We start from the raw sequence: 52,068 nt of genomic DNA on the forward strand, positions 1-52,068 counted from the left end.
CCGAAGACTGGAAACGTCCGCCGCGCGAATGGTTCGAGGCCAAAACCCAATTCGCCGTCGTCTTCGGCGAACGGTTCTTCAACCAATGACGAACCGGCCTCACGCACAGAATTCCTGACAGTCCCGGGCGAAGCGGATGCGCGCCCGATGGGCAAGGGCAAGGGGCCAAAGCCGCCCGCCTACAATGTCCAGAGCGTCGTCGATGCCGATAGCGGCCTGATCGTCCACCACGACGTCACCGATGAGACAAGCGACAACCGCATGCTTCACCCGATGGCCAGGGCGACGAAGGACGTGCTTTCCCTCGACAGCCTGACGGTGGTCGCCGATGCCGGCTATTCCAACGGCGCACAGGCAAGCGCCTGCGAGGACGATGGCATCACGCCCTGCGCCCCAGCCAACCGCACCGTCAACAACACGGGTGACGGCACGCTGTTCGACCGCACCGCCTTTGCCTACGACGTCATGGCAGACCGGTTCGTCTGCCCTCAGGGCCGGATGCTCGAACGCAAGCAGGTCATGAACAAGGACCGCCTGGTGTTCTATGCCGCAAAGCCGGACGACTGTGGCGCTTGCATTCTCAAATCGCGCTGCACCACCGGCTCAAGACGCCATGTCAGCCGGCACTTCGATGAGGATGCGCTCAACAGGATGAAGGAACGGGCTACCCCGGAGATGATGCGCATCCGCCGTTCTGCCGTCGAACACCCGTTCGGCACCATCAAGCCAATGATGGCGGGCGGCCGTTTCCTGACAAGGAACCTCAAGGGCACCAGAACCGAAATGGCCCTCTCAATCCTCGCCTACAACATCATGCGCACCATCAACACCAAGCCGACACCCGCGTAGACGAAACACCCAATGCAAATAAGGCCCCGGTCAAAACCGAGGCCCCAAGAGGTTTTCACACAGCCTGTTCGATCGCCCTTTTGTTTTGCTTCTGCCGTCAGGCGAGGGGGCCGCCGGGGCGGCGGATCACGCCGTTCTCGGTGACGACGGCATCCATCGGGATATCGTGCGGCTGAGGCTTGATCGTGCGGATCTGCTGCTGCGCAAATCCGATGCCGATTGCGAGCGGCCTGGGGGAGAGGGCTGCCAGCGTGCGGTCGAAATAACCGCCGCCGACGCCGAGGCGGTAGCAGCCGCGGTCGTAGCCGATGACGGGGGCGATGACGATATCGGGCTGCCGCTGCTGCCCGCCGGCGGGGATGAGAATGCCGAGCACGCCGCGCGTCAGCGCAGCCCCCGGCGTCCAGGTCCGGAATTCGAGCGGGCCTGCCTTTTGCGCCACGACCGGCAGCAGGCAGGTGGCGCCCTCGGCGGCAATCTCCGCCAGCCAGCCGCGCAGGTCCGGCTCGCCCTGAAAGGGCCAATAGGCGCTGATGCATTTTCCCGCGATTAGAGGACCAAGAAGCAGGCGCAGATGCGACGCGATCAGCGCCGTCCTGCGCTCGCGCTCGGCCGCGCCGATCGCCTTGCGCGCCTCGACCAGCCGTTTGCGCTCGCGCCCGCGCCATTCCCGCACGGCCTCCCACGGCTCGTCCAGCCCCATATAGGCGGGATCGACCTCGTGCATCAGGCATGCCGGCGAGGCATAGTCGTCTGGTTCGTCTTTCTGCATGGGGCGGTCCGATCGGAAGAAGTTTCTTGTTCAGGCGACGATTTTGGCAGCCGGGGCGATTGCGATCATTCTCCGAATTGGAATAATAGACAAGTTCGTTCATCAAGCGAGATCGATGTGGATCTGTCTTCCCTGGAAATTTTCCTTGCCGTTGCCGAAGAGGGCAGCGTCACGCGCGCGGCCAGGCGGCTCTTGCGGGCGCCCTCCAACGTGACCACCCGCGTCCAGGCGCTGGAAGCGCAGATGGATGCCGCGCTCTTCAGCCGCGACGGCAAACGCATGACGCTGACGGCGGAGGGGCAGGTCTTTCTCTCCTATGCCCGGCGGCTGACGGCGCTTGCCGACGAGGCGCAGCTGGCGCTGAAGAGCGCCCGCCCGCAGCCGAGCTTGCGCCTCGGCACGATGGAAAGCACGGCCGCCAGCCGCCTTCCGCCGGTGCTTGCCCGTTTCAACGACCAGAACCCGGATATTGCGCTGAAGCTGACGCTCGGCGCCACGCGGGAGCTGGCGAGGGCGGTTCTCTCCGGCGAGCTCGATTGCGCGCTGATCGCCACGCCGCAGGGCGAGCCCGGCTGGCTGTCGGCCGCCGGGGTCGATGCCGGCGATCTGCGCCAGGCCCGCGTCTATGAGGAAGACCTGCTGCTGGTGCTGCCGCCGCACCATGCCTCGGTCGCCGCCCCGCAGGATATCCGCCTTCCGGCCCTTGCCGCGCTGGAACCCGGCTGCACCTACCGGCAGCTTGCCGAGCGGTGGATGCGCGGCCGCACCGACCTGCCGACGGTGGAGATGAGTTCCTATCACGCGATCCTGGCGCAGGTCGTGGCCGGCAATGCCGTCGGCGTCATGCCGCGCTCGGTGCTCGACATGCTGCCCTGGAAGGGCGAGGTCACGGTGCACCGGCTCGGCCCCGTCGACACGCTGCTGATTTCACGGCGCGAGCGGCGGTCCGATCCGCTGCAGGCCTTCGAGCGCATCATGCTGCCGCCGGATGCGCCGCCCGCCATGCTGCAATAGCATCCCCTTCCAGCTCGCCCCCAAGCCCCAGCCTTCGCCAAAGAGTTTTTCATGCGCATATCAGATCCCGACGAGACGCCCCGCCGGTCTTCCCTCTCGCGGCTGTTCCATCCCATTCTCGCCGGTGCGACGCTGCGCGACCGGCTGCTGGCCTGTCTCGGCGCGCTCGTGTCCATCGCGCTGACGGGCCTGCTCTGCGGCGCGCTGTTCGGCGAGGGCTCGCACCTGCCGCTGATCGTGGCGCCGATGGGGGCCTCTGCCGTGCTGCTCTTTGCGGTGCCGGCAAGCCCGCTCGCGCAGCCCTGGTCGATCATCGGCGGCAATACGATCTCGGCGATCATGGGCGTGGCGGCGGCCAGCGTGATCCGCGATCCGATCGTGGCGACCGGGGTCGGCGTGTCGCTGGCGATCGCCGCCATGTCCTTTACCCGCTGCCTGCACCCGCCGGGCGGGGCGGCGGCGCTGACGGCGGTGCTCGGCGGCCCCGTCGTCGCCAGCTGGGGCATGCTCTTTCCCTTCGTGCCGGTGGCGCTGAATTCCTGCCTGCTGGTGGCGCTCGGCCTCGTCTTTCACAAGCTGTCGCGGCACAATTACCCGCATGTGGCGGCGGCACCCGTCAACACGCACCTGACGGCCGACCGGCCGCCGGTCGAACGCGCCGGTTTCCAGGAAGAGGATATCGACGCGGCGCTCGCCCGGTTCAACGAGACCTTCGATATCGACCGCGCCGATCTGGCGCGGCTGCTGCGGCAGGTGGAATTCGAGGCGGTGGCGCGCGCCAATGCGGAAATCCGCTGCGCCGATATCATGTCGCGCGACGTGATCGCCATCGATGCCGACGCGACGGTGGAGCAGGCGCGCTGGCTGCTGCTCAACCACAATATCCGCACCCTGCCGGTGCGCGACGAGGCGGGAAGGCTGATCGGCACGGTCGGCCTGCGCGAGCTTGCGCTGGCCTCGGGCTCGCTGGAGCGGCTGGTTTCGCCGGCCACGGTGGCGCGCGCCGGCGATGTGGCGATGGGCCTGCTGCCGGAGCTGACCGACGGGCGCACCCATGCCGTCATCATCGTCGACGAGGAGGGCCGCATCGTCGGGCTGATCTCGCAGACGGACCTCCTGAGCGCGGTCGCGCGGGCTTTGCCGAGGGGCGAAAGGCGGGCCGAGGTCGCGGCCAACAGCAATCAGCGCATGCCGAGATAGGCAAGCAGGCAGGCAACGGCGGCCGCAACGGCGAGCCTCGGCCACCTGTCGTCGACGAGAAAGGCCATGAGCGCGCCGCCGGTCAGCGTGAGCGTCGCGCTCCAGAACGTCTTGTCCGAGCAGGTCAGCGCCAGCGCGCCCAGAAACACCGCGCTTGCCACCATCGTCACCGGCGCGGACGCCCGCATGACGTCATCCTGCGCCAGATAGGGCAGGATGAAGCGCCGCAGGCTGAGGGCGAGTGTCGCGGCAAGCAGAAGGTCGGTCAGGACTGGCAGCATGGTTCACCTGATGGTCTGTGGTGAAACGGCTGCAAGCGGCGTGCCAGTCGCCGCATTCCGGCCGGGCCCTGGCCTTCCGGGCGATCGAGGGCGATCAAGGGCGGGCAGGGGGCGGGCCGAAGCGCTTGCCTGCCCATTTATTGAATTCCCGATGATGAAAAAAAGATCAGCAGGTTGTTCTGCGCAAAAAATCACCGCCGCAGCCGTGTGGCCGCCGGACGAAGGAAGGCCGGCGCGCGGCGCGCCGGCATCAAGGCGCTAATCCCGTCGCCGGGTGGGCATGACCAGTTCGGCAATGGTGCCGAGCATGCCTTTCGATCTGCGCGCCTCGTTCTGCCCCTCATCCGAATAGGTCAGCGGATGCAGCCCCTCGATCGGCGGCAGCGGCTCGCATTCGATGCAGAGGCAACGGTAGGGTCTGATCGCGGTCGCCTTCATGCCGCCCGCCGGTTCCAGCTGACGAACGGATCGGGCAGGTTGCGCCAGCGTTCCGGCGTGAAGGCCGCGCTTTCCACAAGGCAGGCGTCGAGTTCGGCGCGGATCCAGGCTTCGTCCATCGGGTCGGCGCCGATGAAGACGATTTCCTGGCGGCGGTCGCCCCAGACGGGGTCGAGATAGGGGCCGATGGCGCTGAGGAAGGCGGGCTCGTCCGGCCATTGCTCGCGCGGGACGGCCGCCCACCAGAGGCCCATCCTGCCGGTGCGCACGATGGCGCCGGCCTGGCTGATCTCGCCGACATGATGCGGGCGGGTGGCGAGCCAAAAGAAGCCCTTGGCGCGCACCACGCCGGGCCAGCTCCTGTCGAGGAAGGCCTGCAGCTTTGCGGGATGGAAAGGGCGCCTTTCGCGGTAGACGAAGGAGCGGATGCCGTATTCCTCGGTTTCCGGCACATGGTTCCTGAAGCCGTGCAGTTCCTTGTACCAGAGCGGGTGGGTCTCGGCCTTGTCGATATCGAAGCGGTCGGTGCCGAGCACGTCTTTCAGCGCCACCTTGCCGAAATCGGTCTCGATGATGCGCGCATCCGGGTTGAGGCCGGCGATGATCTTTCTCGCCGCGTCGCGCTCGTCTTGGCTCGCCGTGCCGATCTTGTTCAGCACGACGATATCGGCAAATTCGATCTGCTCGACGAGCAGGTCGACGATCGTCCTGCCGTCGCCGTCGCCGGCCGTTTCGCCGCGGTCGGCAAGGAAATCGGAAGAGGCGTAATCGGCGAGCAGGTTGGCGGCATCGACGACCGTCACCATCGTATCGAGGCGGGCGACATCGGACAGGCTGGCGCCGTTCTCGTCGCGGAATTCGAAGGTGGTGGCGACGGGCAGGGGCTCGGCAATGCCGGTCGATTCGATCAGGAGGTAATCGAAGCGGCCCTGTTCGGCGAGCTGGCGCACTTCTTTCAGAAGGTCGTCGCGCAGCGTGCAGCAGATGCAGCCGTTGGTCATTTCCACCAGCTGCTCTTCCGTGCGCGAGAGATTGGCGCCGCCATCGCGCACCAGGGCGGCATCGATATTCACCTCGCTCATATCGTTGACGATGACGGCGACGCGCATGCCCTCGCGATTGGAAAGGACATGGTTGAGCAATGTCGTCTTGCCGGCGCCGAGGAAGCCGGAGAGCACGGTGACGGGAAGCCTGTTATCCATGATATCATCCTATTATGTTATAACGTAACATTCGTATCGGCAAAAAAAGGCGGAACGGGGGTGTCGCCGCCTTCTTTCGCCGCAGCGCGCGCGGGCGGGCTGCAAGTCCGGGGGAGCGCAAGGGGGCGCTCCCTCTGGCGATCGCGTGGCGCCCGTCGCCGGGCGAGGACCGCTCGGGCTCACGCGCTGGCGAGGCAATTGCGCATGCTGCCTGCGATGCCGCGCATGAGGGTGAAATAGAGATCGGGGCCGGCGGGCAGGGTGGCGGCTTCCGGGTCGAGCACGCCCGACTTCGCCTTCGTGCCCTCGATGACGACATCGACGAGGCGCGGTTCGAACTGCGGCTCGGCAAAGACGCAGGTGGCGCCGAGATCGCCGACCTTGCGGTGGATCTCGGAGACGCGCTCGGCACCCGGAATGGTTTCCGGGCTGACGGTGATCGAGCCGGCGACGCGGATATGGTAGCGGTGCTCGAAATATTGATAGGCATCGTGGAAGACGATGAAGGGCTTGTCCTTGACCGGTGACACGGTCGCGGCAATTTCCTCGTCGAGCGCATCCAGCTTTTCGTCCAGCGCCTTGGCATTGGCCTCGTAGGTCAGCGCGTTGGCGGGATCGGCGGCGACCAGCGTGGTGGTAATCTCGGCGGCCATGGCCTTGGCATTCATCGGGTCCAGCCAGAGATGGGTGTCGAAACCGTGATGGTCGTCATGGTCGTGGTCATGGTCGTCATGGCCGTGGTCGTCGGCGGCGTGGGCGTGGTCGTGCTCGTCGCCGTCGTCATGGGCCTCGAAGGCGCCGCCTTCGCGGAAGGGCAGTTTCACCAGGCCTGGCGCATTGTCGAGCCTTGCGACGATGGCGTCGGAGCCGAGCGATTCCAGCGGTTTTTCGAGAAAGGCTTCGAGGCCGGGGCCGACCCAGAAGACGACCTTGGCCTCCTGGAGCGCGCGGGCGTTGGACGGTTTCAGGTTATAGGTATGCGGCGAGGCGGCGCCGTCGACGATCAGTTCCGGCTTGCCGACGCCCTGCATGATGGCCGAAACCAGCGAATGGACCGGCTTGATGGAGGTGACGACGACAGGCGCATCGGCGGCCTGGAGGGACCCGGCGAAAAGAAAAGCCGGGATTGCGAGGGTAAGGCCCATCGCCAGTTTCATCAGCATGCTCCGCTTGAATTGCAGTTGTTATGTTATTACATCAATTGCGTTATGCTATAACGTGTGCAATAGCAGGACGCAACAGCAGTTTCGGAAAATTTGATGCTCTCTCCCGCAAACGACCCCGCCGGTATCAGGGCAGAACCGCTGGTTTCGCTCGAGAATGTCGGCATTCGCCGCGGCGGCCGCTGGCTGGTGCGCGGTGTGGATTTTTCCGTGTCGCGCGGCGAGATCGTCACCCTGATCGGCCCGAACGGCTCGGGCAAATCGACGAGCGCCAAGGCCGCGATCGGCGTCTTGAAGCCCGACGAGGGCAGGGTAAGCCGCATTGCCGGCCTCAAGGTCGGCTATGTGCCGCAGAAGCTTGCGGTGGACTGGACGCTGCCGCTTTCCGTGCGCCGGCTGATGACGCTGACCGGGCCGCTGCCCGAGGCCGAAATCATGGCCGCCCTTGAGGCCGCCGGCATGGCGCATATGCTGGATGCGCAGGTGCAGCACCTTTCTGGCGGCGAATTCCAGCGGGCGCTGATGGCGCGCGCCATTGCCCGCAAGCCCGATCTTCTCGTGCTCGACGAGCCGGTGCAGGGGGTGGATTTCGCCGGCGAGATCGCGCTTTACGACCTTATCAAATCGATCCGCAACACGACCGGCTGCGGCATCCTGCTGATTTCGCACGACCTGCATGTCGTCATGGCGGAAACGGATACGGTGATCTGCCTCAACGGCCATGTCTGCTGCCGCGGCACGCCGCAGGCGGTAAGCCGCAGCCCGGAATATGTGCGCCTCTTCGGCAGCCGGGCGGCGCAGACGCTGGCCGTCTACAGCCACCATCACGACCACACCCATCTGCCGGACGGGCGCGTGCTGCACGAAGACGGATCGGTGACGGATCATTGCTACCCGCAAGACGGGCACCACCATCACCACGATCACGGCCATGCCCATCTGCACGGCCATGCCGAGGCCCATGCCCATGCCGAGGCGGACCGTCACCCCGGCCACGCACATGCGGAGGCCCAGGCGCATACGCATTCCCGGAGCGGGGCCGAGAACGGGGAGAACCGTCATGCTTGACGATTTCTTCGTGCGCGCGATCCTTGCCGGCGTCGGGCTGGCGCTGACGACGGGGCCGCTCGGCTGCTTCATCATCTGGCGGCGCATGGCCTATTTCGGCGATACGATCGCCCATTCGGCGCTGCTCGGCGTGGCGCTGTCGCTGCTCTTCGAATTCAACCTGACGCTGGCCGTCTTCGCCGTCGCCGCCGTCGTCTCGATCCTGCTTCTCCTGCTGCAGAAGCGCCAGGCGCTGTCGGCCGATGCGCTGCTCGGCATTCTCTCGCATGCCACGCTGGCGATCGGCCTCGTCATGGTCGCCTTCATGACCTGGGTGCGCATCGATCTCATCGCATTCCTGTTCGGCGATATCCTGGCGGTTTCGACCACCGATATCGCGCTGATCTGGGGCGGCGGCATCCTCGTTCTGGCGGCGATCGCCTGGCTGTGGCGGCCGCTTCTGGCGGCCACCGTCAATCCGGAACTGGCCGAGGCCGAGGGGCTGCGGCCGGAGCGGGCGCGGCTGTTCTTCATGCTGCTGATGGCCGTCGTCATCGCCATTGCCATGAAGATCGTCGGCATCATGCTGATCACCTCGCTGCTCATCATTCCGGCGGCCACCGCCCGGCGCTTTTCCTCTACGCCGGAGCTGATGGCCGTGCTTGCCTCGCTGATCGGCGCGGTTGCCGTCGTCGGCGGGCTGTTCGGCTCGCTGACCTACGATACGCCCTCCGGCCCGTCGATCGTGGTGGCCGCCCTCATTCTCTTCATTCTGAGCCTGCTTCCCGCCTGGCGCGGGCGCAGGGACCTGCAAGGACAAGGCTCATGAACGCACCGCAAATGACCCGCAACCAGGCGCTCGTCTTCGACGTGCTCGAAAAGGCCGAGGGGCCGCTCAGCGCCTATACGATCCTCGACAAGCTGCGCGACCAGGGTTTTCGCGCGCCGCTGCAGGTCTACCGGGCGCTGGAAAAGCTGCTCGAATATGGCGTCGTGCATCGGCTGGAAAGCATCAATTCCTTCGTCGCCTGCGCCCATCCCGGCGAAAATTGCCACAGCCACGGCATCGTCGCCTTCGCGATCTGCGAAAGCTGCGGGCAGGTGATCGAGTTCCACGACCATGAGGTGGATCACCGGCTGATGGGCTGGGTGCGCAGCCAGAAATTCAAGCCGGCGAAGACGACGATCGAAATCCGCGGCACCTGCGAGGCTTGCGCCGCCTGACGGCGCCCGCCACAGCCGCCTTCCGCCGTGAACGCCAGCCTGCCTATCCGCCGGTCGGCGCCAGCGCAGCAAGGTGCAGCAGATCCTCGTTTTCCTCCGGCACGTTCTCGGCCAGACGGGCGGCGGCGATGACCGGCAGCCAGGTGAAGATCTCGTCCGCGGCCAGCTCGGCCGCCTTCGCATAGGTGACGACATAGGCCTCGGCGATGGCCGGCAGCGCCCGGCGCATCAGGAGATAGGTGCGGCAGACATCGGCGGCGGGATTGCCGCTGGCGGCGTCCAGCCAGTCGACGATCATGGCGTCGCCGCCGGCGCCCAGAATATTCCAGGGATGAAAATCGCCGTGGCAGACATTGTCGCCATCGGGCAGGGCGGCGAGCGCCAGAAGCAGCCGGTCGCGCAGGTCGGGTGCGAGCGGTTCGGCGCGCTCGATATTGGCGGCCAGCCGCGGTTTCAGCGCGGGAAGGCCGGTGCCGGCCTCGCGGTGCAGGCGCAGGTGGAGGGCCGCCATCTCCCTGATGGCCGAGAGCGGCGGCTCCGGCAGCATCTCGTCGGCAAGGCTGGTGCCGGTGACGCGATCCATCAGCAGGCCCCAGCGGCCGTGATAATCGCCGACGACATGAACCCGCGGGGCGGGCAGGGACAGCTGCTCGACGATTGCCAGATTGGCGGCCTCGCGGAAGGCCGGGGCTTTCGGGCGTCCGGGCCTGTAGAGCTTCAGCGCCAGCGTGCCGTGCTCAAAGACTTCCGCTTCCTTGCCCGAGCCGAGCAGACGGCCGATTTCGATCATGTCGGGTTCCCCGCCTCATGGTTGTATTCAGAGCGATGTGGTGCTGCTTTCGGGAAGGGAAAGGGGGCGGCTTGATGCAGGGCGCGGCAGGGCCGCCGCCGGCCGATTGTTGCGGCATCAGAGACAGTGTGTCCGCGACAACCGGCTTTATCCGCCGCGCGCGGCATGGATTATGCGGCGGGATAGGCCATTGCTGATGTCTGTGGCCGGGAATTGGGCCGGGAATTGGAGTGTCATGACCGTCAACAAGAAAAGCTCGGATATGATCGCCTGCTGCGGCGAGGAAATCCTGTCGCGCGAACTGCTGCTGAGCGGCAGTTTTGCAGACCTGCTGGCCGGGGAGGCGCCGACGCTGCGGCTGTTGAGCGACGAGGAGCGGCAGGCTTCGCTCGCGTCGATCCTTGCCGAGCGGCCGCAGGGCGATGTCTGGATCTTCGCCTATGGCTCGCTGATCTGGAACCCGATCATTCTCAGCGTCGAAAGCCGCAAGGCCCGTATCGAGGGCTGGCGGCGGTCCTTCTGTCTTGCCACCGTCTCCGGGCGCGGCTCGCCCGACAATCCGGGCCTCGTGCTCGGGCTCGATGCCGGCGGCAGCTGCGACGGCGTGGCGCTGCGACTGGAGGAAGACGATCTCCTGCACGAACTGGAACTGCTGTGGCGGCGGGAGATGGCGGCCGAGGCCTATATTCCGCGCTGGGTCGACCTGCTCGACGAAGACGGCGCGCGTTTCGGAAGCGGCATTGCCTTTACCATGAACCCGCAGGCCGCGACCTATGCCGGCGGGCTTTCCAGGGAGGCGACCGTCCACCGGCTTGCCACGGCGGCCGGCAGCATCGGCACTTCCGCCGATTACCTGTTTCGCACGCGCGAAGGCTTGAGGGCGCTCGACATGTGGGACGAGCTTCTGGAGGGGCTGGCGATCGAGGTGGAAGAGGCGCAGCGCAGGCTGCAGCAACCGCCCGCCGCGGCACTCTGATCCCTGCAGGCCGTCCGTTTGGCGACGGCCTCCTATTCGACCCTGTTGCCGATGTGCCGAAGGCCCCGTTGAAATAGCGGGGCCTTCGGCGTGTCTGCCGGTCAGCCGGCGGCGCGTTCGGCGGGCGGGCGGCGGCGCAGGCTTGCGGTCTCTATCGCCGGGGTCTTGTAATCGGCCTCCAGCGGGCCGGTTTCGGTGCCGGGAGGCACGATGGCGTCGATGGCGTCGAGCAGTTCGTCGCTGAGGCGCACCTGCGCGCCGGCCAGGAGATCGTCGAGCTGTTCCATGGTGCGCGGGCCGAGGATGGCCGAGGTGACGCCCGGATGGGCGATGACGAAGGCAAGCGCCATATGGGTGAGCGAGATGCCGGCGCCTTCGGCGAGCGGGATGAGCCGCTCGACGGCATCGAGGCTGTTTTCGTTCGACATCTGCTTCGGGAAATAGGCAACGCGGGCGCTGTCCGGCTGGGCGGCACCCCGGCGGTAGCGGCCGGTGAGCATGCCCATGGCGAGCGGGCTCCAGACGAGGGCGCCCATGCCGTAGCGTTCGAGCGCCGGCAGGACTTCGCGCTCGATGCCGCGATGCAGGATGGAATAGGGCGGCTGCTCGGTGCGGAAGCGGGCGAGCCCCCGCTTTTCGGAAACCCATTGCGCCTCGACGATCCCGGAGACCGGGAAGGTGGAGGAGCCGATGGCGCGGATCTTGCCTGCGCGCATCAGGTCGGTCAGGGCCGAAAGCGTTTCCTCGATATCGGTGTCGGGGGCGGGGCGGTGCATCTGGAAGAGGTCGATATGATCGGTCTGCAGGCGGCGCAGCGAGTCTTCCACGGCGCGGTAGATCCAGCGGCGCGAGCTGCCCTGCTGGTTCGGATCCTGGCCCATCGGGATGAAGCATTTGGTGGCGAGCACGACATTGTCGCGCCGGCCCTTCAGCGCCTTGCCGACGATCTCCTCGGATTCGCCGTGGCTGTACATGTCGGCGGTGTCGATGAAGTTGATGCCGGCATCGAGCGCCTTGTGGATGATGCGGACGGAATCGTCGTGATCGGCATTGCCGATGGCGCCGAACATCATGGCGCCGAGGCAATAGGGGCTGACCTTGATGCCGGTGCGGCCAAGGGGACGGTATTGCATCTTCTTTTCCTTCTGAAACTGCGCTGCCTCGCGGGCAGGCCTTGAATCTGGTAGAAGCCCTGTCATCACGGCTTTGCTGCTGGCAAAGTCCCTGGCGAGAGGGTATAAGGGCGCATCCGGAACGCGGTTCCGTTTATACGGAACGTTGTTCCGTTTTGCAAGGGGTGTTGATGTGACTGAGGGGTTTGGCAGCCCGGACGAGGCGCGTGCGGCCGAAAGCGGCCATGAAAAGCCGGTGCGCGCCGATGCGCGGCGCAACCTGGATTTGCTGCTGAAAGCCGCGCTGGACGTGTTTGCGACGTCGGGCGTCGATGCGCCGGTGCGCGAGATCGCGGAAAAGGCGGGCGTCGGCGTCGGCACGGTCTATCGCCACTTTCCGCAGCGCTCCGATCTCATCAAGGCGGTGATGCGCAACGAGGTGGATGCCTGCGCCGATGCGGCGGCCGCATTGACTGCCGAGCATGAGCCGGGCGAGGCGCTGGCGCGCTGGATGCAGCGCTTTGCCGATTTCATCATGGCCAAACGCGGCCTTGCCGCAGCCCTCCATTCCGGCGATCCGGCCTATCAGGCCCTGCCTGCCTATTTCGACCAGCGCATGATCCCCGCATTGCAGGGCCTGCTGGACAGGGCCGTTGCGGCAGGCGCGGCACGCGGCGATGTGCAGGCGGGCGAGCTCCTGCGCGCCGGCGCGCAGCTTTCAAACCTCGGGCAGGGGGACGATCCGGCCGCGACGCGGCGGATGATTGCGCTCTTGGTAGACGGGCTGCGCTATGGGGCGGGCGGGAAGGCGTGAGCCTGTGGTTCCGGCCGTTCAGGCTCCGGCCGCCTTTTCCTTCGGCTTCAGCAGGATGATGAGCAGCAGGCCGGCGATGATGAGGGCCGCGCCTTCGAGGTGGTAGGTCTGCAGCTTCTCGCCGAGGATGAAATAGGCGAGAACGGCGATGAAGATCGTCTGGATGTAGAGGAGCACGCCGGCGCGGGCAGCGCCCAGCGCCTCGATGCTGCGGTTGAAGAGGTAATACATGAACGCGCCGCCGGGGATTGCGACATAGGCAAGCGCCACGAGGCCGCTCGCATTCAGCGTCGAGCGTTCGTCGGCGGCGAGTTCGTAGAGGTAGAAGGGCAGGGCCGTCAGCGTTGCGGTGGCAAGCAGCAGCACGAGCAGGGCCAGCCGGTTCAGGTCGAATTTCGCGCGGCGCAGCAGCACGGTATAGAGGCTGAAGCAGACGGCGCCGGCGACGATCCACAGTTCGCCGGCATTGAAATCGAGGTGCAGCAGAGCTGCCGGGCTGCCCTTGACGATGATGGCGAGGATGCCGAGGAAGGCGAGGATGGAGCCGGCCACCTGCCAGCGTCCCATCGGCTCGGCCAGCATCAGGCGGGCGAGGATCATGGTGATGATCGGGATCAGCGCGATGATGATGCCGGCGGTGGTGGCATCGGCATGCTCGAGGCCGACGAAGATCAGGCCCTGGCAGACGGCAAGGCCGATGCCGCCGATGAACAGCAGCTCCGGGCCGCGCGCCCGCGCCAGCGCGACCATGTCGGAAAAATGGGGGCGCACGATCGGCAGCAGGATCGCGAACGCGATGAGCACGCGCCAGAAGCAGAGCGCCCAGGGCGGCATTTCGGCGGAAACCCATTTGGCGGCGATATAGACGCCGGCCGACAGCAGCCAGCAGAGGACGCCGACGGAATAGGCTCCCGCAAGCGAACCGCCTGCCGCCTGTTCCGTCCCGACACTCTCGCGATGGACTGCCAGGACATGTATGGCCATCGGCCAGTTATGCCACAGTTTGCCGTCGCCGCACAGGTGAAGGCGGCGTCGGCAATAAGCGGTAGGCGGCGGGTGGCCGGGCCTAGGACTGCGCGCGGCTTGCGGTCGTCGCCGAGATCGCCGTCAGGGTCTGTGCGTCGCGGCCGTAAATGTCGTCGAAATAGTGGATGACGCCGTCATCCGTCGGCCAGGCGGTGAAATAGGCGACATAGACCGGCACCTGTTCGGGAACCGGCATGTCCTTCTTCTGGCCGTCGGCAATCTGCTGGTCGACGAATTCGACCGAGGTCTTGAGCACGGCGGCAGCCATCGCCTTCGGGTCTTCCAGGCGCACGCAGCCATGGCTGAACATGCGGTCCTGCGAGGCGAACTTGCCGCGCGCGGGCGTGTCGTGCATGTAGATATCGTGCGAATTCGGGAAGAGGATCTTCAGCTGGCCGAGCGCATTGTCGGGACCCGGCGGCTGGACGACGCCGATATTTTCGAGCGGCTGCGACCAGTCCACCTTGGCCGAAGGCATGGTCTTGCCCTTGACCGAGACGATGTAACCTTCCTTGTCGAGATAGGCCGGGTCGCGCTTCAGGTGCGGCAGCATCTCGTTGCGGATGATCGATTGCGGCACGCCCCAGTCGGGGTTGAACTGGACCGTCTTGATCGACGCGTCGAAGAAATTGGTCTGGTGGTCCTGCTGGCCGATCACGGCCTTCATCGACAGCGTCAGCGTGCTGTTCTCGTAATAATAGGCCATGTAGGCCGGCTGGTTGATGAAGACGTAGCGGTCGGGGAATTCCTGCGGCAGCCAGCGCATCTCCTCCATCGCCACGATCACCTTGTTGATGTTGGCGGCGTTGTCGCCGCCCTGGCCCGACGTGCGCAGGTAATGCAGCTCGGCGGCGAGCTGGGCGAATTTCGGGTTGCTCGGCAGCAGGCGGTCGAAGACCACCATCAGGTCCGGCGTGGCGGAAAGCTGGGCGATCGTGGCCTTCAGGTCGACCGGCTTGCGCTTGAAATCATAATAGTTGGACAGCTTGTTGGGATCGATGCGGCCGCGGAAATTATCCTGCAGGAACATCAGCATCCTGGCCGAGAGCGAGACTTCGAATTCGGCGAGGGCGCTGGCGCGGTCGCCCGATCCCCGCGGCGGGGCGACGGCATAGTCGCCGGCGTTCAGGCCCCAGTCGTCCGCCTGTTTGAGAAGGCTCAGCGCCTGCGCGGCCTTGGGCGTCGGCCCCTTGCCGTCCACCCAGATGAGCTTTGCCTTGGGCTGGGCGTAATAGGCCTCCACCGCATCGGCGATATCGTTGTTCATGACGATCTGCAGGCCGCCCATTGCGCGCAGCACTTTCGCCTGGTTGCCGCCTGCCGTTTCAAACAGCGCCGAGAGCGTCGAATCCGCATCCTGCCTGACGATATGGGCCGGCCGGCGCGCAGGCACGGCGTAGCCGGGTTTCGGCGCGGCCTGCGTGACCGGCGGCGCCGGCTGCGGCTCGGCGCGGGCGGCAAGCGCACTTCCCGAGAGCACCAGCAGGCCGGCAAGCGGTGCGATCCAGCGGGAAGATGTTTTCAGCGGCATTCTGATGTCCTCGAAACCTGATAGATATTGTGGCGGCGCGCGCATTCAGCCTGTGGGGTGAAGGCCGACTAGAACGCCAACATTCGGGCAGAAGATGGGCATTCCCTGTTTCAGGCAAGCCCATCAATGGCAGAAGCTGTTGGAACCAAATCACTTTTTCGACATCCTCGGCCCCGATTTTCGTGACGGCCGGACCCGCCGGGCAGGCCGCGGATATGTTCACCGGCGGCCGGCCGCTATTTCCAGGTGCGGCGGCGTTCAAGCTCGGCCTCGGAGGGTTGGCCGGAGACGAACGAGCCCGGCCGGATCTGCCCGCCCCGCTCATAGGTCGCGACGACGACGCCGGTGCCGGATACGGCCGAGCGGGCAAGCTTGAGGGCGCGCGGTGCCGCGCCGCCTTCGAACAGCCGCTTGCCGGCGCCGAGCAGCAGCGGGAAGGTCAGCACGGTCATTTCGTCGATCAGGTCGTTGGCAAGCAGGGTCTGGATGAGATTGCCCGAGCCCTGGATGAGCAGGTCCGGCCCGTCTTCCTGCCTGATCCTGCGCAGGGCCGCGACGACATCGGGGCCGAGGGCCCGCGAATTCTGCCAGGAGAGGCTTTCGGGCCGGTGTGTGGCGACATATTTCGTGGCGGGGTTGAAGGCCCTGGCGATCGCATCGTCCTGATAGGGCCAGTAGGCGGCGAAGATGTCGTAGGTCCTGCGGCCGAGCAGCAGCGCGAAGGGCCTGGCGAAAAGTTCGCCGATCACCTTGCCCGCTTGCTCGTCCCAGTAGTTGAAGACCCAGCCGCCGAACCGGAAGCCGCCGACGGGGTCCTCCTCGGGGCCGCCGGGTGCCTGCATGACGCCATCGAGGCTGACGAATGTGGAGGCGGTGATTTTTCTCATGGTGCTTCTCCTCTCGTGATCGGCCCCAGGACGAAGCCGGCAGCGGCATGCCGACATTCCGGAGGAATTTATGCGCATGGCGTGTCGGAAATCTGTTTGTCATGCTTGACTTGTACATGCTGCCGGCCCTGCGTGAGCGGGCGACGGGGGTTCCGGCCGATGCCGGGACATGCGCGGCTGGTCGAACGGGGGCGGGATGGGTGTCAGGAACTATCTGATCGAAGGCGTTTCCGGGGCCGGCAAGACCTCGGTCGCCACCGAGTTGCAGCGGCGCGGCTATCATGTCGTCCACGGCGATCGCGAACTGGCCTATCAAGGCGATCCGCAGACCGGCGAGCCGCTCTGCGAGGCCGTGCTGCGGGCGAACGGCCGGGACGTGGATTTCCGGCACCGGCACCATGTCTGGAACGTCGACAGGGTCAGGTCGATCGTGGCCGACAAGAGCTGCCCGGTCTCCTTCTTCTGCGGCGGATCGAGGAATTCCGGCCAGTTCATCGGCCTGTTCGACGCGGTTTTCGTTCTCGACGTCGATCTCGACACGTTGGAGCGGCGGCTTGCCGGAAGAGGGGAAGACGAGTTCGGCGGCAATACGGCCGAACGCGCGGTGGTTTTTCGCGTGCACGCGACCAAGGAGGGCATTCCCGCAAACGCGACGACCATCGACGCCACGGCACCGCTTGTGCTTGTCGTCGACGATATCCTGTCGAGATGCGGGGAGGGTGTCTAGGCTGCGCGCCCGCCGGCCGCTGCTGCGCACCCCGGAAATCAAGGGGAGACTCGACGGCCCGCCTGTGCGAGTTTCGCCGGGCACGGCAGCCGGCGACCTTGGCGGCAAGGTCCGCCTCGCTCCGGTTCGGGACGCAAAGCCGGAGGTGAAAATGCCTGATGTGACGCGACATCTGATCGACAGGGGTGACGGGGCAGGTGTGGAGCTCTTTCAGGTCCAGCCCGAGAGCAGGACGCCGGAGGGAGCGATCCTCTTCGTTCACGGCAATCAGGGCGGCCGTCTGACCGGCGCGAAGGAAGCCGTCGATACCGGCACGCTGCTGCGTTTCTGTTCCCGCCTGAACGTCACCGCGGCGGCGGTCTCGCAACCCGGCTTCGGCGCTTCGGACGGACCGGCGGATTTCTGCGGCCCGTACACGCAGCGGGCGATCATCGCCGCGCTATCCTTCCTGCGGGCGCAGCCTTGCGTCGATCCCGGCCGCATCGTTCTCTACGGCAACAGCCGGGGAGCGGTGGCATCGGCCATGGTCGCAGCCCAGGTCCCCGATCTGCGAGCCGTCATCCTGCGCAGCGGCGTCTACGACCTCGAGGCCGTCTACAAGGGCAGTTCGAAAGGTTTGCGGTTCGCGATCGAGCAGGAAGCCGGCCGGTCCCGCGAAGCCTTCCGTGCACGCTCGGCCCTGCATCACGCGCCGAAAATCCGGGCTGAGACCCTGTTGCTGCACGGAAGGCTCGACGAGCGGGCTCCCGTTGCCCAGGCCGAACAGTTCTCGGATGCGCTGTCGGACGCCGGAGCGTCCGTCATGCTGCACGTCTTCGAATGTGGGCACGAGATTCCGAGGGAATACGCGCAGATGGCGCTGCACTCCTTCCTGCAAAGGGTGTTCGATCCGGCCGTGACATATCATTAGGCCGCGGCATGGCCGGGCCTGTTGGCGATGGTATCAGGCGCCGAAGACGGCCACCGCGCCTGACATCGCCTGACCGTCTGCCCCAAGCTTGCCCAGGCTGCGCAGATAGGCGCAGAACATGTCGGCCATTGCGTCTGCGAAGGCGGAGATTTCGCTTTCGCCATGCGCCTCCTCGGAAAATTCCTTTCCGACCGTGCTCATCGTCGTCATGACCAGGTCTCCGGCCATGGCCCGGATCGTGTCGGACGCGTTTGGCAGCGTCTCGCGCATGAAACGCTCGATGACGGGGTCGTCGGCGCTCCGGGCTTCCTGCGCCTCCGGGGCGTCGCGATAGAGGGGCGCCGCATCGTTCAGCGCCACCCGCACGGCGGCCTCCTCGCATTCGGAGCGAATGAAGGCGTGGACCAGCGAGCGTAGCCGGTCCAGCGGCGGCCGGGTTTCGTCGCTGAGGACCTCGCCCAGAAGATGTGAGGTCTGGCGCCATTCGTCGCTCTGCAGCCGAAACAGGATGGCGGCCTTGTTGGGGAAATATTGATAGAGCGAGCCGACGCTGACGCCGGCTCTTTCGGCCACGCGGGCGGTGGTGAAACGCTGTGCGCCCTCCTGCGCCAAAACCTGAACAGCGGCTTGCAGAATAGCGTTTACGAGCTCGTTCGAGCGCGTCTGCTTTGGCGATTTTCTTGAAGAAATTCCGTTGCTTGGACGATCGGCCATAGCGGCGCTCCGCAAATGCGATTAGCGAATGCGACGGATTATTCGTATTTTCATTTCGAAAGCAAGCCATCCGAAATGAAGGATTTTTCCGATGAACACCATCGCAAGCGCACCGCTCGCGCCGCTGCTCGACCGGCTCTTTGCCGAGGCCGACAGGGCCACCAGCCCGGCCATGGCCGGGCTCTCCCGCGAGGAGCGGGAACGGCTCATGCACAGCAAGACCGAATATCTCGACTTCTACGGACGCCTGAAAGACCTGTGGCTGCCCGTTTCGCGCCGGACCGGAGAGCTGCTCTACATGCTGGCGCGCAGCACCAATGCAAAGACGATCGTGGAATTCGGCACGTCCTTCGGCATTTCGACGCTCTATCTTGCCGCTGCCCTGCGCGACAATGGCGGCGGGCGGCTGATCAGCAGCGAATTCGAGGTTTCGAAAGTCGCGCGGGCTCGCCAGAACCTTGCTGCCGGCGGCCTTGCCGATCTCGTCGAAATCCGCGAAGGCGACGCACTCCAGACGTTGAGCGCCGATCTGCCCGACAGGATCGACCTGCTTCTGCTCGACGGGGCGAAGTCGCTCTATCCGGAAGTGCTGGCGCTGGCCGAAGGCCGGCTTCGGCCCGGTGCGCTCGTCATTGCCGACGATGCCGGTTACTGCCCCGAATATCTCGACCATGTCCGTTCGCCGGCGGGCGGCTACCTGTCCACGCCTTTTGGCGACGACATCGAGCTGTCGATGCGCCTGGCCTGACGTCGACCGGTTCCCGCACGAACCCGACATCAACACGGGCTGCCTGACGGCCGTCCGACAATGGAGATCGCAGCAATGCACATATTCGTAACGGGTGCGACCGGCTGGGTCGGCACCGCCATCGTCGAGGAACTGGTGCGCGCCGGCCACAAGGTCAGCGGACTTGTCCGCTCGATCGAGAGAGCAAAGGCCATAGCGGTCATCGGCGCAAAACTCGTTCCGGGATCGCTCGATGACCTCGACCTTCTGGCCGAAACCGCCGCCAAGGCCGACGCGGTGATCCATACCGCCTTCAACCACGACTTCTCGAAATTTCTCGACAATGCGGCGCAGGACGAGCGCGCCATCCACGCGCTTGGAGAGGCGCTTGCCGGAACCGACCGCCCGCTCATCGTCACATCGGGCCTGTCGGGCTTTCGGCCGGGGGCAACGGAAGCGGACCTTCCGAACCCGGCAGCGCCCCGCAGATCGGAAGCCGCCGCCCGCGCCCTTGCCGGGCAGGGCATCCGCGCGGCCACGATGCGCCTTGCCCCGAGCGTGCACGGCATCGGCGACTACGGCTTCATCCCGATCCTGGCGCGCATCGCCCGCGAGACCGGCGTATCGGCCTATGCGGATGACGGCATGAACTGCTGGTCGGGCGTGCACCGGCTGGATGCGGCTCGCCTCTACCGGCTGGCGCTCGAAAGCGGCGTGACCGAGGCCGCCTACCATGCCGTGGCCGACGAGGCGGTGCCGTTCCGGCAGATCGCCGAGGTGATCGGGCGCCAGCTCGGTCTGCCGGTGGAACCCCGCCCGCGCGAGCATTTCGGCTGGTTTGCCACTATGGCGGCGGCCAACATGGCGGCTTCCAGCGCCCATACGCGCTGGCTGCTCGGCTGGCAGCCCGCCTGCCGAAGCCTGCTCGACGATCTCGACCAGCCCGGCTACTACGCCCGATAATTTCGCCGCAAGGCGTTCAATGCCCGCCCATCGGCCGGCCCTCGGGCCGGGCGGGCGGGCGCCTGACGTAGAGGGATGCCGCGACGGCGGCCAGCGAGATCAGCGCGCCGACGAGGAAGGCGGAGTGCATGCCGCCGACGGTTGCGGTCGCGGCATCTGCCTGCCCTTGAGTCAGCAGGCCGGCGCGCCAGGTCATGATGGCGACGTAGAGCGTGGTGCCGGCCGCGCCTGCGACCTGCTGGGTGGTGCCGATGATGGCGCTGCCGTGGGAATAGAGTTTCGGCGGCAGCGAGCCGAGGCTGACGGTGAAGAGCGGCGTGAACATCAGGGCAAGGCCGATGCTCATGGCGATATGCAGCGCAAGCACGACCCAGATGGGCGTGGCGACGCCGAGGAAGGTCATGCCCCACATGACGGCGCTGAAGATAAGCGCGCCGGGGATGACGAGGCGGGCGGGGCCGTAGCGGTCGAACAGGCGGCCGACAAAGGGGGCACAGAGGCCCATGATGAGGCCGCCCGGCAGGAGCAGCAGGCCGGTCGTCAGCGTCGTCTGGCCGAGTACCGAGAGCATGTAGATCGGGATCAGGATGAAGACGCCGAACATCGACATCATCAGGATCGCCATCATGCCGGCGGCGATGGTGAAGGTCCTGGTCTGCAGGGTGCGCAGGTCGAGCAGCGCCTTCTCGTGTTTCTGGAGACGGATCTGGCGCCAGAGGAAGACGGCGATGACGGCGGCACCGGCCGCGAGCATGACGCGGGGATCGAGCGGCGCGGCACTCGCCTGCGCGGCGCCGAGCTCGCTGATGCCGTAGACGAAACTGCCGAAGCCGATGGCCGACAGGATGACGGAGAGCACATCGAGCGGCGCCTTTGACGGCACGGTGACGTTTTCGATTTTCGCGGCACCCAGCGCAAGGGCGGCAAGCGCGATCGGCAGCACCAGCAGGAAGAGCCAGCGCCAGTCGAGCGAGGAAAGGATGAGGCCCGAAATCGTCGGGCCGATGGCCGGCGCCACCGATATGACGATCGAGATATTGCCCATCGTCCGGCCGCGCGAATGCGGCGGCACGAGATGCATGATCGTCGTCATCAGCAGCGGCATCATGATCGCCGTGCCGGACGCCTGGACGATGCGGCCGACGACCAGCATAGGGAAGCCGGGGGAAAGCGCCGAAATCAGCGTGCCGGCGGAAAAGAACGACATGGCGAGCATGAAGACCGGCCGCGTGTTCAGCCGCTGCAGGAGATAGCCCGTCACCGGGATGACGACGGCCATGGTCAGCATGAAGGCGGAGGTCAGCCATTGGGCCGAGCTTGCCGGAATCCTGAGATCCGCCATCAGGTGGGGGATCGCCACGCCCATGATGGTCTCGTTGAGGATGACCACGAAGGCGGAAACGAGCAGCAGGCCGATTACCAGCCTGTTGCGGGCGCTATGATCTTCGACCGGCAGTTCGGCCTGTTCTTCGATCTCGGAAGTCAAGGGTTCACTGGTCATGGTGTTCCTGTATCCATGTCTGAGAGAAGGAGTTCTGCCTTAGGACGAACGTGCCGCGGCTTTTGCGACACGGGGCATGCCTGTTTCTATGTCTTTATGCGGGCGGGCGGATGCAAGGCGGTTTTTCGCGGGATGCCTGTGCGCGGTCCCAGGGTACAGCAAGCCTATGCGGTCCCCGTCACGGCAGCCCCCATGCGGCCGGTGAAAAGGCTTCCGGCGGCAGGCGCATTTCCTGGGGATCGACGGGGCGGCGGCGCAGCGCGGTTGCCGTGTAGGACCGATCGCCGGTGCGCCCCGCGGCATCCTCCTTGAGCGGAAGCCCGTCCTTCGTCAGGCACTGGCGGCTTGCGCCGTCATGCCCGGCCGGCGCCGGATCGAACCATTCGCATGTTTCTCCGAGCACGGTATCGCCTTTGCCGAGCGGGACCCTTCCGGTCGTCGCGTCGAGATCGGAAGAGGATGGAGGGCGCCGGCTGGCCCGCAGATGGCGATCCTCACGGCCCTGCCGATAGAGGATGCCCCGATCCTCCCGCTCGTTCCAGATCCTGACCGTGACGGCGCCATCCGTGTCCCGCTGCTCGCGGTAGGACCAGGGATAGTGGCGCAGCAGGCGAAGGCTCGATTGTCCGGCGCCTTCGAGCGTGATCTCGTAATCGGGCCGGGCCGGGTCGGCAGCATGGATGCTTGCCGGCCGCAGCCAGAAGTCCGCCGTCAGGATTTCCGGCGGCGGGCGCATGTCTTCCAGCCTGACGGCGCGGCGCTCGAGGCTCGCCAGCCGGCTGTGGTAGAGCACCACGTCCTTGTCGCTGAGCAGCTTGGTTTCGGCGACGATGCCGTCGCCGGTCACGCATGACTGTTCGCGCGGCCGCAATGCGTCCGCCGTCTCGCGCCACCGGCACGTCTGCCCGGCAACGATCGAGGAGGCATCGAGCGGCCGGGTCTTTTCTGCGGCATCCGGTTTGCGTGCCGGCATGAGAAGCTCCATGAGCGTGACCTCGCCATCCGGCTGCCTGCTCCAGCGCAGAACGGGGGCGTTCCTGTCCGGCCCGAAGCCGATGCTGGCCTGGCCGTCCCGCAGCCGCGTCTCGGTCAGAAACATGCCGTCGTGATGGACGACGGTGACGGCCGGATCGGCCGGCCTGCCGTCCCTGTCGAGCGCCTGCATGGTGGCGACGTAATCCGGCGCGGCATCGCGGCCGGCCTGCGCGGCGGCCGATCCCGCAAGGGCCAGGCAGGCAATCGCGCCTGATATTGCCGCTGTCTTCATTGCTTCCCGGCTCCTGCCTGCGCGCAGGATCGCGCCGCCGCAAGCAGATGACGGTTTTGCCGGGAAAATCAACAGGGTCTATGCCACCAGCTCAAGCGGGGCCGTCAGTGGACGATGGTCAGCGCGGCGATGCCCGCCTCGTCGGCGGCGCGCAGGAATGCCTCGCGGAACTGTTCCGGAGCCACTTCTCCACAGATGGCATCGATGCAGGCTTTGACGGCGATCATATATTCCTCGCCGTCATCGAAAGGCCAGTCCCGGATGAGCAGATATGCAGCGTCGCCGAGCGTGCGCACGACTGTGTGCGTTTCCCGACCGCGCAAAACCAGCCCGACCGGCGCGAATGCCGACGACGTGTTCCAGTTCATTATCCTCGACCCCTCAAGGCACGGAGATTGAAACCCTCAAACACACTATACGCGCGAATTATGAAATTCGGAATTGCGGATTGTGTGAATGTTAAGCGAGTGACTTATTTGCCGCGGGCAAAAGAAGGGCGCTCCACGACTTCATGTCGGAGCGCCCCTGGCTGCAGCGGCGTCAGTTGCGGCGGAGGCCGACAGCAGGCACGATCAGAAGACCGCATCGGGAACGAAATGGCAACGCCCGACGCCGAAGCCTGCCCGCAAGCGGCCCGCTCTCCACAGGCTATCCACAGCTTATCCACAGGGGAGGCGAAATCTCCGCCAACGCTTTCAACGACATATGACCGAATGCGATCCGCCTGCTCCAGACGGGTGATGTGACCGCGGCACGACACAGGCACTATCTTCAGGGCAAACTGCCCTAAAGGCCACAATGCCGCTCTATGGTGGCCGTCCCTCCTTGAGCGCTGGGCGGCGGACGCTCGGAGGTGGAAGGCGGCAGGCGTGCATGAGGGCCTGCCGCCTTCACGGCCGGGAAGGCAGGGAGCGGCCGGGCGGCCTGCGGCTGCGCGCATAAAAAAGGACCCGCTCACCAGGGAGCGGGCCTCAGGGGTGCCCGGAGTCGGACGGGCATCGGTAAAAGGCGGGCGATCAGATATAGGCCGCGACATCGATGCTCCAGCTGTCGGGCATCTTCGACGCGGCAAAGCTGCTGACGCTGGCGGGACGGGCGTTCCGGCGGGCGGCTGCCTCGAGCAGGGCCGCAAAGGATGCCAGGCTGATCTTGTCGGCGCGAAGCATCTGGCGGATCAGCGGATCTTTGAGCATTTCCGATGGAGTCATCTCGTGCATGACTATCCTCCGTGACTGTTTTCCGACGCTTGCGGCATTCTAGGTTCGCATTGCTATGAATGCATGTCGCGGCGATGGCGAAAAGACGGCAATCGAAGTTCATTCGGGCTAGCTCCAATGTGGCATTGGCCTGCCAATTTATCGGATGCTAACGTAGCGGCCGGGAATGGACCGCAGCGGAGGACGGGCACATGGAGCCAAGAATGTTCGACGAGATCATGGTGGGCCTGGCCGCGCTCGAGGCCGAGATCGCCGCGATCAACGCCAGGCCCCTGCCTGCCACAGACCTGAAATATGCCAAGGCCCAGCTGAAGGCCAAGCCCGTCAGGGTCCGCAAGCGTCTCGGCAAGGCCAAGACGCCGAAACCGCATGCCTGAGCCTGATCCGGCAAGACGCTTTTTAACCATGAACGCGCTTTCTGACGTTCGCTCACTTTTTGCCGATTGCATATGACCGGGAAAGACGGTTTTCTTGCTTTTGGCATTCCTAATCCAGAGATATCCCCGACACCATGAACCGCTACGAGATCGAACGTCGCAACGACGACGAATGGACTGTCATCGACCGGCTGACGGGCGCGCCCGTGCCGCATCTGCCGGAAAAGCTCGGCAGCAGGCTTGAAGCGCAGGCGCTTGCCGATTTCCGCAACCAGCTGGCCATTCCGCAGCGGGAAAAGATCCGCTCGCGCCTCGATACGCTGCGGATCGCCTGGGCGGCGCTGACGGGAAAGCGGGTGCGCTAGGGGCCTTTCCCGGCTGCTACCAGCGCAGGATCCTGCGGCCGAGCAGGAAGCCGGCCGCGGTGGCGACGGATATGCCGATCGAATACCATGTCGCCAGGAATAGCGGGCTGTCGTCGGGGCAGTGCCAGGCATAGATGGCGGCGGCGATACCGCCGGCGGCAAGGCCTGCCACCGCACCCGCCGTGCCGGGATTTTCCGGGGCGCCGCGGCGCACCGAATAGAGGATGGCGGCAAGCGGGGCGATCGACAGCGTCGGCACGAAGAGCAGGCAGAAGGCGGAGAAATGGCCTTCCATGCTGCTTGCCCAATTGGCCTGCGGCACGACGATGAGCTCGGCGGCGATGCCGGCAACCAGGACCGCGAGCGGCAGGACAAGCAGCAGCGCCGCAGGGCGCAGCGGCACGCCGGGCCTGCCGATGCGGAAGGCGAGGCGGGTGGCGGTGACGGCGAGCAGCAGGGTGATGCCGATCTTGAAAAGCACGCGCGGCGTCCCGATCATCTCGGCCATGTCGCCGCGGATGCCGATGGTGGAGACGAGCAGGGCGGCCGAAATCACGACGCCGATCACCAGCGCCGCCATGAAGACGCGGCCGAAGCGCAGCCGCACGCGCGCATCCTTTGCCATGAGGTTGATCAGGTCATCCGTTCTCACGTCTGTCGCTCCGATAGAGGGCCGCCAATCCTTTGAGCGCCCTGTGCAGCGCCACTCGCACGGCGCCTTCCGTCATCTGCAGCCGCTCGGCCGTTTCGCGGATGCCGGCGCCGTCGAGCGAGATCGATCTGACGATTTCGCGCTGCGGACCGCGCAGGCCGTCCAGCATGCGATCGACATCGATGCGGTCGGCGCCATCCTCTTGGTGGTCGGCCTCCAGGGTCTCCATCACGTCCTCGATCGGCACCGCGACATGGCGGCCGCGCCGGCGCAGGCTGTCGATCAGCTTGTTGCGCACGATGGTGGACAGCCACGGGCCGATCGGCCGGGATACATCCCAGGTCCCGCGCTTCAGGTGTACTGCCAGCAGAACTTCCTGCACCACGTCTTCCACCTCGCTCGGCGGGGCACCGAACTGGTCGCAGCGCCGGCGCGCTATCGAACGCAGGTAGGGTGTCACGGCCTTCAGGAACCGGTCATAGGCCGGTGCGTCGCCGGCGATTGCCGCGCGCATCCAGGCCGCCCATTCCTCTTCACGGGCCGAATGTTTCATCCGCCACTTACCTCTACGCACGGGTCTACGTGTTTGTTACCGTCATCTCGAAAATTTTGATGACGCGGCACGAGAGGGAATGCCGGCGTCGGCGCCTATTGAGCGCATCGGCGGGCAAACGGCAAGAGGATTGCGGCCACAAAGCGCAAAAGGCCGCCCGGCTGAATGACGAGCCGGGCGGGCATCGGTGCCGATGGCTGCGGTACGGTCTAGCTCCGGGCAGTGCCCGACATCCGCGCAAGCATATGGTCGAGCGACAGGCGGCCGGCGCCGTAGCGCATGATGGCGAGCGCCATGGCCGCCCAGGTGATGTGGATCGGCCAGCCGTCGGGCACGGTCAGTTCCACGATGCAGGTCATGAACAGCAGGCCGAGGCCGGCGAAGCGGGTGGCGAGGCCGAGCACGAGCAGGGTCGGAAAGATGATTTCGCCGCAGCCCGACAGGAAGGCCATGACGGCCGGCATCGGGAAGGGGTAGGGGCCGCCCGGCAGGTGCAGCATGAATTCCTGGGTGAAGAGATCGACCGCGGTATCGTTCAATTGCAGGAAGCCATCCCATTTCAGGATGCCGGAGCGCCAGAAGGGGACGGCCAGCGCCACGCGCAGCGCCGCCTGGACGATATCGGGCTGGGCGACGGCGCGGACAAGCCCGTCGGCCGTCGCCACAAGCCTCGTCAGCGGGGAGAGAGCGCCGTTGCGAGGCTCGTCGTGAGGGAGTGAATCAAGCATATCAGACATGGGAATTCTCCAGTTCGATATCTGAGAAGGTGCCGAGATCGGAAAAGGCATGGGCCGCAAGCATCTCGCCGATGGCGGCGGAGAGATCGAAGCCCGGTTCGGCCTCAAGGGCGGCGGCAACGCCCGCCGCAAGGCATTGTCCCGCCAGCAGCGCGCCGAGGAAGGCGGCGCCGCCGGGGGGCAGGAGGCGCACGGTCACGTCGTCGTCGATGCGGGTAATCAGCCCGTCTTCTGCCCGGTTCTCGACGCGGGAGACGGGGCCGGTGGCGCGGTTCATGGCGAAGATGGTGACGGCCGGGTGGGCCGAGCAGACCAGCCGCGTCGCCGGATGCGGCCGGAAGGTCAGGGCACCCAGCTCTTCGGGCGGCACGACGGCCAGCGCTTCGGCCTTGAGCGAAGGCGCATCGGCGGCGTGATAGGCATCCAGCCAGGCGCGCTCGATCCTCGCCACGTCCGAAAGCCAGGGCATGTCGCGGGCATATTCGTAGCGGTCGATGAAATCGGGGAAGTCGCGCCCGTATTCGAAGAGCAGCGGCGAGACGGGCGGCGTTTCGCGCACATGGAAACGGGCCATGGCGCGGAAGAAATCCGCCCCCGTAATGCGCTCGACAGCCGGGAAGACCGACGACAGCGCGGCGATCAGGCTGACGGTGACATTGTTGCGGTAGACGTCGTAGCGCTTTTGTGCCCGCTTGCCGCGCGGACCCGTCACCAGGCCGGGGGCCGGAGCGTCGGGATCGAGAAGTGCGGCCGAGAAGCGGCCGGCAAAGTCGGCCGCCGCCGGCCGGAGCGGCAGGATATCAGCCGAGCGCATGGGAGCGCTCCTGCCGGAAGGCCTGTCCCTGGCCCGCGTGCCTGTCGAGGATCGCCTGGGCGGCAAGCGCTTCGGCGCGCAGGACCGGCCAGTCGGGTATCCTGCTGTCCCATTCGATCAGGGTCGGGATCGGCCCGCAGCGGGCGATGACGATCTCGTAGAGCTGCCAGACGGCATCGGCGACCGGCCCGTCATGGCTGTCGATGAGCAGCAGTTCGCCCTCGTCGTCCTCCTGCTCGGCATGGCCGGCGAGATGGATTTCGCCAACCTGCGACAGCGGGAAATCGCGCAGGTATTCCAGCGCCGAAAAGCCGTGATTGGTGGCCGAGACGAAGACGTTGTTGATATCGAGCAGCAGGCCGCAGCCGGTGCGCCGCGATATCTCGCGGATGAAATCCGTCTCGCTCATGGCGGATTCGGCAAAGAGCACGTAGGTGGAGGGGTTTTCGAGCAGGATCGGCCGGCCGATCGCGGCCTGCATCTCGTCGATATGATCGCAGACATGGGCAAGCGTACCGGCCGTATAGGGCAGCGGCAGCAGGTCGTTCAGGTAGGTGTCCATATGGGTGGACCAGGCAAGATGTTCGGAGACCAGCGCCGGCTCGTAGCGGTCGACGAGGCTCCTGAAGCGGGCGAGGTGGTCCTTGTCGAGCGGCTGCGGGCCGCCGAGCGACATGCACACGCCATGCAGGGAAATCGGGTGGTCGCGGCGCACCCTTTCCAGCGCGCGATGCGGCGGGCCGCCGGCGCCCATATAGTTTTCGGCGTGGATTTCGAAGAAGCCTTGCGGGCCTGGGATGGCCGATATGGCCGCAAGGTGCTCCGGCTTGAAGCTGGTGCCGGCCTGGCCGGCCAGCGAATAGGTCGGAAAGCGGAGGGTGCTTTCCGTCTCCATGAGAGGGTTGGACGTCATGTCGACTCTGGCCATGTTCGCCTCCGCTTTCCTTGTTGCCTGCCGCTTAGATGTCGCGCGTCAGCGGCTTCAGCGAACCGTGACGGCCGCCCGGCAGTTCAAGCGAGGCGCAGGTGCCGCCCTGGACGAATTTCCAGGAATTGCCCTGGAAGTCCTTGACCGAGGTGCCCTGGCAGGTGGTGCCCGGACCGGCGGCGCAATCGTTCTGGCCCTTCAGGGCAACGCCGTAGCACTTCTCCTTGTGGGCAGCGACGGCAGCATCGGCCTCGGCCTTGGTCAGCGGGCCGGCGCTTGCCATCGTGGCAAGGGCGGAGGTGATCGCGCCGGCAAGAAGGGCGGTGCTGATGGAAGTCTTCAACATGGGTAATCTCCGTTGCGTGAAACGCCCCTCTTTTCGGCGGGGCACGTCGGGGTATTCGCAACGGGCGCGCGGGTTGTTACAGGCGGGGCGGTAACGAACGCGTGATGGGCCTGGCGCTCCTTCCGGCCGGAAGGCAGCCGGAAGGCCGACATCCCAGCCTCGATGATCCGGTTGGACATCCGGCAGCGCGACCACGCCCTATCGATCGCAGACGATATCGAACACCAGCTGACCGCGGCGGACGTGGACCCATCTATCGGCCGGAGTTTCGAAGGTTTAAGATTTTCCGCGGGAAGGCGGGATGAAGGCGGCGGGGATGGACCGGCTGGATGCGATGCGCGTGCTGCTTGCCGTTGTCGATGCCGGCAGTCTGTCGGCGGGCAGCAGGCGGCTGAATGCGCCGCTGCCGAGCGTCAGCCGCAAGGTGGCGGAGCTGGAGCGGTCGCTTGGCGCCAGTCTCGTCATCCGCACCAGCCGGAAGCTGCAGCTTACCGATGCCGGGCGCGACTATGTGGAGGCGGCGCGCCGGATCATTGCGGAACTGGAAGAGGCGGAGCGCCGCGCCTCCGGCGAATACCGGCAGCCGCGGGGCGTGCTGACGATCACCATGCCGGTGGAATTCGGCAACCGTTATGTGCTGCCGATCGCGCTCGAATTTCTGGCGGAGCATTCCGAAGTTTCGCTGAACCTCCTGTCGCTCGACCGCACCGTTCACCTTGTCGGCGAGCAGGTGGATGTCGCCTTCCGGCTGGGGGCGCTGGCGGACAGTTCGCTTTATGCGGTCAAGGTTGCCGAGTTTCGGGTTCTGACCTGCGCGAGCCCGGATTATCTTGCGCGTTGCGGCTGCCCGCAGCATCCGGGCGAGCTGCCGGACCATGACGGGATCATCTTCAACAACAGGACCTTCTTCTGGACCTTCGATATCGACGGGCGGCCGGTGGAGGTGGTGCCGCGCCACCGCATCGAGGTCAATACGGCGGCAAACTGCGTTGCCGCCGCCATCGGCGGGGCCGGTATTGCCAGGCTCTTCGACTACCAGATCCCCGGCGAACTCGCGTCCGGGGCCCTCGTGCCGATCCTTGACGATTATGCGGGTGCGCCGCAGCCGATCCATATCGTCTATTCGCGCCAGGGTTTCCTGGCGCTCAAGGTGCGTTCCTTCATCGACTGGACGCTGCCGCGGCTGCGGGAAGCCTGCCGCGGCTATGGCTCAATCCCCTAGGGCGCGGATTTCGGCGACGACGCGTTCGGGCGCCTGCAGATGCGGATAGTGGCCGATGCCGGGCAGGATTTCGAGCGGCGCGCCGGTTCTTGCGGCAAATTCCGCGCCCATGCGGCTGTCGATATAGATGTCCTTTTCGCCCCAGATCACCTTCAGCGGCGTGTTCAGCCGGCCGAGATCTGCCTCCAGCCGGTCCTGATCGCGGGTGAAGGCCGCGTAATAATGGTAGAAGGCGTCGGCGGAGGTGAGGGCGCCGTTGTTCCGGCCGCGGGCCATGTCTTCCCTCACGCCGGCCGCAAGATCGAACTGCCTGTCTTCGGGCAGGCCGCGCCGGTGGGCGTTTTCAAGGATTTCGTCGCGCGTCCGGTTCATGGCGGCGCGGGTGGCGGAGGCCGCCGGCTCGGCCTTCAGGCTCTGCAGGCGCTCGTGCATATAGGCCGGCCGGTTGAAGGGGGCGAAATCGCCGACGATGATGGCCCGCGCGATATCGGGCTCGTCGAGCGCCAGAAGCAGGGCGGGCAGGGCGCCGATATCGGCGGCATAGATCGTCAGCTTCGAGCGGTCGATGCCGGCTTTTTCGATATAGGCCTTCAGCACGCCGGCATAATCGCGCGGCGAATAGGAGAAATCTTCGGCGGCCGGGCGCGACGACAGGCCGTATCCCGGCCAGTCGAAGGCATGGACCTCGAATTCGTCGCCGAGCGCGGCCGCGATATCGCTCCAGACGGCGGAGGTTTCGGGAAAGCCATGCAGGAAAAGCACGGTGCCTTTCGCCGCCGGGTTCGGTACGACGAACCGCCTGAGCGTGATATCGCCGCCGATGGCGATGGTGCCGGTTTCGGGCCTTGCGGCTTCGGCCGTGCCGGCGCCTGCGGGCGTGAGTGCCGTGCCGGTGATTGCGGCGGCGGCGAGCAATGCTCCAAGTGACGATGTCATCATGTCCGTTGTCCTTCCTCTCAGGAGGCCGTGCCCGCTGCGGGGGCCTCGTTGCCGCGACCGGGGTGAATTTTCGAGGGCAATGATCGGGCATCGTCCCTGCCGCCGGTAGAGCGCCGGGATGAGAGGCTGCCTCTCGCTTTCCCGCAGTACCGGGCAAGGCGCGCGGCCCGTACATCTGCGCCATCAGCGGCGCCGGGGAATGGCCCCCGCGTCCCCATGAAAGGATGAGGAGACATGAACGATATGACCGTAAACCTGAAAAACGCGGAGCCTGAAAGCGTGCGCGGCCTGCCGGGCCATTCGACCGTCGGCACCGGCAATCTCGAGGCCGCGGGCGAATTCTACGACAGGCTGATGGCCGTCCTCGGCATCGGCCGTTTCCTGGTCCAGCCCGGCCGGGCCATCTATTATGGAAAGCGCAGGCTGGAATTCGGCGTGGTGAAGCCCTTCGACGGCAGGCCGGCGCGGGCCGGCAACGGCAGCATGGTCGCCTTCGAGGCGCCCTCGCGCGCAAAGGTGCGGGAGGCCCATGCGACGGCGCTGCGGGCCGGCGGCTCGGACGAAGGGGCGCCGGGGCCGCGCGGGGAGAACGGCGAGGGGCCTTACTGCGCCTATTTCCGCGACCCCGAGGGCAACAAGTTCCTGGTTTACCGCGCCGGGCCGGACGAGGCCTGAGATCGCTTGCGGCGCATTTCAGGCGCATGATGTCGGGCGTCTGAAACGCGGCCGCGAACCTTCCGGCGGAATGGAGGCATGTCATGATATCAGGGCCATTGACCGAGACTTTGAAAATGTCGCGGCGCTCGCTGCTGTTTGCGGGTGCTGCGGGCGGGCTTGCGGCCATGCTTGGTTCGGGCGCGGGCGCGGCCGACCCCGTGGATGCCGGGGCGCTTTCCGGCGAAATCCGGCCGTTCCGGGCCGATATGCCCGAGGCGGCACTTGCCGATCTCAGGCGGCGGCTTGCGGCCACGCGCTGGCCGGACGGAGAGACGGTGGGCGACCGTTCGCAGGGCGTGCAGCCGGAAAGGCTCAAGGCGCTGGTGGACGAGTGGCGGTCTTCCTACGACTGGCGCAGGGCCGAAGCGCGGCTGAACGCTTTCCCGCAATTCGTGACCGCAATCGACGGCGTGGACATCCATTTCATCCATGTCCGCTCCCGCCACGAGGACGCCCTGCCGCTGATCATGACGCATGGCTGGCCGGGATCGGTGTTCGAACTCGTCGACGTGATCGGCCCGCTGACCGACCCGACCGCGCATGGCGGCGAGCCCGGCGATGCCTTCCATCTGGTGATCCCCTCGATCCCCGGCTTCGGCTTTTCCGGCAAGCCGAAGGAGAGGGGCTGGAACCCGCAGCGCATCGCGGCCGCCTGGGACACGCTGATGAAGCGCCTTGGTTATGCCCGCTATGTTTCGCAGGGCGGGGACTGGGGCGCGATCATCAGCGACGCGCTGGGGCGGCAGGCGCCGGAGGGATTGCTTGGCATTCATGTCAACAGGGTCGAGCGCGCGACCACCTTTCCGCCTGACGCCGCGCAGGCGCTGATGAGCGGGGCGCCGGCGCCCGAGAGCCTGTCGCCGGAGGAAAAGGCAATCTTCACGGAAGCCCGGGATTTCCTCGCCAACGGCTTCGGCTATGCCGCGATCATGGCAACGCGGCCGGAAACGATCGGCTACGGGCTGGCGGATTCGCCCGCGGGGCTGGCGGCATGGCTCTACGACAAGATCGCCGACTGGGTCTTTACCCGCGGGGACCCGGAACAGGCGCTCGGCCGGCAGGCCATTCTCGACAACATCACGCTTTACTGGCTCACCAATACCGGGCCTTCGAGCGGACGCATCTATTGGGAAAATGCCGCGGCCGGGGCAAAGGTCGAACCGGTCAGGGTTCCGGTCGCCGTCACGGTCTTTCCCGGCGAGGTCTACCGGCCGCCGCGCCACTGGCTCGGCAGGGCCTATCCGCAGCTGATCTATTACAACGCGGCGGCAAAGGGCGGGCATTTCGCAGCCTGGGAGGAGCCCGAACTTTTCGCGCAGGAGGTCCGGGCCGCGTTCAGGACGTTGCGATCCTGAACAATCGCATCCGCGCGGGAACCTCAAGCACTTTCGGCCGTTGCCGGATTGGTGGAAACGAGGAGGAATTCCCATGAGCAATCTTTACAGCGATAACGGTCCCGCATCATCCGGCGAGGGCAGCCACAACAGGCTGACGGCCTTTTTCGACAGCCAGGACGACGCCGAAAGGGCGATCGAGCGGCTGAAGGAGGCGGGCGTCGCCAATATCAGGCTGATGTCGGGATACGAGGCCGACAGCGACAAGGCGGGCGTTGCCGCCGACGACCGCGGCGGCTTCTGGGCCAGGCTGGAAGGCTGGCTGTTCCCGGACGAGGACCGGACGGTCTATGCCGAAGGCCTGCGCCGCGGCGGCTTTCTGGTCGCCGCCGAGGTGGACGATGCCACCCATGATATCGCTCTCGACATTCTCGACGACGAAGGCGCCGTCGACATGGACGAGCGTGCCGATCTCTGGCGGGCGGAGGGCTGGGATATCAGCAAGTCGCCCGAAGCCTTCGCCGGCCGCGATGCAGGCGGCATGCGGGGGATCGACGAGGCCGAGCGCGCCCGGCAGGCGGCGGCCGCGAAGGACGACGTCTTTGCGGCAGGTGCGGCTGAGGCGATGCCGACCGGCCACCATGCGCGCCGCGTCGATCCGGCCTCGCCGCGCGTTCGAAGCTACGGCCTCGGGGAGGAGCCGTTGCTCGATCCGGAACTGCGTGACGATATTCTTCCGACCGGGCACCACCGTACGGTGGACGAATCCAACGAAGACGCGCAGCGCGCGCTTCGTCAGGCCCAGGATATCGACGCGATGAAGCAGGAGCAGACGCTGCCGCGCGGCCGATAATGGTGCGAAGCCGGCGGCCGCCCGACGAGAGGGCGGCGCCGGGGGCCTTGCCGACCTCCTGGAAGGCGGATGGGGCGGCATCTGAAGGCCGCGCCATGCGCCCAATATTGATTTCAATCATGTTTGTCGGCGGGCCGAGGCGATCTTTTTGCGCTGGAGCAAACAAGTCTGACATTTCCCGCAAGCGCCCGGTTCCGGCCGCTTGCCATTCCCGGATGGCGTTATAGTATCCTCGATATATCCGAGGAAATATAACGCAAAGGAAGCAGGAGATGACATCGACGACGTCGAAATCCGTTACGCTGACCAAAATGTGCGAGCTGCACGGTATCGCCCTTCCAAGGGAAGGCGCCGTATCCGCACGGTTTCAGGAGGCGTTTCCTGCCGCCCAATATGACGAGGCGGCGGGCGAATGGCGCATGGTCTGGAAGAAGGGCAGTTACGCGGAGTCCAATGCGCGGCTTGAATCCTTTTTTGCCGAAAACGGAATTGCCGTTTCCCACGTCAACAAATGCTAGAGCGCCCGGTGAGGGGCGGACCCGTGACCGGCGGTGTCGCAAACCGCCGGGGCAGGCTGGTGCTGGCGATGCTGGTTTTGCTGGTATTGGCCCTGGCGGTCTTGTCGGTCGGCATCGGTCGGGTTTCCGTCCCGCCTGATCGCGTGCTGGCCATCCTGCTGTCGAAGGTCTTTCCGATCCTGCCGGATTGGAGGGCTGCGGACGAACTCATCGTCCTGAATGTCAGGCTGCCTCGTATCTGTGCCGCGATGATGATCGGGGCGGCCCTGGCGGCGGCCGGGGCCGCCTACCAGAACCTCTTCCGCAATCCGATCGTGTCGCCCGACATATTGGGCGTCTCGGCCGGCGCGGGATTCGGGGCGTCGATGGGAGTGATACTCAACCTGGGCGCATTGGGCATCCAGGCTGCCGCCTTTGTGATGGGCCTCTTCGGGGTCGTGCTCTGCTTTTCAATTGCCCAGGCAATCAATCGCTATTCGCTGATCGTCCTCATACTCGTGGGCGTCGTGATCGCGGCCTTCTTTCAGGCGATGATTTCCATACTCAAGATCGTGGCGGATCCGATCGACGTGCTGCCGGTGATCACATTCTGGCTGCTCGGCGGATTGAACAAGATCACGCCTGGGGATCTGCCGGTCACCGCAGCGGTGATCGCCGCAAGCCTGACGCTTCTCTACGCGCTTCGCTGGCAGATCAACGTGATGAGCGTGGGCGAAGAGGAGGCTCGCAACCTCGGCGTCAATGTCGGGCTCATACGCATCCTGCTGGTGCTGACCGCCACTTTGATGACGGCCGCCGCCGTCAGCATTTCCGGAATCGTCGGCTGGGTCGGGCTGGTCGTTCCCCATATGGCGCGCATCCTCGTCGGCCCGAGCTTCGAGCGCATGCTGCCTGTTGCGATCGTCTCCGGCGCGCTGTTTGTCCTCCTGGTGGACGATTTCGCCCGTGCAGCAAGTTCCATGGAGTTGCCGCTCGGAATCGTGACCAGCGTCATCGGCGCCCCGTTGTTTATCATCCTTCTCCTGCGAACGAGGGTTGCATGGTCGTGAAGATGACGGTGGAGAATCTCGCGTTCAGTTTTCCGCAGGGGGAGCGGAGTCTCGAAGATATCAGCTTCGTCCTTGAGGCCGGCGACGTCATCTGCGTTCTGGGACCGAACGGCGCGGGAAAGACGACGCTGATACGCTGCATCATGGGCGCCCTGGCCGTTACTCGCGGAAACATTGCGGTTGAAGGGATACCGGCTCGCAGCCTCGGCTCCCGGCAGTTTGCCGCGAAAGTAGCCCATGTTCCCCAGAGCACGGACTCGGTGTTCGGGCATCTCGTTCGCGACATCGTGCTCATGGGACGATCTCCGCATCTGGGCATGATGGAGGCACCGGGGGGGGCGCGATCACAAGATCGCCGAGGCGTCCCTGGCGCGCGTCGGCATGGCGCATCTGGCCGACCGGCAATTTGCGACGATCAGCGGGGGTGAACGCCAGCTATGCCTGCTGGCGCGGGCTTTGGCGCAGGAAGCTCCCATCCTGATCATGGACGAGCCGGCCGCCAGTCTCGATTTCGGCAATCAGATCCGGATTCTCGACATCGTTGCCTCGCTGGCCGACAGTGGCTACGCGATCCTGATGACCACCCATCATCCGGACCATGCGCTGCTTGTCGGCACGCAGATACTCGGCTTGCGGGAGGGGCGCATTTTCGGCCGCGGGACGCCGCAGTCGCTCCTTTCCTCACGATTCCTTTCCGATCTTTACGACGCGCCGGTTCGCATTCTCGAAGAGCGCGACGGCGCGCGCGCATGCTTGCCAATTCTTTCCCAACGCAGAGCGGAGATACCCGAAGATGCATAGATTCAAGACCGGATTTTTGGCCGTCGTGGCTGCGGTCGTCCTTGCCGGTGACGCACTGGCCCGCGATATCGTCGATATGACCGGGCGGACCGTGACCGTGCCCGACAAGATAGAGCGTGTCGTCACGCTCGGCTCGGTGCCAGTCATCAACAGCTTCGTTTTCGCGGCCGGCAAGGCGGACACCCTTGTCAGCGGGCTTCCCGTGCGGTTCAACGCAAAGCGCTGGTCCTGGCAGTTCGTTTTCGCGCCGCAGCTGCGCGATGGCCCCGACCTGCAGGATGCCAACTATGCGCCGGATCCCGAAAAGATCCTGAACGCTCGGCCGGATGTCGCCTTGAGCTTCGAAAAGTCGACGGCCGATATCCTCGGCGCCAACGGCGTTCCGACGGTGCTGCTGCGCATTCAAACGCCTGACGACGTCAAGGCGGGGGTCAGGCTGGTCGGCAACCTGCTCGGCAACACCGATATCGGCGAACAATACGCGAAATATTTCGATGCCACGCTGGCGCGGATTGCCGCAAAGATCGATGCCATTCCGCTCGATCAGCGGCCTACGGCTCTCTATATCAATCCAACCAACATGACCCAGCCCCATCTGGTTGCCGAATGGTGGCTGAGGGCCGGTGGCGCCCGCAGCGTAACGGATAACGGCCGTTCGGAGGAAGTTCTGACGCTTTCCACCGAGACGGTGATCGATGCAAACCCAGACTATATCGTCTTGTCCGACCCCGGCCATATCGAGGCGCTGAAACGCGACGCCACGCTGTCCCAACTCGATGCGGTCAAGAACGGTCGCATCCTTGTCGCTCCCATGGGGGCGCATACCTGGGGCAACCGGACGGTCGAACAGGTCCTGACGGTCCTATGGGCGGCCAGCGAGTTCCATCCGGCGCAGTTTCCCCATGCGGAACTGGTCGCCGAGGTAAAGAACTTTTATGCGACGTTCTTCAAGACCGAGCTGAACGACGCCCAGGTCGAATCGATCCTGATGAGCGGCAGGGCGAGCTAACGCGTCCTGCTCTCTCTTCCCCGGAACGGCGTTTTCGCCAGCCTTCCTGCCTGCGCCTGGAGCATCAGGCGCAGCACCAGGTCGGAACCGGGAAGAGCTTCCGGAGCAGGGGCGAAGCATGAGCGCCCTTGCTGCGGAGCGTGGTCTGGAAATGACGCATCGATACCAGGTGTTCCGGCCTATGCCGGTGACAAGGAGCGCATTCATGTCAAAACGGATTCTGGCCGAAACGGTCTTCGCGTTGCGCGAACGGCTTCACGATTTCGATGAGATCGTCGTCGCGCGGGTCGTCGTCGGGCTGTTCTTCACGGGTGTCAAATTGTCCACCGGCCACGCGGGAAGCGCAGCCACGCCGATAAAGGAGGTTCCGGAAGCGGTCTGCTGCCCGAGTTCGGCCATGGCGATGCCGTTTCCGGGCAAGCTGAGCGGGCGAAAGGCGGCGGCCTTCGTCGAAGACGCGATCGAGAGCGGCGGTGTTCGGCGCGCTCTCGGTATCGCCGTTCTCAACGCCTTGGCGCAGGTGGCGATCGACCGTTACGGTTGTCCGGATGCGGAATTCCTCCAGGACACCGACGCCTTCGACGCGGTCGAGGTCAAGCCTCACGAAAAGGTCGTGGTCGTCGGCGCATTCGCGCCCTTCTTGCGGGCGTTGCGCAAGATCGAAGCCGATTACCTCGTCCTGGAAAAGGACCCGGCGACGCTGAAGCCCGTGGAGATGCCGTTCTTCCGGGAGGCCGACCTGGCCGGCGAAGTGGTCCCGCAGGCGGATGTCTTGCTTATAACAGGCACGACACTGATCAACGACACGCTGGACGGGCTGCTCGGCATGGCCAAGCCGACCGCACGAACCGTCGTGGTCGGTCCGACGGTCACGATGATCCCGGAGCCCTTCTTCAACCGCGGCTGCGATATTCTGGGCGGCATTCAGATCACGGATGCCGACGGTTTCCTCGATATCCTCTGCGAGGGAGGGTCGGGTTATCATTTCTTCGGAAAATCCGCCCACAAGGTGGCCTTGCGCCGGAAAGGGCTTTTCGATCGCTCGTCCGCGCCGCTTCTCCACGGGAAGGCGGGTTCGCAAGCCGATGCCGTCGCGGGGCGCGGCCCATGACGCAGGTTCTCAAGCTGGGACTTTCCGGTTGCAGCGGCGCGCTGGAGTCGATTTCGACATCGAGCCTGCTCGATCTGGCCGTGCTCGTCGAGGAACTGGGCTATGACGCCATGTGGCTCAACGAAGAACATTTCCAGGGCGGAGCCGGGGGAGGGCTCGACGGTCGACGGTGCCTTTCGCCGCTCATCCTCGCATCGGCGATCCTCGCCAGGACCAGACGCCTGCGTGTGGGCTTCTCGGTGCTGCTGCTTTCCATCCATCACCCTCTTCGCCTTGCCGAGGATCTGGCCAGTCTCGACGTCCTGTCGGACGGTCGGGTGGATGTCGGGATATCCCGCGGTGCGAACGCCCGCTATCTTTCCGCCTTCAGCGCGCCGGATGCCGACGTTTCCGCGCAGGATTTCGCAGCGAGACTCGGACTTATGATCCGGGCCTGGTCTGCGGACCCGATCGTCTTCGGGACGGAGAGCTTTTCGGTGGAGCCGAAACCGGTCCAGATTCCGCATCCGCCAGTCTTCGTCGGCACCTATACGCCGGATACCGCCGCCTGGGCCGCGCGGCAGGGGCACAGGATCATCTGCCACGGGATCAACAGCCTCGACACCATCAGGCCCGTGATGAGCGCCTATACGGCGGCGGGAGGCGACCCATCGGAGGTGCCGTTCGGCCGGTTCGTCTATGTGAGCGACGATGACGAGAGCGCGCGGCGCGAACTCTGGCCCACGGTCGAAAAATTGACGGCCCGGTTGAGAACGATCGGCATTGCGAAACGGGACAATGTCATCAACGCGGAAGATCTGGAGCCGGAAGCCTTCTATCGGCGCATGGTCATCGCGGGCGGGCCGTCCACCTGCGCGGCACGCATCAACGAACTCTGCGGCGAGTTCGGCCTTGGATATCTCAATGCTCTGGCGGCCTTCTTCGGCTATCTGCCGCTTGACCAGTTGAAGCGGTCCCTGACGTTGCTCGCAACCGAAGTGCGGCCCCGTTTGGAGCCGGTGCGTTCCGGCCAGGCATGATATGCGTTTGCCAGGGCTGGCCGCGCCCACGATGACGTCGCCAACAATAGCAGCCTTGGGCGCTGCCTGGGCGCGATGAAGCGCTCCCGCCGCTTCGCAATCCGCGACGGATGCAGGATCGTTCACGTCAAAGGCTTCGTTTGTCGTGCCGACGCAATCATCCGGATGCGACGAAGCCGCCGGCTTGAGCCTTTGCCGGGCTTTCGGCCCGTTGCAATTTTATCTCAACGGACATAGTGCAGCAGGAGATGGCCGGCTGCTGGCGGAGGATGCCGGCGATGTCGCCATGCCCCAGCTTCCAGGCAGCGTGCGTGAGCACGAAGGCCGGGGGCTGCCGCGGCATGAGCATCGCCGCGAGGGCAGGCCGTCGCTCGCCGAGACGGTCGATTGCCCCATTCAACCCTGCCTGGAGAATTCCGTTGACGTCCCCATCAACCGCAATGCCCTCCGCCACGGATGCGGCGAAGGTTCTGAGCGTCGAATCCATTGTGGAAAATCGCCTTTACGCCTTTGCCTTGAGGGATGCGGCGCTGAAGCTGATTGCCATGCACGATGCCGCGCCCCGTATCGTGCGTTATACCGCGGACATGAAACGGTGGCTGCTGACGCAATCGATCCTGGCTTTTCATTTCCGGCGCGTCACCTCGCCGTCCCATCCGAGCCTGACGGCCGCCAACCTGAACGGCTTCCTCGCCGAAAGCAAGGTTGTCTCCAGGAATACGGCATTCGCGCATCTGGCGGAGATGCGCAATTACGGCCTGCTGATCGATATCCACGAACGCGGGGACGGGCGGGCGCGCCCGCTCAAGATTTCCGAAACGGCCGAGACCCTGATCCGCGAATGGTTCGACGAGCACCTGAAATCGCTCGACATACTCGACCGAGGCACGCGCCTTTCGCGATCGGTGGCCGACCGGCGGCTGCTCTGGTATGCGCAGCCGAGAATGTGCCACAGCCTCTTTCACGATCCGCGCTGGGCGAACCCGCCGCAGAGCGTCGATACGTTCGTCCGCACCGCTTCCGGCAGCAACATCCTGCACGACCTGATGTCCCGCCTGCCGCCGGAAAAGCCGCTGGAAGCGCGCATGCCGATCGGCCCGCTGCGGATCGGAGAATTCTTCAAGCGCTACGCCATCTCCCGAACCCACGCGCGGCGCGTTTTCGAGCGTGCGCAGCTGCTTGAGATCGGCGGATGGGACCTTTCCGGCGAGCGCGGCGATTTCTGGCTCGGAGCGGAGCTGATCCGCGACTACCGGCACTGGCAGGCGGTGAAGTTCGCGGCCATCGAGGAAGCCTTCGAATGGGCCTGCCGTCATGTGCCCCGGCCGGCCGGCGGGCAGCGCGAGGGGTAGCTCCTGGCCGGCGGCCAGGCGGGCGAAGCCTCGTCGATCTCCCGCGGAATGAAGCCGCGCAGGGTGAGGCGACAGTTCACGCGCTGCGCGGGGCTTGCCTGCGTCGCCGATCCCTGTCCGGGCATTGTTGCCGTCAGCCGCGGCGGGCGGCCTCGATGGCGGCGATGTCGATCTTGCGCATCGTCATCATCGCGTCGAAGGCGCGTTTTGCCTCGGCGCCGCCGGCGGCGATCGCTTCCATCAGCGCGCGCGGGGTGATCTGCCAGGAGATGCCCCATTTGTCCTTGCACCAGCCGCATTCGCTTTCCTGGCCGCCATTGTTGACGATGGCGTTCCAGTAGCGGTCGGTCTCCTCCTGGGTTTCCGTCGAGATCTGGAAGGAGAAGGCCTCGCTGTGCTTGATCGAGGGGCCGCCGTTGAGGCCGATGCAGGGAATGCCGGCAACGGTGAATTCCACCACCAGCACGTCTCCCTGCTGGCCGGAGGGATAATCGCCGGGGGCGCGGTGGATGGCGCCGACCTTGCTGTCGGGAAAGATCCCGGCGTAGAAGCGGGCGGCTTCCTCGGCATGTTTGTCGTACCAGACGCAGATCGTGTTCTTGTGCATTGCGCGGTCCTTCGCTGTTTCTCCCCGATGGCAGTGACATAAGGGGCAGGGCGGATTTCTCCAGCCCCGAGGCGCGAATTAGGGCCGCAGGCCGCTATCCCCAGAACCAGGACTTTTCCACCTCGACCCTCGCCTCGGAGGGGCTGAGGCCGATATCGCGCAGCTGGTCGTCGGTGAGGCCGGAAAGGACCTGCCGCTCGCGGCGCTTGCTGAAATAGAGGTGGAGGCGCATCAGGCAGCGCCGGGCAAGGGTGCCGCGCGGGGCGCGATCGGTTGTCGCCGGCAATTCCGCGGCAGTCGTCATCGGGCGTCTCCAGCATTCGTTTCGGACGGCTGAAAATGGACTGGCGCAGCCCCGCAAGGAAGCTTATGGTTTTTATGCAATCCATAAGGAATTCTTCTGATGCTGAATCTCGACCAGCTCTCGGCCTTCGTCAGCGTCGTCGATCTCGGCAGTTTCACGGCGGCGGCGGAAAGAGCGGGGCTGACGCAGCCGGCCGTCAGCCTGCAGGTGAAGCTGCTGGAGCAGCGCATGGGCGTGCGGCTGATCGAGCGCGTCGGGCGGCGGGCGCAGCCGTCGGCGGCGGGCGTCGAGCTGCTTGCCCATGCGCGCCGCATTCTCGGCGAATGCGCGGCCGCCGAGGAGGCGATGGCGCCCTTTCGGCAGGGCGCGGTCGGGCGCGTGCGCATCGGCAGCGGCGGCACGGCCTCGATCCACCTGCTTCCCGGCGCGATCGCCGCCGCCAAGAGGCGCATGCCCGGTCTCGAAATCGTCGTCCGTGTCGGCAATACCGACGAGATGGTGCGCGATCTCGAAACCAATGCGCTCGATATCGCCGTCGTGACGCTGCCGGCCTCCGGCCGCTCCATCGAGATCGAGCCCTTCTACGCCGACGAGCTTGTCGCCGTCGGGCCGAAGGCAAGCGCCATGCCCGAGGGCGGGCCGACCGCCGATTTCTTCAAGGACAGGACCATGATGCTCTACGAGGGCGGCAATACGCGGCGCACCATCGACGCATGGTTCGAGGCGGCCGGCATGAGGAGCGAGCCGGCAATGGAATTCGGCAGCGTCGAAGCGATCAAGGAACTGGTGGCCGCCGGCCTCGGCTGGTCGGTGCTGCCGGGACTGGCCGTGAGGCGCGACCGTGGCCGGTTTGCGATCTCCCCGCTCCAGCCGCCGCTGGTGCGCCAGCTCGGTTTGGTCATCCGGCGCGACAAACACCTGACGCGCGGGCTGCGCGAGGTGATGAAATGCCTGCGCGCGCCTGAGGCCTGACGCGCGTCAGCCCGCCGGGCTTGCCGGCGCCTGCGGGGGGCGAAGGGCGGCGGCGATGTAGGCGCGGCACATCGTCATCAGCTGGCTTTCCATATCCGAGCCGATCACGGGCGGCAGGTCGCGTTCGTAGAGCATGCGCAAGGTGCCGTGGACCGCCGCGAAAAGCAGGCGGGCGACCGCGTGCGGATCGGCGAAATCTCCGTCGCCGGCGCTCGACAGCATGGCGGCGAGCGCCCGTTCGGCGCGCTGGATGGCGGCTTCGACGAGACGGCAGGCGTCGAGTTCCGTCACGATCGCATAAAGGGCGCGCGAGATTTCCGGCTCGTCGGCCTTGACCTGCAGGTAGGCCCGCACGGCCGCTTCCGTCATCTCCTGCGCCGGTCGGCCGTGCTGGCTCCGGCAGGCCGCTTCCAGGAGGTCCATCAGCCTGTCCAGATAGCGCTCCAGCACGGCATAGAGCAGCGACTGCTTGTTGGGGAAATACTGGTAGAGCGTGCCGACGGAGACGCCGGCGCGCTCGGCCACCCGCGTCGTGTTGAGACGGGTCGATCCGGCCCGCAGCAAAACCTGAAGGGTGCCTTCGAAAATCGCGTCCACGGTGACGGCGGAGCGCGCCTGACGCGGGCATTTGCGGCGGCTCAGCACGGCCGAAGGGCTGGTTTTCATATGCGAATCCCGGAGCGGAAGCAGGGCTCATATATTTTCCTGGTCACGGTTATTCCACCCCCGAGCGGGTCAAGGAGATGAGAATGGGCAAGTTGGACGGGAAAATCGCAGTCGTCACCGGCGGCAGCGCGGGCATGGGACTGGCGGCGGCGAAGCTGTTCGTCGAGGAGGGCGCCAGGGTTGTGATCACCGGGCGCGATCGGGCCGCGCTCGATGCGGCGGCGGCCGCCATCGGGCGCAATGTCGAAGCGATCGGCAGCGACATGTCGCGGCTCGGTGACATCGAGGCGCTGAAGGCGCGGATCGCCGAGCAATACGGCCGGGTCGATATCCTCTTTGCCAATGCCGGCACGGCACGGCCGGGCCCCTTCGAGCAGGTATCGGAAGACGAATTCGATTTCGGCGTCGATACCAACCTCAAGGGCACGTTCTTCACGGTGCAGAAACTGGTGGCGCTGATGCCGGCCGGCGGATCGGTGGTGCTCAACACGTCCATCCAGGGATCGAAGGGCTGGCCGGGTTTTACCGTCTATGCCGCGACAAAGGCGGCGATCCGCTCGCTGGCCCGCACGCTGACGGCGGAGCTTGCCCCGCGCGGCATCCGGGTGAGCGCGGTCGCGCCCGGCCTCATCGATACCGACCTCATCCGCAAGGTGGGCCTCAGCGACGATGCGATCGAGGAGATCAATGCGCAGGCGCACAGGCAGATCCCGCTTGCCCGCAGCGGCAGCGCCGAGGAGGTCGCGAAAGCCGTGCTGTTCCTCGCCTCCGCCGACGCGGCCTATATCGCCGGTGTCGAGCTGACCGTGGACGGCGGCTGGACGCAGATATGAGAGGAGGCGCCCGGCGCGCGCGGGCGGGCGCCGGGTCGGGCAATGGGTCAGGCCTGCCCGAGCGCGCTCTGTTCGGCGCAGATCTTGTCGATCAGGGCGTCGAAATCGCCCTTCGGCGGGCGGCCCTTGGCGAAGCGCTGCTTCAGGTGCCTGATCGGCTCTTCGAGGATTTCGTCCAGGCTGGTGGCGCAGGTGAAATCGCCGGCGACGCGCTTGACCTTGGAATTATCGAAAATCGCCGTCCAGGCCTTGTCGCCGGTCAGCGGGCCGATCCATTCCGGATTGTATTTGACGAGCGTATCGGTCGGCACATGCACGATCCTGGCCTCGACGCCGAGCAGGCGGGCGATCGCCTGCTGGATATGGTCCCAGATATGGGCGTGGTCGTTGGTGATGTGGAAGATGTCGCCCAGCGCGGCCTGCTTGCCGAACAGGCCGACGAAGGGCACGGCGAAATCGACCGAGCGGGTCAGCGTCCAGGGCGTGTGGCCGTCGCCGGCGACGATGGTCGGCTCGCCGTCCAGCATGCGCCGCGCCATGATATCGCTGTCGCCCATCATGATCGGCAGGCCGGTGCGCACCGTGTGGCTGGGGCGAACGATGGTCCAGGCGAGCCTGTCGGCCTTCTTCAGCAGTTCCTCGCAGGCGATCTTGGCCTGGCTGTAGGGCCAGTAGGGATTGATCGCCGGCGTCTTTTCCTCGGTGATGACGTAGTGGCGGGCCGGTTTTTCATAGACCGAGGCCGAGGAGATGAAGACGTACTGGCCGCAATGGCCGGAGAAGATGTCGATATCGCGCTGCACCTGATCCGGCGTGAAGGCGATGAACTGGGCGACGACGTCGTAATTGGCCTTGGCGAGATCGGCATAGGCGGGCGATCCGAGCTCGCCGACGATGGAGGTGACGCCCGCCGGCAGCGGATCGCCCCGCAGGCCGCGGTTGAAGACGCTGACCTGATGGCCCGCGGCCACGGCGCGCTCGACGCAGGGATAGGAAATCTGGCCGGTGCCGCCGATGAAAAGGATCTTCAGTGCCATGTGGGGACCTCGATGTCGGGTGGGGGCGAAATTGTCGACAATGTTCATAGCGCGAAAGCGGGAAAGCGTCTCGCGCAAAATGGCGATTGTCGATAATTGCGCCCTCAAGCGTGCCGCGATCCCCAGGGTCGCTAAGGCGCGGGAAGGCCTAGTTGCCGTGGAAGACGGGCGGGCGGCCCTCCGCCTGGGCGCGCACGCCTTCGATGAAATCCTGCGTGCGGTAGAGGCCGCTATATTGGGCGCCGAGTTTGGAGAATGCCTCGGCCTCGGGACCGTCGATTGCCAGATGCGCGGATGCGAGCGTCGTCTGCACGCCGAGCGGCGCGCAGGCCGCCACCTGACGGGCGATCTCGACGGCGCGGGAAAGGGCGGCCTCGGGTGTTTCGGCGACATGCTGCAAGGTGCCCATGCGGTAGGCTTCCTCGGCGCCCCAATGGTCGCCCGTCAGCATGTAGCGCATGGCGTTGCCCCAGCCGGCCTCGCGGACGAAGCGCACGGTGGAGCCGCCGCCGGGAAAGCGGCCGTGGGCGTTTTCATCCTGGCCGAAATTGGTGTTTGCGGCGGCAACGCGGATATCGGCGGCCAGGAAGAGTTCGTGGGCCATGTTCCAGGTGTCGCCGTGGACGGCCGCGATCAGCGGTTTGCTGCGCTGGGCCTGGCCGTAGTTCAGCGGATTGACGATGCGGGTGAAGCCGGCGAGCGGGCTGCCGTTGCCGGCGGCTGCCCGGTAGGCTTCCACGTCGATGCCGCGCGAGAAATGATCGCCGTGGCCGAAGAGGACCGCCGCGCGCAGCGACGGGTCGTGGTCGTAATCGTAGAGCGCCCTTGCCAGCGCCTGGAATGTCTCGGGATCGATGCGGTTCTGCGCTTCGGGGCGGTTGAGGCCGAAGAGGGCCACCTGTCCGCGGCGTTCGACGCTGAGGCGGATATCGGCCGCGGGCGCGACCTCGGCGAGCGTGGTCGGCTGCGGGGCGGGGGCGGATTGGCCCTGTTGCGCTTGGCCCTGCTGCTGCTCTGCGGCGAGCGCGGAGGAGGCCGCGAGCGCGGGGGCCATGGCGGCGGCGGCCGCAGCCGCCTTCATGAGGTCGCGGCGTGCGACCACGGGTTCTTTTTCCATAGGTCTGTCTCCGGAAGGGATGGGGGCGGGTGCCGTCAGGCGGCGACGGTGGCGGCCGGCCTTGCGCGTCTGGCAAGCTGGCGCAGCGACAGGGCGTGCAGGACGAGGGACGTGGGTACGGTGAAGGCCGGGATGATGGCGGTCGGGTAGGTGCCGGTCGTCAGGTTGGGGTGGTCGAGCGCGAGCTGCTGCAGCGGGCCGGGCGTCGTCAGCGCCCCGAGCGTGACGGCGACGACGAGATCGGCGATGCCGAACAGGTTCCAGAAGAGGGCCGAGCGGATGCTGCCCTGGCGGCCGCCCGCCAGCACGACGGCCGTCGGCAGCGCCATCAGCCCGGTGATGACATCGCCCGTGCCGGCCGGAAGCGCGAAAATGCCGGGGGTGGTGCCGACCGCCCAATTGGCGAGGAAGACGGCGCCGATCACCCGGTAGGCCTGCAGACCGACCAGCCAGTGGGCGGGCATCGCATCAAGCACGGTGGCGATGCGCCGCGAGCGCAGAAGAAGCACGATGACGATGGCCGTCGGCACGACGATCATCAGCGGCAGCAGCGGAATGGCCGTGGCACCCGGCAGCAGCAGGCCGTTTGCCACGATCGCCCAGGCGGCGCCGTGCCAGAGGGTGAGCGGAGCGGCGAGCGCCAGCCAGGTGCGGATCTTCTGCGCTCTCGTCAGCGGGGCAAGGGACAGCGCCGCCCAGGTTCCGCTGATCTCGACGAGATGCACGCCGATGCGCGCGACGACGACCGAAAGGCCGGAATCCTGAAGGCCGGGTATCGCAAGGAGCGCGGAAAACCAGAGGCCCGTCACGACGGCGGTCGCGGCAAAGGCGAGTATGGGGCTGGTGGAGAAAGTGGAGCTGTCGGACGCCAATGGAAACCCTCGCGTTGGGACGAGACTGGTGATGTTCGCTAGTAACTCTTATAATAAGAGTGACTACGGAGGCAAGCGGTTTTTCTCTTCCCGGTGCGGCGGCGTTGCCGCGGGGCGGGACCTGTTGAAACGGCCGGCGCCGGCCACTAATGTTGCTCTCATGATGAGAGGCGGCCGAAATGTCCGGCCGCCGGGAAGGGTTCGATGCGCTCGAAAGGTTTTGATGGAATGGTCTGCTCGATTGCCGGCGTGACGGCGGCGATCGGCGACCGGTGGGGCATGCTCATCCTGCGCGATCTCGTGTGCGGCATCCGCCGCTACGAGGATTTCCGCCAGTCTTCGGGTGTCACCAACGCAACGCTGAGCGACAGGCTCAAACATCTGGAAGCCAACGGCATTATCGAGCGGCGGCGCTACCAGGTGAACCCGGAGCGGTTCGAATATCTTCTGACGCGCAAGGGCTGGCAGATCGCGCCGCTCATGCCGGTGCTGGCCGAGATCGGCGATCGCCTGGGCCTGTCGGGTGCTTCGGGGCCGCCGATGGCCTTCGTCAACCGCAGGACGGGCGGCGAGATCGGCTGGGGTTTCTTCGACCGGACGACGGGCGAGCAGGTGAGCCCCGTCGATCTCGAGATCCGGCCGGGGGAAGGCGCCGACGAGCATGTGCGCTGGCGGCTCTCGCACGAGGCAAACCGTCGTCAGGCGCTGGAGGAAATCCTTGGCCGCGCGGGCAATGCGCCGGCCGGGCAGGCGGCAAAACCGGGCACGTGAGCGCGCGCGGGCGCCGGGGTCATTGACCTTGAGCCGCTTGCGGGCGCTAATGGGGCAGCATCGTCACGGCTTGCGGGCAGGGAGGACGCCATGCTGCTGAAAGGCGAACGGACCTTCGTGGTGCGCGACATGGGCGGCTTCATCGTGCATGTGAACATGCCGGGATGGGTGAAGCCGAAGCCTGCGGATCACGGCCACGGGCCGCTGGCGATGGTGGCCGAAACCATCCTGCATCCGGGCCGGCTGGTCGCCATGCACGAACACCGCAACGACGAGATCATCTCCTGGGTGCCCGACGGGGTGATGCGCCACGAGGACAGGGCGCGCGGGCGGCTTACCTGCGACAGCGGGCACCTGATGGTGATGAATGCCGGGCGCAGCTTCTGGCATTCCGAGGAGACGCTGGCTTCCGACCCGCCGCTGCGCATGCTGCAGATCCTGGTGCGGCCGGAGGCGGTGGATCTCGAACCCGGCATCCAGCATGGGCCGGTGCCTGACTTCGCGCCCAATCGCTGGCGGCATCTTGTCGGGCGGCAAGGGGGCGATGCGCCGTTTTTCGTGCGCAACCGTATCGATCTGTTCGACATCAGGCTGCAGGCCGGCGCACGGGCGGACTTTCCGCGCAGGCAGGGCTGCGACCTCTATTTCTATATGTTCAGCGGCGCGATCCTTGCCGGCGGGCAGGCGTTCGGCGAGGGCGAGCAGGGACTGCTCCTGTCGGACGAGGCGCTGATGGCGCAGGCGACGGGCGCCAGCGTTGTGGTCGCCTTCCTGATCGATCGCGCAGCGACGGTGATGCGGCAGGGGACGGTGGGCGACCACAGGAAAATCCCGCCGCCGGTCGTGATCCGCCTCCTCAAACGATGGCAGAGGTTGAAGCGGCTGTGGCGGCCCCGGTGAGGGACGGGCGGGCTCAGCCCCAGTATTTGACGGCATAGACGACCGTCATGAGCGCGCCGGTGAGGATGACGAACCAGCGCACGATCACGGCCGGCAGGACGCGCACGAGGTAGCCGCCGAGATAGCCGCCGGCGAGTGCGCCTGCGAGCATGAGCAGCGTTTCCGGCCAGCGCACCGCGCCTTCGGCGATGAAGATGAGGATGGCGGCCATGCTGACGGCGGTGGCGAGCAGGTTTTTCAGCGCCTTGACGCGCCTGATATCGTCGGGATCGGCAATCGAAAGCACCGCCGTCAGGATGACGCCGAGGCCGGCGCCGAAGAAGCCGCCATAGATCGAGGAGAGGCCGAGAATGGAGAGGCCGAGGCCGCGCGAGGGTTCGGCACCGCCGCGCCTTGCTTCCGCCCAGGCGGCAATGCGCGGCGAGAAGAGGAAGAGCAGGGTGGCAATGCCGATCAGGGCCGGAACCGGCAGCACGAAGAGCCGCTCGGGCAGGGCGAGCAGCAGCAGCGCGCCGACGGCGCCGCCTGCGAGACAGACGAGGATGGAGAGCCAGAGCTTCGCATCGAGCGGCAGCAGCTTGCCGCGGTCGGCAAGCACGGCGAGCAGGTGGCCGGGCACGATCGCCACCGCGTTCGAGGCATTGGCGGTGACGGGCGGCAGGCCGGCGGCAAGCATGGCGGGGAAGGTGAGCAGCGTCGCGCCGCCGGCGAGCGCATTGATCACGCCGCCGGCCATGCCCGATACAAACAGCAGCAGAACGATCCCCGGCGTCATCGGCCAGCCCTCCATCTCCCCGATCGTCCATCGATGCGCCGGCGGGCCTTGCAGGCACAAGCCGCCGATGGCCGGAAGGCGTTCGGGCGGCGAAATATTTCGGGGGCGGGGCGCCGGCGATGTTCGGGTGGACGCTGGCGCTCGATCCGCCCGCCGTCCGGCGGCTCCTTGCGACCTGTCGGAAAGCGGAAGGAAGCCGATGTTATCGCAAACGGCAGGTTGCAAAGCCGGCGGGGGAAATGCTAGGCGGGCGTTTCGGCTTCGGGGGAGGGCAGCATGGCGGCTTTGAGCGGCAGAAGCACGGTCGGGCGATGACGACCCGTATCTTCGTAATCAATCTCGACCGGTCGACGGACCGGTGGAACGCGCTCTCCGGCCAGGCCCGCGCCCTGCGGTTCGACCTCGTTCGCATTGCCGGCATCGACGGGCGGGAGATTGCCGCCGACCAGCGCGTGGGCTGCGACGAGCGCGCCTTCGAGCGCAATAACGGCCGCTTCGTGCTGCCGGGCGAATATGGCTGCTACCGCAGCCACCTGAAAGTGCTTTCGACCTTTCTGGAAACGGGCGAGGCGGCCTGTATCGTCGTCGAGGACGATATCATCCTGTCGGCCGATCTCGTTTCGCGCGCCGAGGCGGCGCTGGCGGCGGTGCCCGAGGCCGACGTGATCAAGCTCTTCAATCACCGCACCGTCGGCTTCCGGCCCGTCGCCGTCTCGGCGCTCGGCGACGAGATCGGCCGGGCGACGCATGGCCCGCAAGGCTCGGCCGCCTGCTACGCGGTGACGCGGGCGGGCGCCCAGCGGCTTCTGAAGATGATCGTGGTCATGCGCTTTCCCTGGGATATCGAACTCGAGCGCGGCTGGGCATCCGGGGCGCGCATCTATACGACGCGCGCCAACGTGACCGCGGTCAGGGAGGGCGGCTCGAATATCGGCACGCGATCCGTCTACAAGGCGAGCAAATTCGTCTGGTGGAAGCGATTGCCGACCTATGCGATCCGCATCGCCGAAACGATGCGAAGGATCAACTACGCGTTGAAAAAATAAGGCAGCCTTGTCGATATCGGCCGATAGCGGGCGTTTTGCCCTCGCAATCTGCGCCGGCACGGGCGAAACTGCCCGTGTGGATTCGATGCGAGGGAACAGTCGGGATGCCTTGCCGGCGAGGGCGACAATGGTCTGGGGACGGGCGATGACGAAGCCGGTGCTTTCGCTGCAGCTGTTTTCGATGCGCGGGCTTGGCGATCTTGCCACGCAGCTCGAAAAGGCGGCCTGCGCCGGTTTTGGCGCGGTCGAGCCGCTCGAAGGGCAGTTGCGCGATGCCGACAGCCTGCAGGCCGGGCTTGCCCGCAACGGGCTTTCGGCGCCATCGGCCCATGTCGGGCTGCAGGCGCTGCGCAGCGAGCGGAAACGTTTCGTCGAGGCCTGCCGGCAATGCGGCATCGGCCAGCTCTTCGTTCCGCATCCGGCGCCGCTGGTGGCGAAGGAAACGAAGGGCGCCTGGCAGAGGCTCGGCCATGAGCTCGGCGCGCTGGCGCAGGAGATGCAGGGCGAGGGCATCGCGCTCGGCTATCACAACAAGACGGCGGGCTTCGAGCGCACGATCGGCGGGCGTTACGGCTTCGAGCTGATGTTCGAGGCGGCCAGGGGCAGCCCGCTTGCCTGGCAGGCCGATATTGCCTGGCTGGCGCGCGCCCAGCCCGATGCGGCCGAATGGATCAGGCGTTATGCCGGCGTGCTGACCTCGGTACATGTGAAGGACCAGGCGCCCGACGACAGGGACAGGGACCCGGACGAGGACGGCTGGGCCAATGTCGGCTCCGGCGTGCTGCTCTGGCCGTCGCTCTGGCGGGCGGCGGTGGCAAGCGGGGCGCGGCTCTTCGTCGTCGAGCACGACAATCCGCGGCTGCCCTTCGAATTCGCGGCGCGCAGCTATGCCTATCTCAGCCGGTTCCTGACGTAGGGCGCTGCCGTCAATCGCGCGGCAGCCTGCCGAGCAGAAGCTGGTTTCCGTTGCGGTTGCCGCAGCCGCTGCATTTCAGGCGCGAGCCGATGCGCGCCAGCGACAGGTGCCTGCCGAAGCGGTAGGCGAGCGTATGCCGGTCGATCGGCGTCTGGCGCTGGCAGGCCGGACAGCGGGCGTGGATGACATACCATTGCGGCAGGG

Annotated in this window: 63 protein-coding genes (1 of these 63 only partly in view); 32 read left to right on the forward strand and 31 right to left on the reverse strand. The window is 66.0% G+C overall.

Annotated features, from left to right (window positions below; translation table 11 throughout):
- Positions 1-114: 114 nt before the first annotated feature.
- Complete coding sequence (locus tag ACFPWW_RS26110; RefSeq protein ID WP_377314185.1) at positions 115-849, forward strand: transposase; 735 nt, start codon at positions 115-117, stop codon at positions 847-849.
- A 97-nt stretch (positions 850-946) separates the two neighbouring features.
- On the opposite strand, the gene ACFPWW_RS26115 is transcribed toward ACFPWW_RS26110, so the two are convergent.
- Positions 947-1,621, reverse strand: a complete 675-nt coding sequence (locus ACFPWW_RS26115; RefSeq protein ID WP_377313931.1) for a 5-formyltetrahydrofolate cyclo-ligase — start codon at positions 1,619-1,621, stop codon at positions 947-949.
- A gap of 117 nt (positions 1,622-1,738) precedes the next feature.
- On the opposite strand from ACFPWW_RS26115, the gene ACFPWW_RS26120 reads away from it, so the two are divergent.
- Positions 1,739-2,635: a LysR family transcriptional regulator gene (locus ACFPWW_RS26120; RefSeq protein WP_377313933.1), complete on the forward strand. Its 897-nt coding sequence runs from the start codon at positions 1,739-1,741 to the stop codon at positions 2,633-2,635.
- Between the two features lie 51 nt (positions 2,636-2,686).
- A complete protein-coding gene (locus ACFPWW_RS26125; RefSeq protein ID WP_112569756.1) occupies positions 2,687-3,835 on the forward strand; it encodes an HPP family protein in 1,149 nt (382 codons plus the stop codon).
- On the opposite strand, the gene ACFPWW_RS26130 is transcribed toward ACFPWW_RS26125, so the two are convergent.
- From ACFPWW_RS26130 to ACFPWW_RS26145, 4 genes are all read right to left on the reverse strand, one after another.
- Positions 3,817-4,116 carry a hypothetical protein gene (locus ACFPWW_RS26130; protein ID WP_112755039.1) on the reverse strand — a complete coding sequence of 100 codons (300 nt, stop codon included), beginning with the start codon at positions 4,114-4,116 and terminating at the stop codon, positions 3,817-3,819. The genes ACFPWW_RS26125 and ACFPWW_RS26130 overlap by 19 nt on opposite strands.
- Positions 4,117-4,374: 258 nt before the next feature.
- A complete protein-coding gene (locus ACFPWW_RS26135; protein ID WP_377313935.1) occupies positions 4,375-4,554 on the reverse strand; it encodes a hypothetical protein in 180 nt (59 codons plus the stop codon).
- Positions 4,551-5,756 carry a zinc metallochaperone GTPase ZigA gene (zigA, locus tag ACFPWW_RS26140; RefSeq protein WP_377313937.1) on the reverse strand — a complete coding sequence of 402 codons (1,206 nt, stop codon included), beginning with the start codon at positions 5,754-5,756 and terminating at the stop codon, positions 4,551-4,553. The genes ACFPWW_RS26135 and zigA overlap by 4 nt, the downstream gene beginning before the upstream one ends.
- A 179-nt stretch (positions 5,757-5,935) precedes the next feature.
- The gene (locus ACFPWW_RS26145; protein WP_377313939.1) at positions 5,936-6,913 is read right to left on the reverse strand and encodes a zinc ABC transporter substrate-binding protein; all 978 of its coding nucleotides are present in this window, start codon (positions 6,911-6,913) and stop codon (positions 5,936-5,938) included.
- Positions 6,914-7,015: 102 nt separating this feature from the next.
- On the opposite strand from ACFPWW_RS26145, the gene ACFPWW_RS26150 reads away from it, so the two are divergent.
- The 3 genes from ACFPWW_RS26150 to ACFPWW_RS26160 are packed head-to-tail and all read left to right on the forward strand — an operon-like array spanning position 7,016 to position 9,190.
- Positions 7,016-7,987, forward strand: coding sequence for an ATP-binding cassette domain-containing protein (locus ACFPWW_RS26150; protein ID WP_377313941.1), 972 nt, complete (start codon positions 7,016-7,018; stop codon positions 7,985-7,987).
- On the forward strand, positions 7,980-8,795 hold the full coding sequence (gene znuB, locus ACFPWW_RS26155) for a zinc ABC transporter permease subunit ZnuB (RefSeq protein WP_112755029.1): 816 nt from the start codon (positions 7,980-7,982) through the stop codon (positions 8,793-8,795). Before ACFPWW_RS26150 ends, znuB begins: the two co-directional genes overlap by 8 nt.
- Positions 8,792-9,190 (forward strand): Fur family transcriptional regulator, encoded by a 399-nt coding sequence (locus ACFPWW_RS26160; protein WP_112569767.1) that lies wholly within the window; start codon positions 8,792-8,794, stop codon positions 9,188-9,190. The genes znuB and ACFPWW_RS26160 overlap by 4 nt, the downstream gene beginning before the upstream one ends.
- Before the next feature lie 43 nt (positions 9,191-9,233).
- On the opposite strand, the gene ACFPWW_RS26165 is transcribed toward ACFPWW_RS26160, so the two are convergent.
- Positions 9,234-9,980 (reverse strand): phosphotransferase family protein, encoded by a 747-nt coding sequence (locus ACFPWW_RS26165; RefSeq protein WP_377313943.1) that lies wholly within the window; start codon positions 9,978-9,980, stop codon positions 9,234-9,236.
- Between the two features lie 235 nt (positions 9,981-10,215).
- On the opposite strand from ACFPWW_RS26165, the gene ACFPWW_RS26170 reads away from it, so the two are divergent.
- On the forward strand, positions 10,216-10,956 hold the full coding sequence (locus ACFPWW_RS26170; RefSeq protein WP_377313945.1) for a gamma-glutamylcyclotransferase: 741 nt from the start codon (positions 10,216-10,218) through the stop codon (positions 10,954-10,956).
- Positions 10,957-11,057: 101 nt separating this feature from the next.
- Here the strand turns inward: ACFPWW_RS26170 and ACFPWW_RS26175 are convergent, their stop codons facing one another.
- A complete protein-coding gene (locus ACFPWW_RS26175; protein WP_377313947.1) occupies positions 11,058-12,089 on the reverse strand; it encodes an aldo/keto reductase in 1,032 nt (343 codons plus the stop codon).
- A 172-nt stretch (positions 12,090-12,261) separates the two neighbouring features.
- Here ACFPWW_RS26175 and ACFPWW_RS26180 point away from each other — a divergent pair, with 172 nt between their 5' ends.
- Entirely contained in the window at positions 12,262-12,882 is a 621-nt protein-coding gene (locus ACFPWW_RS26180) for a TetR/AcrR family transcriptional regulator (protein WP_377313949.1), read from the forward strand.
- A gap of 18 nt (positions 12,883-12,900) precedes the next feature.
- Here ACFPWW_RS26180 and ACFPWW_RS26185 read toward each other — a convergent pair whose 3' ends face one another.
- The 3 genes from ACFPWW_RS26185 to ACFPWW_RS26195 all read right to left on the reverse strand — a co-directional run bounded on the left by ACFPWW_RS26185 (position 12,901) and on the right by ACFPWW_RS26195 (position 16,326).
- Positions 12,901-13,866: a DMT family transporter gene (locus tag ACFPWW_RS26185; protein ID WP_377313951.1), complete on the reverse strand. Its 966-nt coding sequence runs from the start codon at positions 13,864-13,866 to the stop codon at positions 12,901-12,903.
- Positions 13,867-13,948: 82 nt separating this feature from the next.
- Positions 13,949-15,439 carry a L,D-transpeptidase family protein gene (locus ACFPWW_RS26190; RefSeq protein WP_377313953.1) on the reverse strand — a complete coding sequence of 497 codons (1,491 nt, stop codon included), beginning with the start codon at positions 15,437-15,439 and terminating at the stop codon, positions 13,949-13,951.
- Between the two features lie 236 nt (positions 15,440-15,675).
- On the reverse strand, positions 15,676-16,326 hold the full coding sequence (locus tag ACFPWW_RS26195; protein ID WP_377313955.1) for a dihydrofolate reductase family protein: 651 nt from the start codon (positions 16,324-16,326) through the stop codon (positions 15,676-15,678).
- Positions 16,327-16,522: 196 nt separating this feature from the next.
- Between ACFPWW_RS26195 and ACFPWW_RS26200 the strand changes: the two genes are divergently transcribed.
- Entirely contained in the window at positions 16,523-17,053 is a 531-nt protein-coding gene (locus ACFPWW_RS26200) for a nucleoside kinase (RefSeq protein ID WP_377313957.1), read from the forward strand.
- Positions 17,054-17,204: 151 nt separating this feature from the next.
- Positions 17,205-17,963, forward strand: a complete 759-nt coding sequence (locus ACFPWW_RS26205; protein ID WP_377314187.1) for an alpha/beta hydrolase family protein — start codon at positions 17,205-17,207, stop codon at positions 17,961-17,963.
- Positions 17,964-17,996: 33 nt separating this feature from the next.
- Here the strand turns inward: ACFPWW_RS26205 and ACFPWW_RS26210 are convergent, their stop codons facing one another.
- A complete protein-coding gene (locus ACFPWW_RS26210) occupies positions 17,997-18,677 on the reverse strand; it encodes a TetR family transcriptional regulator (protein ID WP_377313959.1) in 681 nt (226 codons plus the stop codon).
- 91 nt (positions 18,678-18,768) lie between these two features.
- Here ACFPWW_RS26210 and ACFPWW_RS26215 point away from each other — a divergent pair, with 91 nt between their 5' ends.
- Together ACFPWW_RS26215 and ACFPWW_RS26220 are read left to right on the forward strand one after the other, a co-directional pair.
- Positions 18,769-19,425, forward strand: coding sequence for an O-methyltransferase (locus ACFPWW_RS26215; protein ID WP_112703306.1), 657 nt, complete (start codon positions 18,769-18,771; stop codon positions 19,423-19,425).
- Between the two features lie 75 nt (positions 19,426-19,500).
- On the forward strand, positions 19,501-20,367 hold the full coding sequence (locus ACFPWW_RS26220) for an SDR family oxidoreductase (protein ID WP_112703307.1): 867 nt from the start codon (positions 19,501-19,503) through the stop codon (positions 20,365-20,367).
- Positions 20,368-20,383: 16 nt separating this feature from the next.
- On the opposite strand, the gene ACFPWW_RS26225 is transcribed toward ACFPWW_RS26220, so the two are convergent.
- The 4 genes from ACFPWW_RS26225 to ACFPWW_RS26240 form a co-directional block, all read right to left on the reverse strand.
- Positions 20,384-21,868, reverse strand: a complete 1,485-nt coding sequence (locus ACFPWW_RS26225) for a DHA2 family efflux MFS transporter permease subunit (protein ID WP_377313961.1) — start codon at positions 21,866-21,868, stop codon at positions 20,384-20,386.
- Positions 21,869-22,046: 178 nt separating this feature from the next.
- Positions 22,047-23,135: a hypothetical protein gene (locus tag ACFPWW_RS26230; RefSeq protein WP_377313963.1), complete on the reverse strand. Its 1,089-nt coding sequence runs from the start codon at positions 23,133-23,135 to the stop codon at positions 22,047-22,049.
- Positions 23,136-23,239: 104 nt separating this feature from the next.
- On the reverse strand, positions 23,240-23,503 hold the full coding sequence (locus ACFPWW_RS26235) for a DUF982 domain-containing protein (protein ID WP_112571354.1): 264 nt from the start codon (positions 23,501-23,503) through the stop codon (positions 23,240-23,242).
- A 648-nt stretch (positions 23,504-24,151) separates the two neighbouring features.
- Positions 24,152-24,352 (reverse strand): hypothetical protein, encoded by a 201-nt coding sequence (locus ACFPWW_RS26240; protein WP_112571356.1) that lies wholly within the window; start codon positions 24,350-24,352, stop codon positions 24,152-24,154.
- A gap of 191 nt (positions 24,353-24,543) precedes the next feature.
- On the opposite strand from ACFPWW_RS26240, the gene ACFPWW_RS26245 reads away from it, so the two are divergent.
- Positions 24,544-24,729, forward strand: coding sequence for a hypothetical protein (locus tag ACFPWW_RS26245; protein ID WP_112703310.1), 186 nt, complete (start codon positions 24,544-24,546; stop codon positions 24,727-24,729).
- Positions 24,730-24,863: 134 nt separating this feature from the next.
- Positions 24,864-25,094 carry a hypothetical protein gene (locus tag ACFPWW_RS26250; protein ID WP_112571360.1) on the forward strand — a complete coding sequence of 77 codons (231 nt, stop codon included), beginning with the start codon at positions 24,864-24,866 and terminating at the stop codon, positions 25,092-25,094.
- Between the two features lie 16 nt (positions 25,095-25,110).
- On the opposite strand, the gene ACFPWW_RS26255 is transcribed toward ACFPWW_RS26250, so the two are convergent.
- The 6 genes from ACFPWW_RS26255 to ACFPWW_RS26280 all read right to left on the reverse strand — a co-directional run bounded on the left by ACFPWW_RS26255 (position 25,111) and on the right by ACFPWW_RS26280 (position 29,124).
- Positions 25,111-25,746 carry an NrsF family protein gene (locus tag ACFPWW_RS26255; protein WP_377313966.1) on the reverse strand — a complete coding sequence of 212 codons (636 nt, stop codon included), beginning with the start codon at positions 25,744-25,746 and terminating at the stop codon, positions 25,111-25,113.
- Positions 25,733-26,299 (reverse strand): sigma-70 family RNA polymerase sigma factor, encoded by a 567-nt coding sequence (locus tag ACFPWW_RS26260; protein ID WP_377313968.1) that lies wholly within the window; start codon positions 26,297-26,299, stop codon positions 25,733-25,735. Before ACFPWW_RS26260 ends, ACFPWW_RS26255 begins: the two co-directional genes overlap by 14 nt.
- A gap of 209 nt (positions 26,300-26,508) precedes the next feature.
- On the reverse strand, positions 26,509-27,036 hold the full coding sequence (locus tag ACFPWW_RS26265; protein ID WP_113414323.1) for a DoxX family protein: 528 nt from the start codon (positions 27,034-27,036) through the stop codon (positions 26,509-26,511).
- A complete protein-coding gene (locus tag ACFPWW_RS26270; RefSeq protein WP_377313970.1) occupies positions 27,029-27,850 on the reverse strand; it encodes a putative DNA-binding domain-containing protein in 822 nt (273 codons plus the stop codon). Before ACFPWW_RS26270 ends, ACFPWW_RS26265 begins: the two co-directional genes overlap by 8 nt.
- Positions 27,837-28,763: a DUF692 domain-containing protein gene (locus ACFPWW_RS26275; protein ID WP_377314189.1), complete on the reverse strand. Its 927-nt coding sequence runs from the start codon at positions 28,761-28,763 to the stop codon at positions 27,837-27,839. Before ACFPWW_RS26275 ends, ACFPWW_RS26270 begins: the two co-directional genes overlap by 14 nt.
- Before the next feature lie 46 nt (positions 28,764-28,809).
- The gene (locus tag ACFPWW_RS26280; RefSeq protein WP_112571380.1) at positions 28,810-29,124 is read right to left on the reverse strand and encodes a DUF2282 domain-containing protein; all 315 of its coding nucleotides are present in this window, start codon (positions 29,122-29,124) and stop codon (positions 28,810-28,812) included.
- A 316-nt stretch (positions 29,125-29,440) separates the two neighbouring features.
- On the opposite strand from ACFPWW_RS26280, the gene ACFPWW_RS26285 reads away from it, so the two are divergent.
- On the forward strand, positions 29,441-30,346 hold the full coding sequence (locus ACFPWW_RS26285; RefSeq protein ID WP_377314191.1) for a LysR family transcriptional regulator: 906 nt from the start codon (positions 29,441-29,443) through the stop codon (positions 30,344-30,346).
- Here the strand turns inward: ACFPWW_RS26285 and ACFPWW_RS26290 are convergent.
- A complete protein-coding gene (locus ACFPWW_RS26290) occupies positions 30,335-31,285 on the reverse strand; it encodes an alpha/beta fold hydrolase (RefSeq protein WP_377313972.1) in 951 nt (316 codons plus the stop codon). The two genes, ACFPWW_RS26285 and ACFPWW_RS26290, sit on opposite strands and share 12 nt — an antisense overlap.
- Before the next feature lie 234 nt (positions 31,286-31,519).
- Here ACFPWW_RS26290 and ACFPWW_RS26295 point away from each other — a divergent pair, with 234 nt between their 5' ends.
- The 10 genes from ACFPWW_RS26295 (at position 31,520) to ACFPWW_RS26340 (ending at position 39,696) form a co-directional block, all read left to right on the forward strand.
- A complete protein-coding gene (locus tag ACFPWW_RS26295) occupies positions 31,520-31,960 on the forward strand; it encodes a VOC family protein (RefSeq protein ID WP_112758595.1) in 441 nt (146 codons plus the stop codon).
- Positions 31,961-32,076: 116 nt separating this feature from the next.
- Complete coding sequence (locus tag ACFPWW_RS26300; RefSeq protein WP_377313974.1) at positions 32,077-33,357, forward strand: epoxide hydrolase family protein; 1,281 nt, start codon at positions 32,077-32,079, stop codon at positions 33,355-33,357.
- A 73-nt stretch (positions 33,358-33,430) separates the two neighbouring features.
- The gene (locus ACFPWW_RS26305) at positions 33,431-34,189 is read left to right on the forward strand and encodes a hypothetical protein (RefSeq protein WP_377313976.1); all 759 of its coding nucleotides are present in this window, start codon (positions 33,431-33,433) and stop codon (positions 34,187-34,189) included.
- 272 nt (positions 34,190-34,461) lie between these two features.
- A complete protein-coding gene (locus ACFPWW_RS26310; protein WP_112571392.1) occupies positions 34,462-34,707 on the forward strand; it encodes a hypothetical protein in 246 nt (81 codons plus the stop codon).
- 23 nt (positions 34,708-34,730) lie between these two features.
- Positions 34,731-35,756 carry a FecCD family ABC transporter permease gene (locus tag ACFPWW_RS26315; RefSeq protein WP_377313978.1) on the forward strand — a complete coding sequence of 342 codons (1,026 nt, stop codon included), beginning with the start codon at positions 34,731-34,733 and terminating at the stop codon, positions 35,754-35,756.
- Complete coding sequence (locus ACFPWW_RS26320; RefSeq protein WP_377313980.1) at positions 35,747-36,184, forward strand: ATP-binding cassette domain-containing protein; 438 nt, start codon at positions 35,747-35,749, stop codon at positions 36,182-36,184. Before ACFPWW_RS26315 ends, ACFPWW_RS26320 begins: the two co-directional genes overlap by 10 nt.
- Positions 36,138-36,557: an AAA family ATPase gene (locus tag ACFPWW_RS26325; protein WP_377313982.1), complete on the forward strand. Its 420-nt coding sequence runs from the start codon at positions 36,138-36,140 to the stop codon at positions 36,555-36,557. The genes ACFPWW_RS26320 and ACFPWW_RS26325 overlap by 47 nt, the downstream gene beginning before the upstream one ends.
- Positions 36,550-37,566, forward strand: coding sequence for an ABC transporter substrate-binding protein (locus ACFPWW_RS26330; RefSeq protein ID WP_112571394.1), 1,017 nt, complete (start codon positions 36,550-36,552; stop codon positions 37,564-37,566). The genes ACFPWW_RS26325 and ACFPWW_RS26330 overlap by 8 nt, the downstream gene beginning before the upstream one ends.
- Before the next feature lie 205 nt (positions 37,567-37,771).
- Positions 37,772-38,677 carry a Rossmann-like domain-containing protein gene (locus ACFPWW_RS26335; RefSeq protein ID WP_112758818.1) on the forward strand — a complete coding sequence of 302 codons (906 nt, stop codon included), beginning with the start codon at positions 37,772-37,774 and terminating at the stop codon, positions 38,675-38,677.
- Positions 38,674-39,696, forward strand: coding sequence for an LLM class flavin-dependent oxidoreductase (locus ACFPWW_RS26340; protein ID WP_112758794.1), 1,023 nt, complete (start codon positions 38,674-38,676; stop codon positions 39,694-39,696). Before ACFPWW_RS26335 ends, ACFPWW_RS26340 begins: the two co-directional genes overlap by 4 nt.
- A gap of 157 nt (positions 39,697-39,853) precedes the next feature.
- Here the strand turns inward: ACFPWW_RS26340 and ACFPWW_RS26345 are convergent, their stop codons facing one another.
- Complete coding sequence (locus ACFPWW_RS26345) at positions 39,854-40,183, reverse strand: hypothetical protein (protein WP_377313984.1); 330 nt, start codon at positions 40,181-40,183, stop codon at positions 39,854-39,856.
- 1 nt (position 40,184) lies between these two features.
- Between ACFPWW_RS26345 and ACFPWW_RS26350 the strand changes: the two genes are divergently transcribed.
- On the forward strand, positions 40,185-41,048 hold the full coding sequence (locus tag ACFPWW_RS26350; protein ID WP_377313986.1) for a hypothetical protein: 864 nt from the start codon (positions 40,185-40,187) through the stop codon (positions 41,046-41,048).
- Between the two features lie 133 nt (positions 41,049-41,181).
- Here ACFPWW_RS26350 and ACFPWW_RS26355 read toward each other — a convergent pair whose 3' ends face one another.
- Together ACFPWW_RS26355 and ACFPWW_RS26360 are read right to left on the reverse strand one after the other, a co-directional pair.
- Positions 41,182-41,655, reverse strand: a complete 474-nt coding sequence (locus ACFPWW_RS26355) for a VOC family protein (RefSeq protein ID WP_112571400.1) — start codon at positions 41,653-41,655, stop codon at positions 41,182-41,184.
- 94 nt (positions 41,656-41,749) lie between these two features.
- Positions 41,750-41,959: a DUF1127 domain-containing protein gene (locus ACFPWW_RS26360; RefSeq protein ID WP_112571402.1), complete on the reverse strand. Its 210-nt coding sequence runs from the start codon at positions 41,957-41,959 to the stop codon at positions 41,750-41,752.
- Between the two features lie 99 nt (positions 41,960-42,058).
- On the opposite strand from ACFPWW_RS26360, the gene ACFPWW_RS26365 reads away from it, so the two are divergent.
- Positions 42,059-42,931: a LysR family transcriptional regulator gene (locus tag ACFPWW_RS26365; RefSeq protein WP_377313988.1), complete on the forward strand. Its 873-nt coding sequence runs from the start codon at positions 42,059-42,061 to the stop codon at positions 42,929-42,931.
- A gap of 6 nt (positions 42,932-42,937) precedes the next feature.
- Here the strand turns inward: ACFPWW_RS26365 and ACFPWW_RS26370 are convergent, their stop codons facing one another.
- Positions 42,938-43,597 carry a TetR/AcrR family transcriptional regulator gene (locus ACFPWW_RS26370; RefSeq protein WP_377313990.1) on the reverse strand — a complete coding sequence of 220 codons (660 nt, stop codon included), beginning with the start codon at positions 43,595-43,597 and terminating at the stop codon, positions 42,938-42,940.
- Positions 43,598-43,680: 83 nt separating this feature from the next.
- Here ACFPWW_RS26370 and ACFPWW_RS26375 point away from each other — a divergent pair, with 83 nt between their 5' ends.
- Positions 43,681-44,430 (forward strand): glucose 1-dehydrogenase, encoded by a 750-nt coding sequence (locus ACFPWW_RS26375; protein ID WP_377313992.1) that lies wholly within the window; start codon positions 43,681-43,683, stop codon positions 44,428-44,430.
- Between the two features lie 47 nt (positions 44,431-44,477).
- Here the strand turns inward: ACFPWW_RS26375 and ACFPWW_RS26380 are convergent, their stop codons facing one another.
- The 3 genes from ACFPWW_RS26380 to ACFPWW_RS26390 form a co-directional block, all read right to left on the reverse strand.
- The gene (locus ACFPWW_RS26380; RefSeq protein WP_377313994.1) at positions 44,478-45,467 is read right to left on the reverse strand and encodes an SDR family oxidoreductase; all 990 of its coding nucleotides are present in this window, start codon (positions 45,465-45,467) and stop codon (positions 44,478-44,480) included.
- A 148-nt stretch (positions 45,468-45,615) separates the two neighbouring features.
- Positions 45,616-46,584, reverse strand: coding sequence for a crotonase/enoyl-CoA hydratase family protein (locus tag ACFPWW_RS26385; protein WP_377313996.1), 969 nt, complete (start codon positions 46,582-46,584; stop codon positions 45,616-45,618).
- Positions 46,585-46,619: 35 nt separating this feature from the next.
- On the reverse strand, positions 46,620-47,456 hold the full coding sequence (locus ACFPWW_RS26390; protein WP_377313998.1) for a hypothetical protein: 837 nt from the start codon (positions 47,454-47,456) through the stop codon (positions 46,620-46,622).
- Between the two features lie 204 nt (positions 47,457-47,660).
- Here ACFPWW_RS26390 and ACFPWW_RS26395 point away from each other — a divergent pair, with 204 nt between their 5' ends.
- Both ACFPWW_RS26395 and ACFPWW_RS26400 read left to right on the forward strand, forming a co-directional pair.
- Positions 47,661-48,227, forward strand: coding sequence for a winged helix-turn-helix transcriptional regulator (locus ACFPWW_RS26395; protein WP_377314000.1), 567 nt, complete (start codon positions 47,661-47,663; stop codon positions 48,225-48,227).
- Between the two features lie 90 nt (positions 48,228-48,317).
- Entirely contained in the window at positions 48,318-49,127 is an 810-nt protein-coding gene (locus ACFPWW_RS26400) for a pirin family protein (RefSeq protein ID WP_377314002.1), read from the forward strand.
- 13 nt (positions 49,128-49,140) lie between these two features.
- On the opposite strand, the gene ACFPWW_RS26405 is transcribed toward ACFPWW_RS26400, so the two are convergent.
- Positions 49,141-49,902 carry a sulfite exporter TauE/SafE family protein gene (locus tag ACFPWW_RS26405; protein WP_377314004.1) on the reverse strand — a complete coding sequence of 254 codons (762 nt, stop codon included), beginning with the start codon at positions 49,900-49,902 and terminating at the stop codon, positions 49,141-49,143.
- A gap of 311 nt (positions 49,903-50,213) precedes the next feature.
- Here ACFPWW_RS26405 and ACFPWW_RS26410 point away from each other — a divergent pair, with 311 nt between their 5' ends.
- Together ACFPWW_RS26410 and ACFPWW_RS26415 are read left to right on the forward strand one after the other, a co-directional pair.
- The gene (locus ACFPWW_RS26410) at positions 50,214-50,948 is read left to right on the forward strand and encodes a glycosyltransferase family 25 protein (protein WP_377314006.1); all 735 of its coding nucleotides are present in this window, start codon (positions 50,214-50,216) and stop codon (positions 50,946-50,948) included.
- A gap of 145 nt (positions 50,949-51,093) precedes the next feature.
- Complete coding sequence (locus ACFPWW_RS26415) at positions 51,094-51,864, forward strand: sugar phosphate isomerase/epimerase family protein (protein ID WP_377314008.1); 771 nt, start codon at positions 51,094-51,096, stop codon at positions 51,862-51,864.
- Positions 51,865-51,874: 10 nt separating this feature from the next.
- Here ACFPWW_RS26415 and ACFPWW_RS26420 read toward each other — a convergent pair whose 3' ends face one another.
- Positions 51,875-52,068, reverse strand: partial view of a hypothetical protein gene (locus tag ACFPWW_RS26420; RefSeq protein ID WP_112571425.1) — the 3' portion only. The gene runs 73 nt beyond the window's last position; the window shows 194 of its 267 coding nt (coding positions 74-267); its start codon lies off the right edge, out of view; the stop codon is at positions 51,875-51,877.

The organism is Rhizobium sp. GCM10022189, from assembly GCF_042656325.1.
Classification (GTDB): domain Bacteria; phylum Pseudomonadota; class Alphaproteobacteria; order Rhizobiales; family Rhizobiaceae; genus Rhizobium.

Bases quoted from the DNA above. Each gene is read 5' to 3' on its own strand.
- ACFPWW_RS26115 (WP_377313931.1), bottom strand. From the start codon at position 1,621: ATGCAGAAAGACGAACCAGACGACTATGCCTCGCCGGCATGCCTGATG.
- ACFPWW_RS26125 (WP_112569756.1), top strand. From the start codon at position 2,687: ATGCGCATATCAGATCCCGACGAGACGCCCCGCCGGTCTTCCCTCTCG.
- ACFPWW_RS26130 (WP_112755039.1), bottom strand. From the start codon at position 4,116: ATGCTGCCAGTCCTGACCGACCTTCTGCTTGCCGCGACACTCGCCCTC.
- ACFPWW_RS26135 (WP_377313935.1), bottom strand. From the start codon at position 4,554: ATGAAGGCGACCGCGATCAGACCCTACCGTTGCCTCTGCATCGAATGC.
- zigA (WP_377313937.1), bottom strand. From the start codon at position 5,756: ATGGATAACAGGCTTCCCGTCACCGTGCTCTCCGGCTTCCTCGGCGCC.
- ACFPWW_RS26145 (WP_377313939.1), bottom strand. From the start codon at position 6,913: ATGAAACTGGCGATGGGCCTTACCCTCGCAATCCCGGCTTTTCTTTTC.
- ACFPWW_RS26150 (WP_377313941.1), top strand. From the start codon at position 7,016: ATGCTCTCTCCCGCAAACGACCCCGCCGGTATCAGGGCAGAACCGCTG.
- znuB (WP_112755029.1), top strand. From the start codon at position 7,980: ATGCTTGACGATTTCTTCGTGCGCGCGATCCTTGCCGGCGTCGGGCTG.
- ACFPWW_RS26160 (WP_112569767.1), top strand. From the start codon at position 8,792: ATGAACGCACCGCAAATGACCCGCAACCAGGCGCTCGTCTTCGACGTG.
- ACFPWW_RS26165 (WP_377313943.1), bottom strand. From the start codon at position 9,980: ATGATCGAAATCGGCCGTCTGCTCGGCTCGGGCAAGGAAGCGGAAGTC.
- ACFPWW_RS26170 (WP_377313945.1), top strand. From the start codon at position 10,216: ATGACCGTCAACAAGAAAAGCTCGGATATGATCGCCTGCTGCGGCGAG.
- ACFPWW_RS26175 (WP_377313947.1), bottom strand. From the start codon at position 12,089: ATGCAATACCGTCCCCTTGGCCGCACCGGCATCAAGGTCAGCCCCTAT.
- ACFPWW_RS26185 (WP_377313951.1), bottom strand. From the start codon at position 13,866: ATGGCCATACATGTCCTGGCAGTCCATCGCGAGAGTGTCGGGACGGAA.
- ACFPWW_RS26190 (WP_377313953.1), bottom strand. From the start codon at position 15,439: ATGCCGCTGAAAACATCTTCCCGCTGGATCGCACCGCTTGCCGGCCTG.
- ACFPWW_RS26195 (WP_377313955.1), bottom strand. From the start codon at position 16,326: ATGAGAAAAATCACCGCCTCCACATTCGTCAGCCTCGATGGCGTCATG.
- ACFPWW_RS26200 (WP_377313957.1), top strand. From the start codon at position 16,523: ATGGGTGTCAGGAACTATCTGATCGAAGGCGTTTCCGGGGCCGGCAAG.
- ACFPWW_RS26205 (WP_377314187.1), top strand. From the start codon at position 17,205: ATGCCTGATGTGACGCGACATCTGATCGACAGGGGTGACGGGGCAGGT.
- ACFPWW_RS26210 (WP_377313959.1), bottom strand. From the start codon at position 18,677: ATGGCCGATCGTCCAAGCAACGGAATTTCTTCAAGAAAATCGCCAAAG.
- ACFPWW_RS26215 (WP_112703306.1), top strand. From the start codon at position 18,769: ATGAACACCATCGCAAGCGCACCGCTCGCGCCGCTGCTCGACCGGCTC.
- ACFPWW_RS26220 (WP_112703307.1), top strand. From the start codon at position 19,501: ATGCACATATTCGTAACGGGTGCGACCGGCTGGGTCGGCACCGCCATC.
- ACFPWW_RS26225 (WP_377313961.1), bottom strand. From the start codon at position 21,868: ATGACCAGTGAACCCTTGACTTCCGAGATCGAAGAACAGGCCGAACTG.
- ACFPWW_RS26230 (WP_377313963.1), bottom strand. From the start codon at position 23,135: ATGAAGACAGCGGCAATATCAGGCGCGATTGCCTGCCTGGCCCTTGCG.
- ACFPWW_RS26235 (WP_112571354.1), bottom strand. From the start codon at position 23,503: ATGAACTGGAACACGTCGTCGGCATTCGCGCCGGTCGGGCTGGTTTTG.
- ACFPWW_RS26240 (WP_112571356.1), bottom strand. From the start codon at position 24,352: ATGCACGAGATGACTCCATCGGAAATGCTCAAAGATCCGCTGATCCGC.
- ACFPWW_RS26245 (WP_112703310.1), top strand. From the start codon at position 24,544: ATGGAGCCAAGAATGTTCGACGAGATCATGGTGGGCCTGGCCGCGCTC.
- ACFPWW_RS26250 (WP_112571360.1), top strand. From the start codon at position 24,864: ATGAACCGCTACGAGATCGAACGTCGCAACGACGACGAATGGACTGTC.
- ACFPWW_RS26260 (WP_377313968.1), bottom strand. From the start codon at position 26,299: ATGAAACATTCGGCCCGTGAAGAGGAATGGGCGGCCTGGATGCGCGCG.
- ACFPWW_RS26265 (WP_113414323.1), bottom strand. From the start codon at position 27,036: ATGTCTGATATGCTTGATTCACTCCCTCACGACGAGCCTCGCAACGGC.
- ACFPWW_RS26270 (WP_377313970.1), bottom strand. From the start codon at position 27,850: ATGCGCTCGGCTGATATCCTGCCGCTCCGGCCGGCGGCGGCCGACTTT.
- ACFPWW_RS26275 (WP_377314189.1), bottom strand. From the start codon at position 28,763: ATGACGTCCAACCCTCTCATGGAGACGGAAAGCACCCTCCGCTTTCCG.
- ACFPWW_RS26280 (WP_112571380.1), bottom strand. From the start codon at position 29,124: ATGTTGAAGACTTCCATCAGCACCGCCCTTCTTGCCGGCGCGATCACC.
- ACFPWW_RS26285 (WP_377314191.1), top strand. From the start codon at position 29,441: ATGGACCGGCTGGATGCGATGCGCGTGCTGCTTGCCGTTGTCGATGCC.
- ACFPWW_RS26290 (WP_377313972.1), bottom strand. From the start codon at position 31,285: ATGATGACATCGTCACTTGGAGCATTGCTCGCCGCCGCCGCAATCACC.
- ACFPWW_RS26295 (WP_112758595.1), top strand. From the start codon at position 31,520: ATGAACGATATGACCGTAAACCTGAAAAACGCGGAGCCTGAAAGCGTG.
- ACFPWW_RS26300 (WP_377313974.1), top strand. From the start codon at position 32,077: ATGTCGCGGCGCTCGCTGCTGTTTGCGGGTGCTGCGGGCGGGCTTGCG.
- ACFPWW_RS26305 (WP_377313976.1), top strand. From the start codon at position 33,431: ATGAGCAATCTTTACAGCGATAACGGTCCCGCATCATCCGGCGAGGGC.
- ACFPWW_RS26310 (WP_112571392.1), top strand. From the start codon at position 34,462: ATGACATCGACGACGTCGAAATCCGTTACGCTGACCAAAATGTGCGAG.
- ACFPWW_RS26320 (WP_377313980.1), top strand. From the start codon at position 35,747: ATGGTCGTGAAGATGACGGTGGAGAATCTCGCGTTCAGTTTTCCGCAG.
- ACFPWW_RS26325 (WP_377313982.1), top strand. From the start codon at position 36,138: ATGGCGCATCTGGCCGACCGGCAATTTGCGACGATCAGCGGGGGTGAA.
- ACFPWW_RS26330 (WP_112571394.1), top strand. From the start codon at position 36,550: ATGCATAGATTCAAGACCGGATTTTTGGCCGTCGTGGCTGCGGTCGTC.
- ACFPWW_RS26335 (WP_112758818.1), top strand. From the start codon at position 37,772: ATGTCAAAACGGATTCTGGCCGAAACGGTCTTCGCGTTGCGCGAACGG.
- ACFPWW_RS26340 (WP_112758794.1), top strand. From the start codon at position 38,674: ATGACGCAGGTTCTCAAGCTGGGACTTTCCGGTTGCAGCGGCGCGCTG.
- ACFPWW_RS26345 (WP_377313984.1), bottom strand. From the start codon at position 40,183: ATGGATTCGACGCTCAGAACCTTCGCCGCATCCGTGGCGGAGGGCATT.
- ACFPWW_RS26355 (WP_112571400.1), bottom strand. From the start codon at position 41,655: ATGCACAAGAACACGATCTGCGTCTGGTACGACAAACATGCCGAGGAA.
- ACFPWW_RS26360 (WP_112571402.1), bottom strand. From the start codon at position 41,959: ATGACGACTGCCGCGGAATTGCCGGCGACAACCGATCGCGCCCCGCGC.
- ACFPWW_RS26365 (WP_377313988.1), top strand. From the start codon at position 42,059: ATGCTGAATCTCGACCAGCTCTCGGCCTTCGTCAGCGTCGTCGATCTC.
- ACFPWW_RS26370 (WP_377313990.1), bottom strand. From the start codon at position 43,597: ATGAAAACCAGCCCTTCGGCCGTGCTGAGCCGCCGCAAATGCCCGCGT.
- ACFPWW_RS26375 (WP_377313992.1), top strand. From the start codon at position 43,681: ATGGGCAAGTTGGACGGGAAAATCGCAGTCGTCACCGGCGGCAGCGCG.
- ACFPWW_RS26380 (WP_377313994.1), bottom strand. From the start codon at position 45,467: ATGGCACTGAAGATCCTTTTCATCGGCGGCACCGGCCAGATTTCCTAT.
- ACFPWW_RS26385 (WP_377313996.1), bottom strand. From the start codon at position 46,584: ATGGAAAAAGAACCCGTGGTCGCACGCCGCGACCTCATGAAGGCGGCT.
- ACFPWW_RS26395 (WP_377314000.1), top strand. From the start codon at position 47,661: ATGCGCTCGAAAGGTTTTGATGGAATGGTCTGCTCGATTGCCGGCGTG.
- ACFPWW_RS26400 (WP_377314002.1), top strand. From the start codon at position 48,318: ATGCTGCTGAAAGGCGAACGGACCTTCGTGGTGCGCGACATGGGCGGC.
- ACFPWW_RS26405 (WP_377314004.1), bottom strand. From the start codon at position 49,902: ATGACGCCGGGGATCGTTCTGCTGCTGTTTGTATCGGGCATGGCCGGC.
- ACFPWW_RS26410 (WP_377314006.1), top strand. From the start codon at position 50,214: ATGACGACCCGTATCTTCGTAATCAATCTCGACCGGTCGACGGACCGG.
- ACFPWW_RS26415 (WP_377314008.1), top strand. From the start codon at position 51,094: ATGACGAAGCCGGTGCTTTCGCTGCAGCTGTTTTCGATGCGCGGGCTT.